This is a genomic window from Streptomyces sp. NPDC054863 (genome assembly GCF_053610825.1).
Genome location: NZ_JBSGZD010000024.1, coordinates 1 through 52,260, shown reverse-complemented (window position 1 = coordinate 52,260; position 52,260 = coordinate 1). Strand labels below are relative to the sequence as shown.

At 69.8% G+C, this 52,260-nt stretch carries 41 protein-coding genes and 2 pseudogenes; 27 read left to right on the top strand and 16 right to left on the bottom strand.

Annotated elements, in window-relative coordinates; genetic code table 11:
• The first annotated feature begins 189 nt into the window (after positions 1-189).
• The 3 genes from ACWGIG_RS07690 to rph all read left to right on the top strand — a co-directional run bounded on the left by ACWGIG_RS07690 (position 190) and on the right by rph (position 4,915).
• Positions 190-993 carry a class I SAM-dependent methyltransferase gene (locus ACWGIG_RS07690; RefSeq protein WP_453320620.1) on the top strand — a complete coding sequence of 268 codons (804 nt, stop codon included), beginning with the start codon at positions 190-192 and terminating at the stop codon, positions 991-993.
• A gap of 264 nt (positions 994-1,257) precedes the next feature.
• Complete coding sequence (locus ACWGIG_RS07685) at positions 1,258-2,019, top strand: enoyl-CoA hydratase (RefSeq protein WP_453320619.1); 762 nt, start codon at positions 1,258-1,260, stop codon at positions 2,017-2,019.
• Positions 2,020-2,257: 238 nt separating this feature from the next.
• Complete coding sequence (rph, locus tag ACWGIG_RS07680) at positions 2,258-4,915, top strand: rifamycin-inactivating phosphotransferase (protein WP_453320618.1); 2,658 nt, start codon at positions 2,258-2,260, stop codon at positions 4,913-4,915.
• A 108-nt stretch (positions 4,916-5,023) separates the two neighbouring features.
• Here the strand turns inward: rph and ACWGIG_RS07675 are convergent, their stop codons facing one another.
• Positions 5,024-8,299 carry a S8 family peptidase gene (locus ACWGIG_RS07675; protein ID WP_453320625.1) on the bottom strand — a complete coding sequence of 1,092 codons (3,276 nt, stop codon included), beginning with the start codon at positions 8,297-8,299 and terminating at the stop codon, positions 5,024-5,026.
• Between the two features lie 560 nt (positions 8,300-8,859).
• Between ACWGIG_RS07675 and ACWGIG_RS07670 the strand changes: the two genes are divergently transcribed.
• Positions 8,860-10,368: a DUF4246 domain-containing protein gene (locus ACWGIG_RS07670; RefSeq protein ID WP_453320617.1), complete on the top strand. Its 1,509-nt coding sequence runs from the start codon at positions 8,860-8,862 to the stop codon at positions 10,366-10,368.
• A 13-nt stretch (positions 10,369-10,381) separates the two neighbouring features.
• Here ACWGIG_RS07670 and ACWGIG_RS07665 read toward each other — a convergent pair whose 3' ends face one another.
• Together ACWGIG_RS07665 and ACWGIG_RS07660 are read right to left on the bottom strand one after the other, a co-directional pair.
• Positions 10,382-10,627, bottom strand: a complete 246-nt coding sequence (locus ACWGIG_RS07665; protein WP_453320616.1) for a hypothetical protein — start codon at positions 10,625-10,627, stop codon at positions 10,382-10,384.
• 258 nt (positions 10,628-10,885) lie between these two features.
• Entirely contained in the window at positions 10,886-12,265 is a 1,380-nt protein-coding gene (locus tag ACWGIG_RS07660; RefSeq protein ID WP_453320615.1) for a NucA/NucB deoxyribonuclease domain-containing protein, read from the bottom strand.
• A 372-nt stretch (positions 12,266-12,637) separates the two neighbouring features.
• On the opposite strand from ACWGIG_RS07660, the gene ACWGIG_RS07655 reads away from it, so the two are divergent.
• The gene (locus tag ACWGIG_RS07655) at positions 12,638-13,678 is read left to right on the top strand and encodes a LacI family DNA-binding transcriptional regulator (RefSeq protein ID WP_453320614.1); all 1,041 of its coding nucleotides are present in this window, start codon (positions 12,638-12,640) and stop codon (positions 13,676-13,678) included.
• 131 nt (positions 13,679-13,809) lie between these two features.
• On the opposite strand, the gene ACWGIG_RS07650 is transcribed toward ACWGIG_RS07655, so the two are convergent.
• A complete protein-coding gene (locus ACWGIG_RS07650; protein ID WP_453320613.1) occupies positions 13,810-16,566 on the bottom strand; it encodes a glycosyl hydrolase in 2,757 nt (918 codons plus the stop codon).
• Positions 16,567-16,947: 381 nt separating this feature from the next.
• On the opposite strand from ACWGIG_RS07650, the gene ACWGIG_RS07645 reads away from it, so the two are divergent.
• The 3 genes from ACWGIG_RS07645 (at position 16,948) to ACWGIG_RS07635 (ending at position 19,553) form a co-directional block, all read left to right on the top strand.
• Positions 16,948-17,610, top strand: coding sequence for a GNAT family N-acetyltransferase (locus ACWGIG_RS07645; RefSeq protein ID WP_453320612.1), 663 nt, complete (start codon positions 16,948-16,950; stop codon positions 17,608-17,610).
• A 122-nt stretch (positions 17,611-17,732) separates the two neighbouring features.
• The gene (locus tag ACWGIG_RS07640) at positions 17,733-18,635 is read left to right on the top strand and encodes a phosphotransferase family protein (RefSeq protein ID WP_453320611.1); all 903 of its coding nucleotides are present in this window, start codon (positions 17,733-17,735) and stop codon (positions 18,633-18,635) included.
• 330 nt (positions 18,636-18,965) lie between these two features.
• Positions 18,966-19,553, top strand: a complete 588-nt coding sequence (locus tag ACWGIG_RS07635; RefSeq protein WP_453320610.1) for a hypothetical protein — start codon at positions 18,966-18,968, stop codon at positions 19,551-19,553.
• A 93-nt stretch (positions 19,554-19,646) separates the two neighbouring features.
• Here the strand turns inward: ACWGIG_RS07635 and ACWGIG_RS07630 are convergent.
• The 3 genes and pseudogenes from ACWGIG_RS07630 to ACWGIG_RS07620 form a co-directional block, all read right to left on the bottom strand.
• A pseudogene (locus tag ACWGIG_RS07630) lies at positions 19,647-19,769 on the bottom strand (DUF5959 family protein); the annotation flags it as partial.
• Between the two features lie 95 nt (positions 19,770-19,864).
• Positions 19,865-20,833, bottom strand: coding sequence for a hypothetical protein (locus ACWGIG_RS07625; protein WP_453320609.1), 969 nt, complete (start codon positions 20,831-20,833; stop codon positions 19,865-19,867).
• A 331-nt stretch (positions 20,834-21,164) separates the two neighbouring features.
• The gene (locus tag ACWGIG_RS07620) at positions 21,165-22,355 is read right to left on the bottom strand and encodes a hypothetical protein (protein WP_453320608.1); all 1,191 of its coding nucleotides are present in this window, start codon (positions 22,353-22,355) and stop codon (positions 21,165-21,167) included.
• A 490-nt stretch (positions 22,356-22,845) separates the two neighbouring features.
• Between ACWGIG_RS07620 and ACWGIG_RS07615 the strand changes: the two genes are divergently transcribed.
• Positions 22,846-23,472 carry a PadR family transcriptional regulator gene (locus ACWGIG_RS07615; protein ID WP_453320607.1) on the top strand — a complete coding sequence of 209 codons (627 nt, stop codon included), beginning with the start codon at positions 22,846-22,848 and terminating at the stop codon, positions 23,470-23,472.
• A 20-nt stretch (positions 23,473-23,492) separates the two neighbouring features.
• Positions 23,493-24,458 carry a hypothetical protein gene (locus ACWGIG_RS07610; protein WP_453320624.1) on the top strand — a complete coding sequence of 322 codons (966 nt, stop codon included), beginning with the start codon at positions 23,493-23,495 and terminating at the stop codon, positions 24,456-24,458.
• Positions 24,459-24,516: 58 nt separating this feature from the next.
• Here ACWGIG_RS07610 and ACWGIG_RS07605 read toward each other — a convergent pair whose 3' ends face one another.
• From ACWGIG_RS07605 to ACWGIG_RS07590, 4 genes are all read right to left on the bottom strand, one after another.
• A complete protein-coding gene (locus tag ACWGIG_RS07605) occupies positions 24,517-25,287 on the bottom strand; it encodes a hypothetical protein (RefSeq protein ID WP_453320606.1) in 771 nt (256 codons plus the stop codon).
• Positions 25,271-26,503, bottom strand: coding sequence for a hypothetical protein (locus ACWGIG_RS07600; RefSeq protein ID WP_453320605.1), 1,233 nt, complete (start codon positions 26,501-26,503; stop codon positions 25,271-25,273). Before ACWGIG_RS07600 ends, ACWGIG_RS07605 begins: the two co-directional genes overlap by 17 nt.
• Positions 26,504-26,540: 37 nt before the next feature.
• Complete coding sequence (locus ACWGIG_RS07595) at positions 26,541-26,960, bottom strand: SDR family oxidoreductase (RefSeq protein ID WP_453320604.1); 420 nt, start codon at positions 26,958-26,960, stop codon at positions 26,541-26,543.
• Between the two features lie 142 nt (positions 26,961-27,102).
• Positions 27,103-29,829 carry a helix-turn-helix transcriptional regulator gene (locus ACWGIG_RS07590; RefSeq protein WP_453320603.1) on the bottom strand — a complete coding sequence of 909 codons (2,727 nt, stop codon included), beginning with the start codon at positions 29,827-29,829 and terminating at the stop codon, positions 27,103-27,105.
• A 3-nt stretch (positions 29,830-29,832) separates the two neighbouring features.
• Between ACWGIG_RS07590 and ACWGIG_RS07585 the strand changes: the two are divergent.
• The 6 genes and pseudogenes from ACWGIG_RS07585 to ACWGIG_RS07560 all read left to right on the top strand — a co-directional run.
• Positions 29,833-30,180: pseudogene (locus ACWGIG_RS07585) on the top strand (nuclear transport factor 2 family protein); the annotation flags it as partial.
• Positions 30,181-30,336: 156 nt separating this feature from the next.
• The gene (locus tag ACWGIG_RS07580) at positions 30,337-30,993 is read left to right on the top strand and encodes a CatB-related O-acetyltransferase (protein ID WP_453320623.1); all 657 of its coding nucleotides are present in this window, start codon (positions 30,337-30,339) and stop codon (positions 30,991-30,993) included.
• Between the two features lie 5 nt (positions 30,994-30,998).
• On the top strand, positions 30,999-31,889 hold the full coding sequence (locus tag ACWGIG_RS07575; RefSeq protein WP_453320622.1) for a Vgb family protein: 891 nt from the start codon (positions 30,999-31,001) through the stop codon (positions 31,887-31,889).
• Between the two features lie 171 nt (positions 31,890-32,060).
• The gene (locus ACWGIG_RS07570) at positions 32,061-33,269 is read left to right on the top strand and encodes a hypothetical protein (protein ID WP_453320602.1); all 1,209 of its coding nucleotides are present in this window, start codon (positions 32,061-32,063) and stop codon (positions 33,267-33,269) included.
• Between the two features lie 300 nt (positions 33,270-33,569).
• A complete protein-coding gene (locus ACWGIG_RS07565; RefSeq protein ID WP_453320601.1) occupies positions 33,570-34,127 on the top strand; it encodes a dihydrofolate reductase family protein in 558 nt (185 codons plus the stop codon).
• A 476-nt stretch (positions 34,128-34,603) separates the two neighbouring features.
• Complete coding sequence (locus ACWGIG_RS07560) at positions 34,604-35,659, top strand: M48 family metalloprotease (protein WP_453320600.1); 1,056 nt, start codon at positions 34,604-34,606, stop codon at positions 35,657-35,659.
• Positions 35,660-35,695: 36 nt separating this feature from the next.
• Here the strand turns inward: ACWGIG_RS07560 and ACWGIG_RS07555 are convergent, their stop codons facing one another.
• Entirely contained in the window at positions 35,696-36,730 is a 1,035-nt protein-coding gene (locus ACWGIG_RS07555) for a PHP domain-containing protein (protein WP_453320599.1), read from the bottom strand.
• A gap of 175 nt (positions 36,731-36,905) precedes the next feature.
• Here ACWGIG_RS07555 and ACWGIG_RS07550 point away from each other — a divergent pair, with 175 nt between their 5' ends.
• The 4 genes from ACWGIG_RS07550 to ACWGIG_RS07535 all read left to right on the top strand — a co-directional run bounded on the left by ACWGIG_RS07550 (position 36,906) and on the right by ACWGIG_RS07535 (position 40,143).
• Positions 36,906-37,871 (top strand): LLM class F420-dependent oxidoreductase, encoded by a 966-nt coding sequence (locus ACWGIG_RS07550; RefSeq protein ID WP_453320598.1) that lies wholly within the window; start codon positions 36,906-36,908, stop codon positions 37,869-37,871.
• A gap of 176 nt (positions 37,872-38,047) precedes the next feature.
• Complete coding sequence (locus ACWGIG_RS07545) at positions 38,048-39,073, top strand: iron-containing redox enzyme family protein (protein ID WP_453320597.1); 1,026 nt, start codon at positions 38,048-38,050, stop codon at positions 39,071-39,073.
• A 172-nt stretch (positions 39,074-39,245) separates the two neighbouring features.
• Positions 39,246-39,899 carry a HemK2/MTQ2 family protein methyltransferase gene (locus ACWGIG_RS07540; protein WP_453320596.1) on the top strand — a complete coding sequence of 218 codons (654 nt, stop codon included), beginning with the start codon at positions 39,246-39,248 and terminating at the stop codon, positions 39,897-39,899.
• 61 nt (positions 39,900-39,960) lie between these two features.
• Positions 39,961-40,143, top strand: a complete 183-nt coding sequence (locus ACWGIG_RS07535; protein ID WP_453320621.1) for a CDGSH iron-sulfur domain-containing protein — start codon at positions 39,961-39,963, stop codon at positions 40,141-40,143.
• 27 nt (positions 40,144-40,170) lie between these two features.
• On the opposite strand, the gene ACWGIG_RS07530 is transcribed toward ACWGIG_RS07535, so the two are convergent.
• Entirely contained in the window at positions 40,171-41,052 is an 882-nt protein-coding gene (locus ACWGIG_RS07530) for a DUF72 domain-containing protein (protein WP_453320595.1), read from the bottom strand.
• 121 nt (positions 41,053-41,173) lie between these two features.
• Here ACWGIG_RS07530 and ACWGIG_RS07525 point away from each other — a divergent pair, with 121 nt between their 5' ends.
• The 4 genes from ACWGIG_RS07525 (at position 41,174) to ACWGIG_RS07510 (ending at position 46,417) form a co-directional block, all read left to right on the top strand.
• Positions 41,174-42,436: an FUSC family protein gene (locus ACWGIG_RS07525; RefSeq protein WP_453320594.1), complete on the top strand. Its 1,263-nt coding sequence runs from the start codon at positions 41,174-41,176 to the stop codon at positions 42,434-42,436.
• Positions 42,437-42,669: 233 nt separating this feature from the next.
• Positions 42,670-45,015 carry a phosphoketolase family protein gene (locus ACWGIG_RS07520; protein WP_453320593.1) on the top strand — a complete coding sequence of 782 codons (2,346 nt, stop codon included), beginning with the start codon at positions 42,670-42,672 and terminating at the stop codon, positions 45,013-45,015.
• A gap of 200 nt (positions 45,016-45,215) precedes the next feature.
• A complete protein-coding gene (locus tag ACWGIG_RS07515) occupies positions 45,216-45,635 on the top strand; it encodes a hypothetical protein (protein ID WP_453320592.1) in 420 nt (139 codons plus the stop codon).
• A gap of 83 nt (positions 45,636-45,718) precedes the next feature.
• A complete protein-coding gene (locus tag ACWGIG_RS07510; protein ID WP_453320591.1) occupies positions 45,719-46,417 on the top strand; it encodes a DUF6766 family protein in 699 nt (232 codons plus the stop codon).
• Between the two features lie 285 nt (positions 46,418-46,702).
• Here the strand turns inward: ACWGIG_RS07510 and ACWGIG_RS07505 are convergent, their stop codons facing one another.
• The gene (locus tag ACWGIG_RS07505) at positions 46,703-47,200 is read right to left on the bottom strand and encodes a hemerythrin domain-containing protein (protein WP_453320590.1); all 498 of its coding nucleotides are present in this window, start codon (positions 47,198-47,200) and stop codon (positions 46,703-46,705) included.
• A 148-nt stretch (positions 47,201-47,348) separates the two neighbouring features.
• Entirely contained in the window at positions 47,349-48,911 is a 1,563-nt protein-coding gene (locus tag ACWGIG_RS07500; RefSeq protein ID WP_453320589.1) for an FAD-dependent oxidoreductase, read from the bottom strand.
• 173 nt (positions 48,912-49,084) lie between these two features.
• On the opposite strand from ACWGIG_RS07500, the gene ACWGIG_RS07495 reads away from it, so the two are divergent.
• Entirely contained in the window at positions 49,085-49,831 is a 747-nt protein-coding gene (locus tag ACWGIG_RS07495) for a GAF and ANTAR domain-containing protein (protein WP_453320588.1), read from the top strand.
• Between the two features lie 114 nt (positions 49,832-49,945).
• Positions 49,946-50,689, top strand: coding sequence for a GAF and ANTAR domain-containing protein (locus tag ACWGIG_RS07490; RefSeq protein WP_453320587.1), 744 nt, complete (start codon positions 49,946-49,948; stop codon positions 50,687-50,689).
• Between the two features lie 52 nt (positions 50,690-50,741).
• On the opposite strand, the gene ACWGIG_RS07485 is transcribed toward ACWGIG_RS07490, so the two are convergent.
• Positions 50,742-51,470: a GAF and ANTAR domain-containing protein gene (locus ACWGIG_RS07485; protein ID WP_453320586.1), complete on the bottom strand. Its 729-nt coding sequence runs from the start codon at positions 51,468-51,470 to the stop codon at positions 50,742-50,744.
• A 402-nt stretch (positions 51,471-51,872) separates the two neighbouring features.
• On the opposite strand from ACWGIG_RS07485, the gene ACWGIG_RS07480 reads away from it, so the two are divergent.
• Positions 51,873-52,205 (top strand): ANTAR domain-containing protein, encoded by a 333-nt coding sequence (locus tag ACWGIG_RS07480; protein ID WP_453320585.1) that lies wholly within the window; start codon positions 51,873-51,875, stop codon positions 52,203-52,205.
• Positions 52,206-52,260: the final 55 nt, after the last annotated feature.

Below are 52,260 nucleotides of genomic sequence, written 5' to 3'. Positions count from 1 at the left end.
CAGACCGAACGCCGCACCGCACGCTCACGGAGCTCGGGCGTGCCGGGGACGGGCGTGCCATGGCTCGGTCCGCTCGGGGAATCGAGCCCGCATCGGCCCCGGAGCGGGTCACCCATCGGCAGCCAGGGGAAGCAGGGTGATCGTGAATCACCCGACACCGGACGGGCCGTGCGTGCCAGGATCGGCCGCATGACTTCCGCTGCCACGAGTTCTGACGCGCACACAGACACCGCTCCCCCCGGCCCGCTGCCGCGGATACGTCCTGCCCCCGAGGGTTCTGCCGGGCTCGCACAGCAGACTGCCAATGACTACGACAGCTTCGCCGAGGCCTATTCCGCCGCGAACGAGATCAGCCTCTTCAACGCCTTCTACGAGCGGCCCGCGATGCTGGACCTGGCCGGGGACGTGACCGGCCGACGGATCCTGGACGCCGGCTGCGGCTCCGGCCCCCTGACCGAGGCGCTGCGCGACCGGGGCGCGCACGTGACCGGCTTCGACTCCAGCGCCAAGATGCTGGACCTGGCCAGGAAACGGCTCGGCGACGACACGGCCCTGCACCTCGCCGATCTGGGCGGCCCGCTGCCGTTCCCCGACGCCGCGTTCGACGACGTCGTCGCGTCCCTGGTCCTGCACTACCTGGAGGACTGGACGGCGCCGCTGGCCGAACTGCGTCGCGTACTGACCCCCGGCGGCCGACTGATGGTGTCCGTCGATCACCCCTCCATCGGCCTTGTGGTGCCCGGTGGTGACTACTTCGCGACCCACAAGCACTCCGAGGAATGGACCATCGACGGGCACACCGCCCTGATGACCTTCTGGCGCAGGCCGCTGCACGCGATGACCGACGCCTTCACCGCGGCCGGCTTCCGGATCAACGTCATCAGCGAACCGCTCCCCGCACCGGGCGCACGCGAGCTGTTCCCCGACGCCTTCGTGGACAAGCCCTCGGGGGCCTTCGTGAGCTTCCTGTTCTTCGTCCTGGAAGCCGACTGATGCCGTACCAGGTCACGTGGGCAGACCTTGCCCGAACCGGCACTAAAATCACGGCACGTCAGGAAGCGGACCGGGCGGCCTTCGGGGACCCCAAGCTCCGACTCCGACTCCGACTCCAAGTCCGCGTGCGCGCTGCCGGGTTCGCCCCGCCGGCCCGCAATGCGGCAACTCCCGTCCTGGTCAGGCCCGTTGTGCGAAAACCGCGGGACCGTGCCCGTAGGGCCTGCATGACCCGTAGGACCCGTATGGAAGAAGGCAGCAGCCATGAGTGACCTCCTCGAAGTGACGCTGGATCAGGGCACCGCCACCCTCACCCTCAACGACCCCGACCGGCGCAATGTCATCTCCGGCGCCCTCGTCGACCGCATCGTCGATGCCTTCGACCACCTGGAGGCCCAACCCGCCGTGACCGCGGTGGTCATCACCGGTGCCGGCCGGGCCTTCTGCGCCGGAGCAGACCTGGCGGACCTCCTGGCGGCCACGGACGGCGACGCCTCCGGGGTACGGAGGGTCTACGACGGCTTCCTGCGCGTCGCCCGCTCCCCGCTGCCGACCATCGCCGCCGTCAACGGGCCCGCCGTCGGCGCCGGCCTGAACCTCGCGCTGGCCTGCGACGTACGGATCGCCGCCGCCTCCGCCTGGTTCGACACCCGCTTCCTCAAGATCGGGCTGCACCCCGGCGGCGGACACACCTGGATGCTGGAGCGCCTGGTCGGACCGCAGACGGCCGCCGCCATGCTGCTCTTCGGCGAGCGCCTCGACGGCCCCGCCGCTGCCGCCGCGGGCCTCGCCCTCCGCTGCGTACCCGACGACCAACTGCTCCCTGCCGCCCAGGCCCTCGCCGCCCGCACCCACGGCGTCGAACCGGAACTCGTCCGCCGCACCAAGTACACCCTGCGCAACGCGGGCGACGGACGCGGCCACGAGGAAGTCCTGCACGAGGAGACCCGCGAACAGATGTGGTCCTTCGGCCTGCCCACCACGCGCCGACGCCTGCGGGAATTCCAGCAGCAGATCAGCCAGTGAAGTCGTGGGTGGCCGTGGGAGGTCATGGGAGGCCGTGGGAAACCACGGGCCCGCCGCCCCGTGAGGGCAGAAGCAAAGGCAGGAAGATCTCTCTCCCTGCCCTTCTCAACTTATAACCCACCGGGGGGCTTGCGGCAAGGCCCCTGTGGTGGCGCAGGATGTCCGACCTGACGGGAGGCGCCGGTGGGGCGACCGGCCGGTGCAGGGCAACGGACATCAGTACCTCGGAGGTATCGCAGTGATCGAGCAGTACGTGTGGGACCTTCCGGAGGTTGACGAGACGCAGGTCGCGGTCGTCGGCGGCAAGGGCGCTCACCTGGGCGGGCTCTCGCGGATCGAAGGCATCCGGGTTCCGGCCGGCTTCTGCGTGACGACGGACGCCTTCCGGCGGGTCATGGACCTGGCACCGTCGATCGACGGGCTGCTCGGCCGCCTGTCGCGCCTGAACCCGGACGACCGGGACGCGATCCGCACGCTCAGCGCGGAGATCCGGCAGTCCGTCCAAGGGATCGCGATCCCGGACGATCTCGCGGCGGCGGTCACCCGCGCGCTCGGCCGGCACGGTGAGCAGGCCGCCTACGCCGTCCGGTCCAGCGCGACGGCGGAGGACCTGCCGACGGCCTCCTTCGCCGGCCAGCAGGACACCTATCTGAACGTCGTGGGACCGGCGGAGATCCTCCGGCACCTCAGCCGGTGCTGGGCCTCGCTGTTCACCGAGCGGGCCGTTGCCTACCGCCGGCGCCACGGCATCGACGACCGCGCGGTCCAGATGGCCGTGGTCGTACAGCAGATGGCCTTCCCGCAGGCCTCCGGCATCCTGTTCACGGCCGACCCCGTCACGGGCAACCGGAAGGTCGCCACCGTCGACGCCGGCTTCGGCCTCGGCGAGGCACTGGTGTCCGGACTGGTGAACCCGGACGTCTTCAAGGTGCGGGACGGCGAAGTGGTCGACAAGGCGATCGCCGCCAAGACGCATGCCGTGCACGCCCTGGCGGACGGCGGTACGCAGACCGTGGCGATCGACGCGAAGCAGCGGGACGAGCCCGCGCTGACGGATGCGCAGGCCGTGCGGCTGGTGCGGCTCGGGCGGCGTATCGAAGCGCACTTCGGTCGCCCGCAGGACATCGAGTGGTGCCTGGTCGACGACGACTTCCGGATCGTGCAGAGCCGGCCGATCACCACGCTGTTCCCCATCCCCGTCCCCAAATCCGCATCCGCATCCGAATCCGCATCCGAATCCGCATCCGAATCCGTCCCCGAATCCGGCGACCGGGCGAACCACGTCTACGTCTCCGTCGGCCATCAGCAGATGATGACCGACCCCATGAAGCCGCTGGGGTTCTCCATGTGGCAGCGGATGGCCATGGTGGAGATGCACGAGGCGGGCGGGAGGCTGTTCGTCGACGTCACCCGGCGGCTGGCCTCGCCCGCGAGCCGGGCCGGTCTCCTGGACCTGATGGGGAAGGGCGATCCGCTGGTCAGGGACGCGCTGGAGACCGTGCTCGACCGCGAGGGCTTCGTCCCTTCGCTCCCGGACGAGGGTCCCGGCGGCACGCCGCCCGGCGGCACGCCCGCCCCGATCGAGACCGACCCGGCCATCGTCACCGGCCTGATCGAGCGCAGCCGGGCGTCCCTCACCGCCCTGGAGCACGACATCCGGGCGAAGAGCGGACCGGCGCTGTTCGAGTTCCTGCTGGAGGCCTTCGAGGAGCACAAGCGGGTCCTCGGCGATCCGCTGAGCATGCAGGTGATCATGGCGGGCATGGAAGCCACCTGGTGGCTCAACGACAAGCTCCAGGAGTGGCTGGGCGAGAAGAACGCGGCCGACACCCTCACCCTGTCCGCCCCCGACAACATCACGTCGGAGATGGGCCTCGCACTGCTCGACGTCGCGGATGCGATCCGTCCGTACCCGGAAGTGGTGGCATTCCTCCAGGGCGTCGAGGACGAGGACTTCCTGGGCGAACTGCCGAAGTTCCAGGGCGGGGTGGCAGCGCGCGATGCCATCGAGGCGTACCTCGACCGGTACGGCATGCGCTGCGTCGGCGAGATCGACATCACCCGGCCGCGTTGGAGCGAGCGTCCCAGCACCCTCGTGCCGGTGATCCTCGACAACGTCAGGATCTTCGAGCCCGGCGCCGCCGAACGGCGCTTCGAGCAGGGGCGGAAGCAGGCGCTGAAGAAGGAGGAGGACGTACTGTCCCGCCTGCGCGCCCTGCCGGACGGGGAGCTGAAGGCCGACGAGACCAAGCGGATGATCGACCGGGTCCGCACCTTCATCGGGTACCGGGAGTACCCGAAGTACCACATCATCAGCCGCTACTCCGTCTACAAGCGGGCCCTGATGGGGGAGGCCGAGCGCCTCGTCCGGGCCGGTGTGCTCCCTGACCGGGAGGACGTCTTCTACCTCACCTTCCAGGAGCTCCACGACGTCGTACGCACACACCGGGTGGACGGCGGGCTCGTCCAGCAACGGAAGGAAGAATTCCGCTCGTACGGGGCGCTCACCCCGCCCCGGGTGCTCACCTCGGACGGCGAGGCCGTCACCGGGGCGTACCGCCGTGACGACGCACCGGACGGCGCCCTGATCGGCCTCCCGGTCTCCGCCGGGACCGTCGAGGGCCGGGCCCGCGTCATCCTCGACATGGCGGAGGCCGACCTCGAAGCGGGCGACATCCTGGTCACCACCTTCACCGACCCCAGCTGGTCACCGCTGTTCGTCGGCATCGCGGGCCTGGTCACGGAGGTCGGCGGCCTGATGACCCACGGCGCGGTGATCGCCCGGGAGTACGGCCTGCCCGCCGTCGTCGGCGTGGAAGGAGCCACCCGGCTGATCCGCGACGGACAGCGCATCCGCGTGCACGGAACCGACGGATACATCGAGCTCCTGCCCTGACCGGCCCCACCGGACAACGTGCTGGAAAGCGTCCGAGCACGCTTTCCAGCACGTTGACCTCACACGACTTCCGGCACCGGGACAGCGTCTCCCGTCACCGGGGCCACGTCACCTGCCGTAGTACGCGTGCTGGATCGTCAGCTTCGACCTGTTGCCCTGGTTGTCCGTGACGTCGGCGAGGAAGGAGATGCTCTGTCCCTTCGCCGGGTTCTTCACGGTGATCCCGCCGTTCTTGACCTGCACGGCCTTCCAGGTCTTCCCGGCGTCGTAACTCACCGAAACCGCCAGTGACTTGAGGTTCTTCCCGGCCGCCGAGCCCTGCACGGTCACCGGCACCTGGACCGACTTGCCCGCCGGGGCGCGCGACGTGAGGTCGACGGGGGCCGCGAAGCGGACCGTGGACACCGGCAGCGCCGTGGTGTCCGCGACCTGCCGCGAGCGGAACGTGAAGTCGGCGTCGATACGGGTGGAGACCGCGGCGACCTCCGCGGAGCGCTCGACGGAGGTCGTCAGCCGGTACTCGGCGTCGCCGGAGTCGACCTTGAAGGTCTCCTGGCCGGTCAGCGGGTCGTTGTTCTCGCCGACCTTGACGCCGTTGCGGTAGAGGGCCGACCGGGCCGAGGTGTGCAACGAGTATCCGCCGTGGCCCTGGCCGTCGGCGAAGAGCGGCAGCGAGCCGTAGATCTTCTGGCCACCACCGGTGGCCGGGTCGGGCGCGGTGCGGAAGACGCCCATGCCCTTGCCGAGGAGCGGGCCGAAAACGCCGGTGTTGAACGTCTCGCGGTACGTCCTGCCCGTCTCGTAACGCCGCGGTGCGGACGTTCCGTAGCCTGTTTCGATGCTCGACCCGCTCTGCTGGTAGTGCTCCATCGACCACTTGACGCCGTCGCCCGTGGAGAGGTGGAGCGTGCGCGTGCCCGGCGCGGCCTGCCCCATCGCACCCCTGGCGATCGTGGAGGTACCCGGCAGTTCGGGCAGTACGAGGAGGAAGGAGGTCTTGCCGGGGCCGGCGGCACCGAGGCCGACCTCGACCGTGGTCAGCTCGTTCGCCTTCACGTGCTTGCGGTAGCCGGTCCCGAGCTTGCCCGTGCTGCCGCCGAAGGCCACCGAGTACTGGGTGGTGGCGTCCTTGCGGAAGTGGGCTTCCCAGTACTGCTTGAGCGAACCGTCGGTGACGGCCGGACCCAGGTGGGCGGTGCGGAAGTTGGTGAAACCGTCCGGGAGCGACCAGCCGCCACCGGCGGCGCCGTTGCCGACGTCGTACGACACCCCGCCGAAAGTCGTGCGGTCGACGCCGGGCACGGTGATGTCCACCGGCTTGGTGGTACGTGCGTCAGCGATGACCGTCGTGTCCCCGGTGACCTCCAGCCCGGGCCCGGTGATCCAGTCGACGCCCTTGGTGAGGTCCGACCAGTCCTGGACGATGTCCGCGTTGAACGCGTACGAGCCCCTGGGCACACGGAACGTGTGGGTGCCCGGCTCGTCGCGGACGTAGGCCTGAAAATCCTTGCCGGGTCCGGAGAGACCGGACAGGGAGGCGGCGAAGCTCCGGGCGTCGGCGCCGTCGCGGCCGACGGTCCTCATGGTGACGGAATAGGACTCGACCTCGCGGGTGACCACGGCGGCCGTACGAACGGACTGGCCGGAGCCGGTGGCGGTGACCTGGCCGGAGAACGAGCCGTCGACATCACCGACCCGGGTGTCGGCGGTCAGGTCGACCTCGGCCCGGCCGCCGGCGGGGACGGTGACCCTGTCGGCGGCGAGCTTGAACAACCCGGCAGGGGCCGGTCTGCCTGCCGGGTCCAGGCCGGACACCGACAGGTCGAGGGTGACGTCGGTGCTGGAGAGGTTGCGGTAGCCGAGCTTCCTGGTGAGGGGCTTGTCGTCGGTGTGCGGCCACTGCGCGACGCCGAAGGCCAGCGAGACCGGATCGGCGATCACGCTCTGGGACAGCGCCTTGTCGACCTGGATGCGGCCCGAGCCCTGCTGGAAGACGGTGTGGTCGCCGCTCTTGGCGGAAGCGGTCAGCGCGCCCTTGAGGTCGGCGCTCTTCCAGCCCGGGTGCTGCTGCTTCAGGATCGCCGCCGCGCCCGCGACGTGCGGGGTGGCCATGGAGGTGCCGTCGATCTGCAGATAGCCGGGGGCCGGGTGCGGTGTGGCGGGATCGGTGTCGATCGCGCTGCCGGCTGCGGCAGCCGCGGTGATGGCGACGCCGGGCGCGGTCACGTCCGGCTTGACGGCGCCGTCGCCGACGCGCGGGCCGATGCCGGAGAAGTCCGCCAGCTTGTCGTCCTTGTCGACGGCGCCGACGGTCAGAGCGGCGTCCGCGCTGCCCGGCGAATCCACCGACGACGCGCCGGGGCCGCTGTTGCCCGCCGCGATGGCGAACAGGATCCCCTTCTCGGCGGACAGTTTGTTGACCACCGCCTCCAGCGGGTCGATGTCGGGGCCGTCCGGACCGCCGAGACTGAGGTTGATCACGTCCGCGCCCTCGGCGGCGGCCCACTCCATCCCCGCGATGATGCCGGAGTCGTCCCCGACTCCCTCGTCGTTCAGCACCTTGCCGCTGATGACCTTGGCGCCGGGGGCGACGCCCTTGTACTTGCCGCCCGACCTGGCGCCGGTGCCAACGGCGATCGAGGCGACATGCGTGCCGTGACCGACGCGGTCCGTGGCGTCGGCGGAGGCGGAGAAGTTCTTCTCGCCGATCACCTGGGCCGACAGGTCGTCATGGGTCTTGTCGACGCCGGTGTCCAGGACGGCGATCTTGACGCCCTTGCCGTCGTACCCGGCCTGCCACGCCTTGTCGGCGCCGATCTGCCCGACGCTGCGGTCCAGGCTCGCCCGGCGCACCCCGTCCAGCCACACCTTGCCGATGCCGGAGGCGGTGGTGCGGACACCGCGCTGCTGGTCGGTCAGTGCCTCCCACACCTTGGCCAGGTCGCCCGGCGAGGCCTGGACGGCGTCGGCGTTGATCGAGGGGAAGGTACGCCGCAGCCGGGTGTCACCTGCCGCACGCACCTCGGCCCGTGCGGTGCCGGCCTCCCCGGTGTACTGCACGATCAGCTTGAGCCCCTCGCGCCGGCTCTTGCGCAGCTGCGGGTCGGTGAGTTCGGTGACGTCGAAGAGCCGCTTGTCCAGCTTGCCGGTGGCGATCAGGCGCTGTGCGTCGGTGGGCAGCACCAAGGTGTGGCCCTTGGCGCGCTCCACCTTCACGGGTATGCGCTCACGGCCCTTGGCGGGCTCGAAGCCCACCACCCGGCCCTCGGCACCGACCACCACACGGTCGCCCGTGATGAGCTGGACCCGCTGACCGCCTTCGGGGCGGGTGTGGTTCGGCGCGGTCGGCGCGTCCGCGCCGACTGCTGTGGCAGGACCGGTCATACCTGCCACGAGGGCCACCGAAGTGGCCGCCGCGACGGCGAAGGCGCCTGCTCTTTTCGGTTGTGCGCGCAAGTCTCCCCCAGGAGCTTGGGATGAAGGCGAATGGTCCCGGCAGCGGACGCAACGACTCCGGCCACCGGTCAGCCGCAGTATGAGACGCGTGGGAAATGTGATCAACGGTGAGACAGAAGTGAAGAGTTGATGCGCAGGGTTTTAGGACAACCTTCAACTCGCCGAGTTTCAGGGGATATGCGACCGGACGGCCGATGCCTGCGTCTGTCCCTCACCGGCTGCCGCCGAGAAACGTGGGGTCGTACACCCCCCGGGCCACCGCCCGACGACTCCCGGCGCGTCTGTGCGACCGGCGCCTCACGGAGCGTTCGCCCCCGACTGGCCGTATCCGCACCTTGAGGGAACCTGTCGCCGTCAGGGCTGGCCGGAGGCCGGAATTCAGGTGCGCCCGCACCGCGGCCACGGCCTCCAGGTTCGCGAAGCCCGCGGTGTCAGACTGCTGAAGTATCCTTCCGGCCACCGCACACCGACTCGGAGGATCAAGAGAATTGACCGGCCTGTCTGCTTTCCCGCTGCCCTTTCATGTTTCCCGTTCCATATCGTTCGCAACGCCCCGAACGCTGCGGGAACTTCAGATGATGCAGTGCAGCTCCCACATTCGGGCAAAGCCCGGGTGGTTCGACAAGATGAACGAAGCAGACATCGTCGCCAGGTGGACGCAGGAAGCGGTAGCCCAGGGCCTCACCGAGGCGCAGGTTCGTTACGTGCTTGCCGAACTCCCGCACTACGCCGCGCTGCGGGACGGACGTACCGGCATCGAGGTGTCCGCCGTCGACGGGGTGTGGCAGTCGGACTCATTGGTCGACGACAGGCTCAGGTCCCGGCTGCGCGAGGCGGTTCGGGTTCTGGAGCAGGTCCCCGAAGGAGAACGGGACTGGCATCCGGGATCCGACGGCCAGGTACTGGATCTGGTTCATCCGTCACTTTTCTGCCTGGTGCGAGAGGTGAGCGGTGCGCCCGAGCGGGCTTGGCGGAACCCGACGGACCGTTACTCGAAGTACGAGTTCTCGGAGAAATTCCAGTGGCTGCCCACGGATGTCGACGTCAGTGAGGAAGGCGATGTCGCCTTCCGTTCGTACGTCAACAACGTCCACCCCGAGATCCATGGCGAACTGGCCGCCGTACTGCCGGACCTGTTCGCGCGCCTGCGCCCGCTCTGGGAGAACGTGCTCACCGATCTGCGCCATCCACGGCCCCTGCGGATCGAGGCCGATCCCTATGGGTGGTACGACTCGGAGCCGGAGTATCCGGACAAGTCCTCCTACAGCGATGACGGGGCCTACACAGAAGCCCTCGGTGTATGGGAAGAGGCCCAGGACGACTGGTGGGAGAACCGCCGTCCGGTCGTCCCGGACGCCCCGGCCTTCACCCCGCCCCAGTCGCCCGACGAATCGGCCCGGGTCGACCTGCGAGGCCGCACACTCCAGGTCATCGTGAAGCTCGCCACCGTTCACCTCACCCCGGAGGACCCCGAGTACCCCGGCGGTTCCTGGCATGTCGAGGGGATGATGAACGAGCGGATCGTCTCGACCGGCATCTACTACTGGGACAGCGAGAACATCACCGAAAGCCGGCTGAGTTTCCGGGCGGCACTCGACGACCCCCACTACGAACAGAACGACGACAACGGCCTGCGCGAGGTCTACGGCCTGGAGGACGAAGACGCACTGAACCAGATGCTGGGATCGACCTCGACCCCGGAGGGCCGCTGCCTGGCGTTCCCGAACATCCTGCAACACCGCGTCGGCTCCTTCCGCCTCACGGACCCCACCCGCCCGGGGCATCGCAAAATTCTCGCGTTCTTCCTGGTCGACCCCTCGGAAAGAATCGTCTCCACATCCGATGTGCCGCCGCAGCAACCGTGGTCCGACACCTCGACCATGACGCTCGAACAGGCCGAGGACTACCGCGAACAGCTCATGCGGGAACGCAAGTTCTTCGTCGACGAACACAACGAGCAGCTCTACGAACGAGAATTCTCCCTCTGCGAGCACTGAACCCACAGGGCGCTCATACGGGCCAGACGCGGATCAGCCAGCGCTCCATGCCGTGCGGGAACCCGGGCGGCTGCGACCGGTCGATGATGCCGAGCACGCGACTGTACGCCCGGACGTGATAGCTGCCGAGGGCAGGCAGTTCCAGGAGGCGAGAACTGACGCCTGCTGTGGGGCTGATCAGACGTAGCCGCAGGGAGTCGGTGTGGAGAACACCGCTCGTGTCGCTGTCCCACGGTCCGGCAACGTCGGGCGGGCGCACGCGCCAGGCCTCCACGCGTACGCGAGCGTAGTGGTCGTGTGCGTAGCTGCGCAGGACCGCCCCTCCTCGGCCGGCGAGGAGGGGCGCGTCCGGAGGCGGGACGCCCAGGGCGAAGGTGATGTGACTGCTCGGATACGCCTGCAGAGCAAATTGTCCGTACTCGGCCAACACGTCGTCTTCCACTACCGACTGCGGGCCTCGGTCTGCCGGGGAGGGAAGCATGGGGACCGTACACCTCGCCTTGGGCTGTGCGGGGAATCAGTCGTCGATCTGCACCCAGAACGCGTCCTTGGCCAGGATGCGGTCCTGGCCGTACCAGACCGCCAGATCACTGCCGGCGTTCCCGTTCTGGGTTCCGTCGACCATCCTGGCGGAGAAGCGCCAGATCTCGCTCGGATGCAGGTTCACGTAGTTCGCCCCTTCCCAGGTGGAACGGAACGGGTACTCGTCGCACTGCTTGGTCGGGTCGCTGAAGTCGGGATCGTTCCAGCGGCAGATGAACTGCGCGTCGGCGTTGTTCGCGTCGTAATAGCGTCGGGCCTCGACGTCCACTCCGGGAACCAGGCGCGTAAGAGGCTTCCCGCTCTTCTTTCCACCGGGGATGACGACGCCTTCACCCCATCGCGGGTACACCCTGTCCGGATGATTCTGGGCCAGTTTGATGTGCTTGGCGACCCCTTTGACGCGCTTGTCGGAGGTGCTGTAGTGCAGCACGGCCTCGACCGTGTGGAAGATGCAGCCGCCGGTGCCGTAGAGGTAGCTCGCGGCGTCGCAGCGGAACGGCTGCTCGTAGGTCACCGTCCCGCCCTCGGGTCCGCCGGTGAGTGCGACCTGCAGCTGATGGTGGTTGACCCTGTCCTGGGGGTAGAAGACGAGGTTCCCGTCGTGGGGGGACAGGCTCGTGTCGAACCGCGCGCTGTGGGAGTCCTGAACACGCCAGTTCGTGATCGAGTCGGTGCGACTGCCGATCGGGGCGGCACATGTCGCGGCGCCGGCGTTCAGGCAGTTGAGGGCCATGGTGAGAGGGGCGTTCGGATCGACCCGGCCGTAGCCCTTCCACTTGTCCAGGGTGGCGTCGAATTCCATCTGCGGAGCGTTGCGCTGGCCGCGGCCGATGACGGTCAGGCGGAACGTGTAGGCCCCGATCCTCTTCTGCGTGGGGTCGTTGTTCAGGAAGAAGCTGTAGGTCAGCTTCGCGACCTGGCAGAACGCGAAATGGTTCTTTATCCTGGTTCTGCTCTCGTTCAGTCCGCCGGGGGTGTATTTGCGGCACTGCTCCCGGGTGAAGTAGTCGTAGTCGCCCGGTGCCATCGACCGGGAATCCTTTGCGGGAGCCGGTGTTGCTGTACCGGCGCTCGTGAGGACGGCTTTGCGCCGCGCCTCGGCGAGTTCCTTCAGCGGGACGGTGGCCCTGCCCTCGGCGGTCGCGGACCGCCGGCTGTCGCTCGGGTGCCACGCGTCGCCGCCCAGAGCCCTGGGCACCTCGATCTTTCCGGCGATGCTCGGGGCAGGGGTGGGCGGTGGTACGGCCGCGGCAGGCAAGACACTGATCGCCAGTGCGGCAGTCACTGAGGCGGCGATCGCGGGCAGCCGCATGGTCTGTAACCAGGCTATTCTCGGGAGTTGCCTTCTTCGCACGGAATTCCTCTCCTGGACGGGCGTCGACTCCGGGACGATCTGCGGAGCCGTGACAGCAGGAAGAACAGGAAGAGCTGGAAGAGCAGGAGAGAGAGTCTCACAGAGCTCCGAATTTCCCTACAGTGCGGTTGACGCCAATCCACGGGAAACTGCATCAAGATCATGGATGTGGGCGGCAATTCGGCCCCACGCGTGGCCGGGCATTCGCCTCTCGTCGGCCGATGCCGACAGGGGCCCCGAACACGATGCACCGGAAGCCGGAAGTGAACCCGAAGCGGCGCTACTAGGCTGGGCAGCGCCCCCGTGACGTCATGGGGCGACACACCCGTCCCGCATCGCGGGGAGCGTCCCCGTCGACGAGGAGGGCTCGCAGTGCCCGATGGTTTCTCCGGCCCCCGGCCCACCCTGGAAGCCGTCGCGGCGCGCGCCGGGGTCTCGCGGGCCACCGTCTCACGGGTCGTCAACGGTGGCGCGGGCGTGCGCGGGCCGCTCCTGGACAAGGTGCGCCGGGCGGTCGAGGAACTCGGTTACGTCCCCAACCACGCCGCCCGCACCCTGGTCACCCGCCGTACCGGCGCCGTGGCCGTCGTCATCGCCGAGCCGGAGGCACGGATCTTCGCGGACCCCTTCTTCTCCCGGCAGATCCGCGGCATCAGCAGGGAACTCACCTCCCACGACACCCAGTTGGTGCTCCTGCTGATGGACGGGCCCGAGGACGCGGAGAGGATCGCCCGGTACTTGTCGGGCGGGCACGTGGACGGCGTCCTCGCGTTCTCGCTGCACACGGACGACCCGTTGCCCGAGATTTCCCGCAGGGCGGGCATCCCCGCCGTCTACGGAGGCCGCCCGCACCCCACTCCCCGTCCCCCCGAGCAGCCGGCGCTGTTCGTGGACGCGGACAACCGGGGCGGCGCACGTACCGCCGTACGGCACCTGCTGGGTCTGGGCCGCAAGCGGATCGCGCACATCTCGGGACCGCCCGACCAGACGTCCGCGGTGGACCGCCTGCACGGCTACCGGGACGTCCTGCCGACCGCGGACCCCGCCCTGCTGGAGCAGGGCGACTTCACCCCGGAGAGCGGGGCGCGCGCCATGACGCGGTTGCTGGAGCGCGGGCCGGGCCCTGACGCGGTGTTCGCCGCCAACGACCTCATGGCTTCGGGCGCGTTGAGGGTGCTGCGGGAGCGGGGCATCGAAGTGCCGGAGCAGGTCGCGGTGGTCGGCTTCGACGACACGGTATCGGTGGCCGAGGCGACCGTCCCCCCGCTGACCACCGTGAACCAGGACGTGGAGGGCCAGGGCCGGATGATGGCCCGGCTGCTGCTGCGGGCACTGACCCCGGAGGGCGCCGACACCGCGGCACCCTCCTCAGTGATCACACCGACGGTCCTGGTGCGCAGGGCCTCCGCCTGACCGCAGTGCGACCGGTACGCATCAGTCGTGCGCAACGGTCGTACCAGTCGCACGGAACGGTCGCACCAGTCGTACGGAACGGCCGGTTCAGTCGTGCGGAACGGGTGGTTCAGTCGTACGGAACGGCCGGTTCAGTCGTACGGAATGGTCAGTACAGCTCCCTCGGTGCCGGTCTGGACCTGCGAGGCGGCATTGCCGAGCGCGTTCCAGATCTCCAGCCGCACCGTGCCGCCGACGAGGTCGCCCGGGGCGCCCGTGGCCGAGCGGACGCCGGCCGCCTGCGTGTACTCCTCCCACCCCGGCACGGGATCGGTCGCGAAGTAGCGGAAGGTCTCCGTACGGTCGAAGGTGCCGTCGCCCGTCAGGTCGTAGCCGACCCGCACCTGCGCCGCGAGCCCGACGGTTGTGCCCGCGTCGACGCGCAACCGGAACCGGGTGGCCGCCCCGGCGGCGAGCTTGCCCGTCACCTTCTTGATCTCGTACGAGGTCTGCCGGTACGGAGTGCCGTCCCGGTTCACGCCCTCCGCGGAGGCGAGGGTGTCCGCGCCCGGCTGATCGTTCTGGGCGGTGGTGAGCACGCCGCCGGACTTCAGCCGGAAGGTGTTGCCGGTGGAGGGGCCGGGCTCCTCGGGGCCGCCGGGCCCCGTGGCGGTGGCGGTCGAGCGGGGCGGCACGGACAGCGTCCGGCCGTCGGAGAAGGTGACCGTGCGGGCGGTCGTAGCGTGGTTGTGGGCCGTGTAGGTGCGGATGCCGTTCTTGGTGAGGACGGCGGAGGTGGGGAGGTCGCCGCTCACCGACATGTCGGGGGCGCCGAGCGCGTCGAGGGTACGCAGCCAGTGGTACGTGTGCGCCTTCGACTCGCCCTGTTCCGGGGTGTAATTGCCGCCCGCCGTATTCCACTTGGCGTACGCAGAGGCCGGGTCGGCGAGTGACTCGAACTCCCAGAGCAGGTCGCGCCATTCGACGGCGGGACCGCCGTTCTCCCGCTCCATCTCGGCGATGTTCCGCTTGATGGCCGCCTGTTCACGGGCCAGGTGCAGCGAACCGCCGGTCACCGGAAGGACGTTGATGCCGTGGATCTCCTCCGGGTTGGCGGTCCACCAGGTGGAGTACGCGCCGCCGCTGCCCCACACCATGCCGAGCGTGTCATGGCCGAAGGAGGCGGGGAAGACCTGCTGGGAGGCGTCGAACCAGTACTGCGTGATGGCCTCGGACTCCGTCGTCAGCAGGTAACTGCCCAGATCCCGAAGGGAGTTGTCGCCGGTCGCGGAGCCCCAGAGGACGAGTGCCGCACTCAGGTTGACGGACTCGGACGAGGACTCCTGGTTGTTCCCTGCCGCGAAGCCCTGGTGGCCGGAGGCCCAGCTGTGGCCCGCGTAGACGTCGAAGCCGCGCAGGAAGGGGTAGGCGGAGTCGGTGCGGCTGGGGTTGGCGGTGTCGCGCACCAGGTGCTTGACCATGGTGCCCCAGGCGGAGTCGGCCGCCCAGGCGGGGTCGTACTGGGCGATGATCGCCGCTGCGTAGACGTAGTAGCTGTAGTGGAAGTGATGGTCGTTCAGTTCGGTGTCGCTGCCGTAGGAGGCGGGGTAGCCGGTGAGCGTCTTCCAGGCCCGGTCGTAGCTGAACTCGCTCGCCCCGCCCGCGGTGAACCACTCCTGAAGCCGTCCCTTCATCAGCCCCAGGAGCTTGTCCCGTGTCGCCGTCTGGCCGATCTGGTCGGCCACGGGCACGAGTTGGGCGAGTCGGCCGAGCGCCTTGCCTGTCCAGTAGGTGTCGCTCGCGCCCGAGAAGGGGTCGGCCGCGTTCGCCACCTCGTTCAGATAGCCGGTGAGGCGGGCCCGGTCGACGGCGCCGGCCGCGGGGAGCGCGGGCAGCACGCCGTTGTTGCGCTGGCTGGTGGTGAAGGACGCCGACTCGCGCACCTTCATCGTGCCGCGCGGGGAGACGTAGGTGTACGGGGTGAGCGGGTCCGTGGTGTGCAGCCACTGGTGGCGGTACAGGGCCTGGAGGGTGCCGCGTTCGCTGCCCTCCTTGGCCTCGGTGGTCAGGGTGTACGTCGCCTTGACCGCCCCGCCGGAGGACTGCCAGCCGACCTGGGAACCGGTGACGAAACTGAAGGCGTACTTGCGGTACGTCGCCAGGGCGTCGGTGCTGGGCAGGACCGCGAGGGAGAAGTAGTCCTTGGCGCCGAGCCCCGCGGTGATCGTCGAACCGGAGACGCTCCAGTCGCTGCCGGTCGGGGCGAAGAGGGCGTAGTGGTGTCCGGCGACCGTGATCCCGAGGACGTTGCCGTTGTCGGCGAAGACCGTGGGCGTGGACGCGGTGACCACGCGGGCGTCGCCGCCCGAGCCCTTCGCGTACACGAAGGGCATGCCGTGGCCGATGGTGGCGCGGAAGGTGCGCGCGCCGTCGGCCCAGTACGGGGTGACGGTCCAGTCCGACCAGTCGTCGGCCTTGGCGTCGGGGGAGTTGAGCCCGCTCAGGCCCATGGTGAGGTCGGCCTTGTGGGCGTACTCGTACTGCCGCCCGTCGCCGACGATCGCGGGCGCGGTCGGATAACCGACTTCGAGGCCGGACGCCTTGGCCTGGTAGGTGAGCGGATGGCCGTACATGGGCGTCGAGTACGGATTGTCGTCGTAGCGCTGGTACGCGAGCGAGGACCACCAGTCGTTGGTCGGCACCGGCCGGTCCTTGGCGGCCGCGGTCAGTTTGGGAGTGACGGCGCGTCCGGTGTGGGTGGTCGGGCCGGAGGTCCCGGCAGGCCGGACGTCGCTGTAACTGCCCGCACCTGCGGGGACGGTGGCGGCGTAGGCGGGGGAGGGCCCCGTGGCGCCGAGGGCGAGGGCCAGGAGAACGACCGCCGCGCATCTGGGGAGAGAGGGTTGCATGAGCAGCACCTCGATCGTGGGGGAGGGCGAGAGCAGTGGTTGAGAGCGCTCTCAGGTGTTCAGGAACGTAGAAGCCCGGAAACGTGGGTGTCAAGGGAGCGCGCAGGAAGGGGTGTTGGGGCAGCAGGCCGGAACGGGAAGCGGGGGCGGCGAAGCCGGAGACGAGTGGAAACGGGGTGCGTGCGTTCGCCATGACACCCGGAATGGCCGCAGTGCGGGAGACCAGGCCTGCTCGCACGGACGGCACGGACGTCGGCGCACGGCATCGGCGCGCTCGCACTCATCCCACGCGCACTCGGCCGGGAAGGCCCGTGAAGCGGAGTGCAGGCCGTGCGGCGCCTGATGCGTTACGGACATGGCTCAAGCGACCAGAATAGTTGTTTGAACCTTATCGTACTGTTTGAGATGCTCGGTGCCATGTCTCAAGCGATCCTGCGTTCCGAACGGGTCCATCTGGTCCCGCTGTCCGACGAGCATCTCGAATTTCAGATCGAGCTCGATGCCGACCCCGAGGTAATGCGTCACCTGGGCGGTGCGCGAAGCCGTGAGCAGGTGGAGGAAGCGCTCCGCGGAAACCTCGCGGAGGCGGAGCGGGCCGCTGGGCTGGGGTACTGGGCCGGATTCTTCGAGGGGCACTTCGCGGGCTACTGGATTCTGCGGCTGCCCGACCCTGTCGACCAGGTACCGGTGGAAGGCCAGGGTGAACTCGGGTGCAAGATCCTGCGGCGCTACTGGCGGCACGGTCTCGGCAGCGAGGGATCCCGCGAGCTGATCCGGCACGGGTTCGACGACCTCGGGCTGACCCGGATCAGCGCCATGGCGGCGGCGGCCAACACCGCCTCGCTGGCCACGCTGACCGGTCTCGGGCTGAGTCACGTCCGTGAATTCGATGCGCCCGCCGAGTACTTCCCGCCGGGTGCCGATCTGCGCACGGTCGAGTACGCGATCACCCAAGAGCACTGGCGTGGAGCCCAGGGCGCGCGCTCGACGCCCGGAGGCAGCACCGGCGGGAGCACACCGAGAGTGGAACTTGAGGTGGGGTGATCTCGTTCTGGTGAGAGAAACCCGCCCTGCCGGCTGGGCGGTGCGGCACGGTCCCGGTGAGGGGTGGCACGGTGACGCACCACGCTGATGCGGCGGCTGTCCGACCGTCGACACTGGCCTGGGTGAGCAGACACCTGGAGTTCGGCGAACGGATCGTCAGCACCGAGGTGCTGCACGGCGGCATCACCGCCGACATGCGGCGGCTGACCATCGGTACGCGGGACGGCGGCACCCGCGACCTGGTGCTGCGGACCTTCCTCGATGCGGAACGCGCCGAGGACGGGCTGAACAGGGAAGCCGACGCCCTGACCCTGCTCACGGGGTCCGGCGTGCCGGCCCCCCGACTGGTCGCGGTCGATCCGACCGCCGAGCACTGCGCGTACCCGTCGCTCCTGATGACGCACCTGACGGGCCGGACGGTCCTCGGCGACGAGGGTCTGGACGCGCGCATCCCTCTGCTGGCCCGCCAGCTCGTGGCGATCCACGCGGTGCGTCCCGCCGAGCGGCCCCGGGAGTACGTGGCTTTGACGACCGCCGACACCGTCGTGACTCCCCGGGGCGCCGACGCGGCGGCATGGGCCGCGGCGATCGACGTGATCCGCAAGCCCGCGCCGCCCTACGCAGGGCGATTCCTGCACCGGGACTTCCAGCCCGGAAACGTGCTGTTCGACGTGGAGCCCGCACGGCCGGCAGGTGCCCGGATCACCGGCGTCGTCGACTGGGCGGCTGCCTCCTGGGGCCCGGCGGATCTCGATGTGGCGCACTGCTCCACCAACCTCGCGCTGCTGCACGGCCCGGCATGGGGTCTGCGGTTCACCGAGGCGTACGAGGAGGCAGGCGGGGTGCTGGCAGCGACCGCGAGCGAGCGCCTGTACTGGCAGGTGCGGGACGCGCTGTCGTTCTCGGAAGAGGTGCAGCCGGTGTCGCAGCCATGGCGGGAGGCAGGGCGGGCGGAGCTGACGAGGCGAGCCGTGGAGGAGCGGCTGGATGCCTACGTCACCGCCCTGATGGACGCGCTGGGCTGAGCCGAGGGGGTCCGGAGCGCGCGCACGGCGGTGAACCGCCGGTGCCCGCGCCCTCCTGGCCGCCGAACGGCTTCTGGAGCACCGCGGGACGGAGGCTGCGGCCAAGTACTCACTCCCACCTCACCGAACAGGCCCACGGAAAGGGCCCACCGTGCAGGCCCACGGAGAGGGGCTCACCGTGCAGGCCCACGGGAGAGGCGCCGTCGCCTTAGGCCTCCTGCGCCGTCTTGTCACGCCTGGCCGCGACATCGGCCAGACGCACGTCCCGTCCCGTCCTGTACCCAGCAGGGTGCCTTCGGCGAGCTGTGGGGCGGCGGATAGCGTGCGGGCATGGCGATGACGGGGAAGCGGCGGGTCCTGTACCGGCAAGGCAGCGGGTTCTGGCGCATGACGGCGAAGTGGGTCCTGGTCTTCGGGGCCCTGTACCTGCTGGACGGCGGGCTGCTCCGGTCGTGGGGCGACGCACTGGTCGTGCCGTTGATCGGGATCCTGCTGTGGGTGCCGTTCGGGATCGGCGTCGTCTGGTACCCGAGGAAGGACCAGCAGGTCGTACTGACGGCGCGTGAACTGCGGGTGCCGCGCAAGCGGCTGCCGATGGAGAAGGTGAACCTGCTGCACGTGGCACGGCTGTGGCTGGAGGGGTGGTCGACCGCGGACGACCAACCGGTGCGGGAGTGGAGACGGTACGACCGGGTGGTGTGGGTGCCGCTGCGGGACGGCCGGGCGTTCGGCGTGGAGTTCCGCGACCCGGTCGCGTTCGCCAAGGTCTTCGGCGCCTTCGCGGTCGAGGCGTGCGGCGGGCCGGACATCGTCCGTGCGAGGGCCGCAACGGAGACCTACCCGGACCCGCTCCCGATGCGGCCCCGCCCCGCCGGCGACGACAGCTCCTTTCTGGACCTCCTGGACATTTTCAACTGAGAGCCGGAAACGCCCGGCAAGGGACAGCGGTCCGTCAGGGCCGCGGGGAACTGCACAGGCACCCCGCGCCAACGGGCTCAGAAGGTGGATGGAGAGGGAAGGACCTCTGTCCCGCTCCCGCCAGATGACGTCCTCGTCGGCGTCGAGCAGGTTCAACGCAGTTGCCCAGCCTGTGAGTTTCGAGGCGGACAGCACCAGATCGACACGGCCGGACACGAACGGTGCTGCCCCTTCACTGGCGAGTACCGAGCGATCGTCGCAGCGGGAGGGGCGCGTCCGCCACTTCAATTCGGTAGGGGTTCCGGGCGAGTTCAGGCGGTGCAGTGCTTCTGTGAGTCCAGGCGCACCTTGCGGCCGGTGAACTCCTCCAGTACGGCGATGTTCTGCGGGGCGTAGTTCGTCGCGGTGATCCTGTCGGCGTCCCGGCTGCCCAGCTTGCCGGTGTAGGGCGCGGACTTCTCCAGCCAGTAGGCCGTCCGCAGGAACTGCGTCAGGACCAGGTCGCGCAGCTTGGGTTCGGTCTTGATCCTGGCCCAGTAATCAGGGTGCTTGTCCTTGGCGACGCGCAGGTAGAGCAGCAGGTACCGCAGGTTGGTGGCGGCGATGTCCCGGGCGTTACTGGCACCGACCCCCTTGATGTGCTCCTGGAGCACCGTGACCGCCGGCAGTCCGGTCAGCCCGGCGTTCTGCTCCGCCAGTACTCCCTGGAGGCGGTAGCTCCCCTGCGTCCTGTCCCGCAGGTAGATGTCGTCCATGGTGGAGCTGAGGGTGTCCTTGATCAGCGGCAGGATCTCCTTGCGGGGGAAACCACCGTGCAGGGGCACCGTCAGCGCCTGCTGGGTGCCGTTGATCCACGCGGCGGTGTGGACGTCCCAGTTGGTGCGGGACGGGTCGAGGTCCCACATGTGGGTCTCCTCGTGGATCGCCACCATCATCGATTCGGCGAACCCCTCGAAGCTCCGCTTGTTCACGAACTGGTCCCAGTACTGGTCGTTGGCCTGGGCGATCGCCAGCGCCGCCCCGCTGGGCCAGCGCCGCTTGTACATCGACTGGAGGGTCCGCATCCAGTTCGAGGAGTTGAAGGCCGCCTTGAGGTCACTCAGGTCGGCATTCGGCTGCGACGGTTCGTCGTAGCAGTAGGGATCGGGGACGGCGATACGGATCTGCCCGGTGTCTGCGGAGGGGCCGGCCACCACGGGACCCGACGCGACCGCGGTGCCCGATCCCAGGGCCAGGACCACACATGCGGTCAGCAGACGGAAGGAAACTCTACGGCTCACGAGGACCTCATCTCGAAGCGATCGTCTGGCGGCACGGCAGGGTAGGACGCCGCGCCGCCCGTCGCTGACCAAGCAACGTATTGCTCCGCACACCCCGCGCCTACTGTCATCCACCCCATAACATCCGAGCATGGGTTCCCGGCCCCGGTACCCCGCAGACCGGGGTGTTGACCTGAGCAGCGTTCTTCCAACTCGGGGCCTGGTGGGGCCGGTTCCCCGTGGGACACGATCACCGTCAAGGACCGACCTCTGAGGTTCGGCTCTGGAGGTGCCGTGACGCCGCGACCCGGCGCAACAGGGGAACTGAGCCGTCTGCTCCGGGCCGGTGGGCTCAGCGGCCCCGGTGGAGGCAGAAGAGGTGGTCCGCGCGCGCGTGCTGGTCCTGGTAGAGCGCCAGGGCGGGGGAGAACTTGCTGGTGTGGCTGGGGAACTGCTGGTCCTTGTCCCAGCTCGTTCCGTCGAAGGTCGTCCACATCAGACGCTCGTCGCTGCCCTCGCCCCGGTACGCGGAGTACAGCCGGTCCTGGAAGACGGCGAGGGCGGGATCGGCGGCTGTGGAGATGTCGGGGATCTGGGTGTCGCCGGACCAGGACGTGCCGTCGTAGGTGAGCCAGTACTGGGTCTGGTCGTTGTTCGCGCCGCGGTGGACGCAGTGCAGCTGGTCCTGGAAGACGGCCAGCCCCGGGCCCGTGGCCGTGGAGACGTCGGGAATCCGGGTGTCTTCGCTCCAGGAGGTGCCGTCGAAGGCGAGCCAGTACATCTTCTGGTCGTTGTTCGCGCCGCGATGGACGCAGTACAGCTTGTCGTGGAACACGGCCAGGGCCGGTGAGACCGCGGTGGAGACGCCGGAGGCGATCAGGGTGTCGCCGGACCAGGACGTGCCGTCGTAGGTGAGCCAGTACAGCGACTGGTCGTCGTTGGCGCCGCGGTGGACGCAGTACAACTGGTCCTGGTACGTGGCCAGCGCGGGCCGCATCCGGCTGGAGACGCCGGGGATCGGCCGGTCGTCGGTCCAGGCGCCGTTGCCGTCGTAGGAGGTCCAGAGCAGGCGTTGGTCCGAGTCCATGCCCCGGTGCACGCACACGAGGGACTTCCGGAGGACGCCCAGGGCTCCGCCGTCCTCGCTGAACTCGTGGCTGAACCTGTGGTCGGGCGACCACTGGGTCCCGTCGTGGACGGCCCAGTACAGGCTCTCGTCGCCGACGTCGTCCTGGAGCGGGGTCGGGATGAGCATGCCGGGGGCGATCCAGGGGGAGGTGAGCTCGACACCGCCGCTTCCGGCGACGGCCTTCGTCAGCGCCCACCTCACCTTGATGATCCAGCTGACCACCTCGATCACTTCGCCGATTCCCTCGCCGTCCAGTGCCGCGGACAGGATTTCGGCGATCGCGTCGCCCTCTTCGATGGCCTTGTCGAGGGTCTCCATGCCCTCGCGGTCGAGGAATATCTGGAACCCCCACCAGTGGGTCTCGTCCCAGATGCCCTTGGTCGAGTACGTAGTGGCCTGCGTGGAATTACTCATGTGGTCCTCACCGTTCGTGACAGCGGAAACAAAAAGGCGAGAGGCTCTGAAGGAAATCCAGGAGGCCCAGCTCGTGCACCTTCCCGGAGGACTTCGTCGGTTTTCGTGCACGGTCGCTGCAAGGCGTCCCGAGAGTGACGACGGCGGCGATTCACTTTCAGCGCACACCTTATGAGGGGGTCGAGAGATCCGTGACGAACATTTCCAGTCAGAGAGTTTCTTGGCCGGCTCCTCCGTCCCGGCTGTGGTGAGGCGGCTCCACTGGGCTGCGAGTGGCGTGTGGGCAGCACCCCGGGCGAAACATCCATCGGCATGGTCAAGTTCAAGACCTTCAACACCTCGATCTTCGACAGCCTGGTGGTACGAGCCCATGTCCAAGAGAAGCTGCCTCGGCCCCCGCGTGACGGTCCGCAGGCCCGCCGAGCCCTCCGACGCGACTCCAGTTCTCACGGGTCGCCCAATAGTTTATTTAGACTGATAGAGTTCGACTATGCCGCGCCGCGCTCTCGACAACCCGATCGTTCTGGCAGTTCTGGGTCTCCTGCTCGAACAGCCCTCGCACCCGCACCAGATGCTTGCCGAACTGCGAAAACGCAGCGACAACCACGCGGCCGTGATCACGCGAGGCACGCTCTACAACACCGTTGCCGCCCTGACCGAAGCGGGCTGGCTCGCCTCGCAAGGCCAGCAGCGCTTGGGAAACCGTCCGGAGAGGACCGTCTACGCCCTCACGGAAGAGGGCCGCGACGAGCTCGTGCGACGGCTGGACTCCCAGATCCGCAACCCGGAACGCGAGTTCTCGCAGTTCCTGGGCGCAGTCACCTATCTCGGCGCCCTCGGCGTGAGCGGCGTGGTGGAGGCCCTGGTCGAGCGTGCCCAACGCCTCGGGCGACGCACGGCCGCCGATGAAGAACGCCTCGCGGAGGCCCTGGCGGCCGGCGTGCCCCGCCTGCACGTCATCGAAGCTGAATACGCGTTGTGCCTCGCTCGCGCTGAGACGGCATGGATCGCCTCGGTCATCGACGACCTCCGCAGCGGCTCACTGACGGGGCCGACCGATTCGGCGACAACCTCCACGCCCCCTACAACGCCGAACCGAAAGGAATCGAACGCGTGACACCGACCGCGCATGACGGCATGCTCTTCGGGATCTACCCGGGCGGAGTCGCCGGTGATGACACCGGAGGACTGGCCGGCGGCCTGCCCGATGACCCGGCCCTCGTGTCGAGTGCACTCGACCGCCTCCAGGGCCGACCAGGCCGTCCGTTCCTGGTGCGCGCCTACACAGGCTTCGACGATGCCACCCGCCTCGGCGAGCCACACGCGACCGCGGCGCCGGCCGCCGCAGCCCAATACGCCGTCCGGGGGCGCCTTTTGGACCTGGTGGCGCAGTACCGGTCCCCGGCCGGAGACGTCGACGGCTACTGCGACTTCCTGCGCGAGCTGGTCGAGCAGTACGGCGCGGTCATGAGCACGTTGCAAGTGACGGAGGAGCCCAACGTCACGTCGAACCCGACGCTGGACGGCTACTACCCGGCGGTGCACGAGGCGATCGTCCGTGGGGTTTCCGTCGCCAAAGCGCGAGCACGTGAACTCGGGTACACAGACCTACGGGTCGGATTCAACACCACCCCTCTCTTCGGGCCGGCAACCTCCTTCGTCACTGATCTGACCAGCCTCGGGGGAGCGGACTTCATCGCCGATCTGGACTACGTGGGCCTGGACTTCTTTCCCGATGTCTTCCAACCCGTCGACGCATCCGACCTCGCGCAGGCTGTCGAGGGACTGCTACGTCATCACCGCGACTCGGTACTGGCCCCCTCCGGCTTGGGACACCTACCGCTGCACATCACCGAGCACGGTTGGCCAACCGGCCCCGAACGCCACCCGGACCGGCAGGCCGACGTCGTCCAGACCGTGGTGAATGTGATCGCCGCCCAATCGAAGCAACTCCACCTGAGCGGTTACACGCATTTTGCGCTGCGGGATGCCGACAGCGCCGAAACGGGACTGTTCCATCAATTCGGGCTCACCACCGATGACTACTCCCCCAAGCCTGCCTTCGACACCATGAAGATGCTCGTCGAACGCTTCAGTGTCTGACGGGAACGACGACTGGGGCAGGCTGTCTCCTCCGGGATCACGGTCTGCCCCACTCAGGTCAGACGGGCGGCATCAGATCGCTCTCGCTGATGGTGTACGTCAGCAGGGGGTAGCGGAAGTCCGTTTCGTTGTTCTCACGGCGCCGTAGTCGGTAGAAATCGCGCTGCTGCTCCTCGTCGGCCGCCATGAGGCGTGCACCCTGCGGGAGGTATGCATGTCCGTCGCGGAACCGAACGGAAGTCTTTGACGTTCGAAAGGTCACGCCCAACCATTGATTGTCCGCCGCCGGGACGGGCTTGTCTGCCACGATCTTGTGCCTGAGCCGCCGATTCGTGTCGACAGAAAAAGCGACGATGCTGTGGTGGGCGAGAGGGATCTCGAATTTCTCACCAGCGGACCCCTTCGATTCGAAGACCAGCTTCCTCAACGGTCCCGCTTCGGGATGTTGGTAGCAGGAGAAGACGGCGATGAACGACTCGTTGGCCAGATCGAGGGCTTGGTCGGAATGACTGCCCATGGTGGTGTAGGCGTTCGTGTAGCTCTCGATGAGGGCGTTGTTGAAGCCGACCGAAAGCGCCGCACTTTCTTGAATCTGTTGTGCCAGCCGTTCGTGCACCGCCCGGAAGCGCTGCGTGGGGCTGCTGTATCGACTGGTAGTACGTACGAGAGGCACGCCGTCCGACTCGTCGACCTTGGTGAGCGTGGCGCCTCGCCGGCCTTTCCCTACGTCTTCCCAACGAGCCGACGCGGACAGCTCTGCAAAGAGATTCTCCTCGGTCGGCAGAGCGAACGAGAGGATCTCGTCCGAGATCCTAGACCCGGGGGGCATCGTAGTCCCCCGTGTTCATACTGAAGAGAAATTCGTCGCCGTAATCGATGAAGGACGATGTCCTGTTCTCTTCGGCGTACAGCCTGCGCAGCTCGTCCATCCCTTCCGGTGTGGGTGGCCCCAACTTCACCAGATCCCCGGCCACTTTGAGGAAGGTGTGGCCGTTCTTGTGAACGGCTTCGGCGCTCGAACAGCGCACCACGTATCCCAGGCGGGTCGGGAGCAATTCGGCGTCCAACGTGGAGGGTCGGATTTCGTGCGTATACAGGCGGTTGATGGACAGCGGCATGAAGAACACGGAGCCGGGATGGAGAGTCACGGTGAATTGCTGGGGGAGCGCGGCCCCGTCACATTCTTCGGGCGCCGGTTCTTTGAGGCGAAAGCGGAGTTTGGTCAGCCCGCTGACACCCTTCACGCCGTAGTCGAAGGGGTCTTCGGCCAGGGGCTGGAGTCCGTCGAGCCGGTCGTAGAAGGTGCAGAAGGCCATGATGCCGTTGACGGGCATGTCCTTGGTCTTGTCGGCATGGGCCGAGATCTTGGCCTTGGACTGCTTGCGCTCGGCCGTGGCAAGGGTGTTGTGGTAGATCTGAGCGAGGACGTGATTCAGCGGTGCCTGGTTCCGGAAGACGGTGGCGGCCTCGCGGTTCAGATCCTCGACGATGCGCGTGTCGGTGGGGCGAAAGCTCTCGGTGGGCCCCGAGAGATTCGTGGAGCACCGGAGCAGGCGGAAATGTAGTTCGTCACCATTCTGCGTGACGGGCGTCAGATAGATTCCGCTGCGATGGGCCGTTCCAGGCTTGGTGGACTCCGTCAGGGACTGGAACGCATGCTCCGCACGGATCCGTCCGAAGTGATCGGAGTCGAGGCCGAAAAATCGGCGGTAGTACACGCCGGCGCCGTGTACGCGGAGGGGGACCCGGCCGCTGTCGACGAGGGTCCAAGCTTTGCCGACGTCCTCGTGGTGACCGTGCGAAAGCTCCCGGACAACGAACACCCGGGCCGCCGCACGCAGTTGGGACCCGCTGATCCCGGATACATCGCCACACAGGTAGACGGTCTTCTGGGCAAGATGGGGCGAACCAGAAGCAAGGTCCTCTGTCGTGATGACGGTCCCGAAGAAATCCCTGACCAAGTCATTGTCCTGCAATGTCGAAGGCGCAACCAAGATGTTGCTCGCATCCTCGATGCAGGCCTCTGTCGGCTCTGTTGGGTACATCAGACGGCACCTGCCATTGCAGATCTTGGCGGATCATTCAGACCGTGGACATGGGAACGGCCCGCATTCTTCCGTTTGCGTGGCGAAGCGCAAACGACAAGGAGACGGACCGTTGAACCCTGATGCTCTCATGGGGTTCGACAGCGGGCAACGGGTTCTGCCGGGCCTGGGCCGGGGCGAGGAAGACGCAGGCGTCCGCGATGTCGGCGGGTGTGCCGACGCGAGCCATCGGGATGTCCGGGACGACCTGGGCGATGAGCTCGTCGCTCATCCAGCCGGTCTGCACGGGGCCTGGCGCAACGGCGTTGACCCGGATGCGCGGTCCGATGTCGAGTGCGGCGCCGAGCGAGCTCCGCGATGAGCATGGCGGGTACGGCGGCGTTGACGCGGCAGATCCGCTCGATGCCGGTCTCGGTGAGCGTGCCGAATGTATCGGCTTCCTCCCCGTGCGCGGCATCGGAGGGGCGCTCGTGTTCGAGAGAACCGGTGTGGGCGGCGCCGGGAACGTGGTGAACCGCGACGTGTGCGCCCTGCGCTGCGAGGCGGCCCTGTGGAACGGGGACGGCTGTCTGTGGAACGGGAACGGCTCAGGGAATTGGTCAGCGAGGTGAGGCGCCCTCGCTCTTTTCGAGACCGGCGAGTTCGATTCGAGCGGTGACGCCGAGTTTGGGAAATGCCTTGTAGAGGTGGTATCCGACAGTGCGTGGGCTGAGGAACAACTGCGCGGCGATGTCCCGGTTGGACAGTCCGCGCGCGGCCAAGCGGACGATCTTTCGCTCTTGCGGGGTGAGTACGGCCAACGCTCCGCCCGAGGTCTCCGTCTTCGCCACGACTTCCCCGGTGGCGTCGAGCTCGGCACGGGCTCGTTCCGCCCACGGCGTGGCGCCGTGCCTCCGGAACGTTTCGAACGCGTCGCGGAGCTGCGCCTGGGCCTCGGACTTCCGGCGCGTACGGCGCAGCCATTCCCCGTAGAGGAGAGCGGTCCGTGCACGATCGAACTGCCGGTCACCGGGGTGCAGCCGCAACGCGGATCGGTACAGCTCGGCGGCGTCTGCTTCTGGCGCGAGCAGCGCACGACAGCGCTGTACGTGTGCGTCGATCCACGGCTGCTTGGCATGGTGTGCCCAGTCCGTGAGCCGTGCGAGTGGCTCCTGTGCGAGGGCCGGCCGGCCGAGCCGCACCGCTGCCTCGATCAGGTCGGAGATGCTGCGCGAGCCGGGAAGCTGATGTCGCACCGGGCCGGTGTGCAAGGCGGTGAGCCGGGTGAGTGCGGAATCCCATCGGGCGTGGCCGAGGTCGAGCAGGGCCAGTGCCCACTGCGCCCAGGACATGCCGGCTGGGGGTGCGCCGGGTTCTGTCGCCGTGAGCGCATCCTCCGCGAAGGCGTGGCAGCGGTCCTCGTCGCCCGACAGTGCGGCCAGATAGGCCAGTACACCGCTGATCTCGGCGATCCACTGCCGGTGCCCGAGCTCCCGGGCGATCTGCAGTGCCTGGGTCGCCTCGTCCCAGGCGTCGGTGTGCTGGCTGAGGAAGGTCAGCGCGCGGGCGGCGCATGCCAGCACCGGCGGCGTGCGGCCGATCCATCCCCGCTCGCGGCACCGGGCGAGGAGCTCGTCCGCCACCCGGTGTGCCTCGGCGTCCTGGCCGGCGACCTGAAGGCTGGTGGCGCCGACGAGGATGGTGTCGTGCGGGCCGCCGAATCCCGTACGCCGGGCGGCTGCGATCCGTCGTGCGAGGGCCCCCGGGTCCCGGTCCCCCTGCCCGATCGCGGACCGCGTGGCACAGGTCAGCAGGCGGGCGACGTGGGTGAGCGGGTCGTCGGGCGGCAACGGCAGGGCATCCAGCCGGCCGGCGGTGTCCGCGATCTCGTGTTCCCCGAGATACCAGGCGGCGTGCACCGCGTCGATCAGCAGGTGAGCGGCGAGTGACGTGTCCTCGGCCCGGGTGAGCGCGGCTGCTTCGGTCAGCAACTCGCCGGCCGTGCGGAGCAGGCCGTGATGGAACGCCGCGGCGGCGCGAACCCGGACGGCGCGGACGGTCACGTCCGGCTCGTCGGTGCACTTCTCGCCGAGACCGGCGAGTTCCACCATGCGCTCGATGTCGCCTTCCTCGGCGGCTGCTTCGGCGGCCAGCACGAACCGGCGGGCGCGGTCCGCATCGGACGGTGTGAGGTGCGCCGCCCGTTCGTAGGCCGCCGCAGAGGCCGCGTAGCCGCTGCGCGCGGCGGCCCGCTGGGCGCTCAGCTCCAGTTCCGTGGCCACCTGCTCGTCAGGTCCGATGGCGACCACGGCGTGGTGCCAGGCACGCCGGTCGGCGTCCTGCGGCTGGTCGAGGGCTTCGGCGAGCGCCGTGTGCACCACCAGGCGGAGGCTGACCGGAGCTGCCTGATAAACGGCAGACCGTACGAGGGGGTGGCGGAATCGGACGGTCTGCTGGTCCACCCGGAGCAGCCCCGCCGTCTCGGCGGGCACCAGATCGGTCAGCCGGCAGCCGAGAGCGGCGGCTGCGCGCAGGACGACGTGGCGGTCACCGGTGTCCTCGGAGGCCGCGACGAGCAGCAGGTGCCGGCTCGGTTCCGGTAGCTGCAACACCTGGTCGAGGAAGGCCGCCTGGACCGTCTCCGTCATGGGCAGGGCCTGACCGGCGCCGACCGATCGGCCGGCGCCGAGAGCGGTCGGCAGTTCGAGGAGGGCGAGCGGGTTGCCTTGCGCTTCGGCCAGCACCCGGTACCGGTCGGCAGGCGACAGCAGGGCGGCGTGTTCGGCCAGCAGCCCTGCGGCGGCGGACGCGTCGAGCCCGGTGAGCGGCAGGTGGGGGAGCCCCTGTGCGGCGAAGCCGGTGCGGGCGCCGATGATCAACGCGATGCCCTCGGCGTCGAGCCGCCGCGCGGCGAAAAGCAGGGCCTCGGCCGATGCCCGGTCCAGCCACTGCGCGTCGTCGACGAGGCACAGTACGGGCCCACCGTCGGCGAACTCGGCGAGCAGGGACAGGACGGCGAGGCCGACGAGCATACGGTCGCCCGGTTCGGCCGGGACCAGCCCGAACGCCCCTCTCAGCGCACGCTCCTGCGGCGCGGGCAGGGCGCTGATCCGGTCGAGAGCAGGTCGCAGCAGCAAGTGCAGGCCGGCGAACGGCAGGTGCGCCTCGGACTCGATCCCCGTGCTGCGTACGACCCGTAGCCCGTCGGCCGCCGACGCCGCGTACTCCAGCAGTGCGGTCTTGCCGATACCAGGGTCCCCGGTGATGAGCAGGCCGGCACTGCGACCGGTCCGGCACCCCGCCAGCAACTGGTCGACGACCGATATCTCCCCACCCCGTCCGCGCATCACATGGCAACCCTACTTATGCCGACGGCACTTCCCCGGGTCGGACTACCGGGGCATGACAGATTCCCGTCCCGGCCCCCGGTCCTAGCTTGGTCATCACACCGCGACGGCCGAGGGAGAGTGACCATGTCCGACATCGACGAACTGGCCAGGAGATACCTGGCCAGTTGGAACGAGCGCGACCCGGCCAGGCGCCGAGCGCTCGTCGACGAGCTCTGGACCGACGATGCCCGCTACGCCGACCCGATCACATCGGCCGAGGGTCGCTACGCCATCGAGGACGTGGTGGCCACCGCCCAGCGGCAGTTCCCCGGCCTGGTGTACCGCATGGCCGGGAACGTCGACGCCCACCACCACGTGGCGCGCCTCGCCTGGGAACTGGCCCCTGTTGACGGGCCACCAGTGATCATCGGGCTCGCCGTCCTGATCGCCGAGCGGGATCGCCTGCGTCGCGTCTACAGCTTCCTCGACCCCGTTCCCGCAGACCCCCTTCACCAGGAGCAGAAAATGACCCCTGATCCGTCGACCCTGCACCCACTGCCGGCCCACGAGCGGGTGGTGTTCCTCAAACCCCTGGTCAGTTCGCCGTCGATCGTCGTGGGCGAGTACACGTACTACGACGATCCCGACGGCGCGACCGAGTTCGAGCACCGCAACGTGCTCTACGCCTACGGACCCGAACGGTTGATCATCGGTAGGTACTGCGCCATCGCGGCGGGTACCCGGTTCCTGATGGCCGGCGCCGAGCACCCGACGATGGGTGTGTCCACCTTCCCCTTCACCATGTTCGGCGGCGAGTGGGCCGAGAAGACCCTCGACGTCGTCACCTCGATGCCCAGCCGGGGCGACACGGTCGTCGGTAACGACGTCTGGCTGGGTCACCGGGCCACCGTCATGCCGGGCGTGCGGATCGGCGACGGCGCCATCATCGCCGCCGGCGCGGTGGTCACCGCCGACGTCCCGCCGTACACGATCGTCGGTGGCAACCCGGCCCGGCCCATCCGCCGCCGCTTCGACGATGCCGACGTCGACCGGCTGCTGCGTGCCGCGTGGTGGGACTGGCCGGTGGACCTGGTGAGTGAGCACGCTCGCACCCTCATGGCCGGCACTCCGGCGGACATCGCCCGCATCGCCGTCGAACAGGAACAGGAGCGGACGCCGTGACGCGGGTGTGCATCGAGGAGTACGGCGTGACCGACCGCGATGCCGGGCCGTACGGGATCACCACGGGCCCGGACGGTGCCCTGTGGCTCACCCTGGTCCACAGCGGCCGGATCGTCCGCCTGGTACCCGATGGCAAGCCGACCGACTACCGGCTCGACCCGGCTTGCGGGCCGACGGTCATCGTCCCGGGCCCGGACGGCGCGCTGTGGTTCACCGAGTACCAGGCGCACCGGATCGGCCGGATCACCACCGACGGCCAGGTCACCGAGTTCGCACTGCCCACACCCGACTGCGGGCCGTACGGCATCGCCGCGGGGCCGGACGGCGCACTGTGGTTCACCGAGGTGAACACCGACCAGGTCGGCCGGATCACCACTGACGGCCAGGTCACCGAGTTCCCGCTCCCGGTCAAGGGCGCGTTCCCCTCCGTGATCACCGCGGGGAGCGACGGCGCGATGTGGTTCACGATGAACCAGGCCCATGCGATCGGCCGGATCGACATGGACGGCGCGGTCACCGTCCGGCCACTGCCGACCGAGGCCGCCGGGCCCGTGGGAATCACCGCGGGCCGCGACGGCGCCCTCTGGTTCGTCGAGATCGCCGCCGGTCAGATCGGCCGGATCACCACCGACGGCCGGATCACCGAGTTTCCGCTGCAGGACAGCTCCGCCCGACCCCACGCCATCACTGCGGACGACACCGGCCGCCTGTGGTTCACCGAGTGGGCAGGCAACCGCATCGGCTCCGTGGCCCTCGACGGCACCATCGCCGCGCACGATCTGCCTACACCGAACTGCGAACCGCACGGAATCACCCTCGGACCGGACGGTGCGGTCTGGGCGGCGCTGGAGAACGGCACACTCGCCCGCATCACCTCACCCACCGACAACGCCTGAACAGGAGAACCCTCGTGGCCGTGACCTTCCACCACACCCTCGTCATCGCCACAGCCGGAAGCTCACGGGCGGGGTGGCGGCCAGGCTGTCGCGGTGCGGGATACAGGGGGATGTCCGCCCCGCGGTGCGGGGAGCCGGGGAGCGGGAGGGGGACCCCGTGCTGGGCTGGACGTGACGGTCGTCGAGGAGGGGCCGGACGCGCGAGCGGTCGAGCCGCCGGCGTCCGGGGTGCATCAGATCGGCCCGGGCAAGCGCCTGTCGCTGAAGGTGGACGTACCCGCCCAGGCCGTGTGCCCCGGCCTCAACCCCCTTGACGTGATGGCCTGTTCGCCCGAGGACGGCGACGCCCCCGAAGACGCCTGCCCGGCCCTCACCCTCACCTTCACGGACCCGGCCGTACGCGCCTACCGGGCGGAGGGCGCCACCCGGCCGCCCGGGACGTTCAGCGACCGCCTAATCGGGGTCCTGTCGCCATCAAGGTGCGCCGGGGAGGTGAAATCAAGGTGCGCGGGGCAAGGTGATGTCGACAGGATGCCCGGCATGACCGAGCTGCCGAGCAATGCCGTCCCGGCCCCCGCCGTCCTTGCCGCCTTCGGTGTGAAGGGTCCTGCTGTACCGCTGGTCGGTGGGCAGGGCCGAAGTGTTCGCGTCGGTGGGTTTGTCTTCAAGCCTGCCGAGGGCCCTGACAACGAGGCCGAGTGGGCGGCTTCCTTGTTCGAGGAGCTGGCGTCGTGCAGTGGCTTCCGCGTTCCGCTGCCGCTGCGGGCCGCCGACGGGCGAAGCGTCGTGGACGGCTGGACCGCCGACGAGTTCCTGACCGGTCAACCCGGTCCGCAGGGGCACTGGAGCGGTGTGCTCAGCGCAGGCCGTGCCTTCCACGCCGCTCTGCGAGGGGTGCCGCGGCCCGACTTCCTCGACCAGCAGGTGCATCCCTGGGCGGTGGCCGACCGAGTCGCGTGGGGCGAGCAGGCCGTCGACGTGATCGATGACCTCGCCGTACCGTTCTCGACCCTGCTGGAGCTGAGGCGTCCGGTGCGGCAGGACGAGGCTCAACTCATCCACGGCGATCTCACGGGCAATGTGCTGTTCGCTGCGGATCAAGTGCCTGCCGTGATCGACTTTTCCCCGTACTGGCGGCCCCCGCTGTTCGCCGAGGCCGTCGTGGTGGCGGACGGCCTGCTGTGGTTCGACCTTCCGTCCGACCTGCTGACGGCCGGCAGCGGTCATCCCGACTGGCCGCAGATGCTGGTCCGTGCACTGATCTTCAGGCTCGTCGCGCACAGCGAGAGTGCAGGGCCGCCGGGGCGGGCTCAGACGGGCGAGCCGAATCGCTATGCACGGGCAGCCGACGTCGTGGTGAGGAAGCTGGCGACGTTCTAGGACGCGTCTGGACGGAGGATGAGCTGCACACTCTGGGCCACGGATCGAATGTCCGTCTCGTACTGGGGAAACCGCTGTGGACGTGAGCATCTGCACCACGAGCGGTGATCTGCGCTTGTTCGAGTGGGGTGGTGACGGGGTGATGGGGGCGGGGAACTTCGCGACCGCGGGCGAGGGCTGGTCCCGCGTCCGGATCCAGGAGCCAGACCGATCGCCGGCCGATCGATGAGTTCCGGGTCGTGCGGAGGTCACCATGTGCAGGAGTGCTGCCCCCGACGCGCTCGTACCCGAAGGAGACCCATGGCAAAGCTCATCTACTCGATGATCACTTCGCTCGACGGCTACGCCGAGGCGGCGGAGGGCGACCTCGGCACCGGGGCCGAGGACCAGGAGGTGCATTCCTTCATCAACGACCTCTTCCGCCCCGTCGGCACGTACCTCTACGGCCGACGGATGTACGAGACGATGGTCTACTGGGAGACCGCGCACACCGAGCCCGACCAGCCGCCGCACATCCTGCAGTACGCCCGCGACTGGCAGGCCGCGGAGAAGATCGTGTACTCCACGACACTTGACTCGGTGTCCAGCGCGAAGACCAGGATCGAGCGGACCTTCGACCCGGACGCGGTGCGCAAGCTCAAGGCGGAGGCCGATCACGACCTCACCGTGGACGGTCCGAACCTCGCGGCCCAGGCGATCGCGGCCGGCCTGGTGGACGAGTACCACCTGTTCATCACCACGAGCGTGGTCGGCGGCGGCAAGCGGTTCTTCCCGGACGGCGTGCGCCTCGATCTCGAACGGGTCGAGGAGCGTGCCTTCGACAGCGGACTGATCTACGCCCGCTACCGGACCCGTTGAGCCGCACCATCGAAGAAGGGTCGTCCGACCATTGCTGTCATATGGATGACTCGAAGGAGCTGCACCCATACCATTCTCGGAAACGAGATCGTTTCCGATGGTGAAATCTCGTTCCCATGAGGTGCGTGGGGTCGAAGAGCATCGAGTGTCTGTGGGCGTGGGGCCGTTGTCGGCAAGGGATCTTGCCCAGCAGGCCGAACGTAAATTCTTGCGAGCGAAGGACGACGCGCTCGGCTTTGGCGCTGCAGGAGTGGTGGAACTGCTCACGCCCGTTGCGGCATTGGTCTGCAGCGGTGTGGTGGCAGCCATTCGTCATCTCGCATGGCCTCTGCTCGCGGGAGTCGCTCTGTACGGAGGAGTTGCTCGATGGCGGCGACGGCGGACCCGAAAATTATGGGGTACGCCATTCGCCGAACTGGACGGCGTGATCACCGAAATCGCTTTTCAGGTTCGGGTACCAAGGATCCCCGCGACTCGTGCTGGGGCCGGAGACTCTCGCGCTGCACCACAAGGGGGAGGAAGCGCGGAGAGCATTCGCGGCCATCATGCGTCACGAGCTCGCACACGTGAAGGCCGATGACCTGTGGTCGCACTGCATCATGATGGTTCTGCGGGCGCAGAACGTGGCCATCGGCGCCTTCTTCCTGGTCGCCGTGACGGTGTCCGACAGTTCTGCCCACGAGTCGATGGTGGTCACGATCCGCATCGTCGCCCTGGTCCTGATCGCCGAACTTGTGAGTCGTGCGTTCCTGCGGGCCCGCGAACATGCGGCGGACGCCCGTTCAACGGCCTACGATGCGGCGGCGATGAGCACCGTGCTGCGGGACGGCCCCTGCGCGCCCGGTCCCCCTGGCCGACACATGAAACGGCTTCTGCGCCACCCGACGTCGCGCGAGCGTCGCGCGACCCTGCTCGACCCCGATGTGTTGCTCAGTTCTTCGGTCGGACACGTGCTGCTGGCGGGAGCCCTCGCCGGGATCGCCCTCAGTACCCTTCAGGATCTGCTGCTTCGTTGGGCAGATCCCAAAAGTTCGCCGGACACTCCGATTGCCGCCGGTCTGGTCGGCGGCAGTTACGCGGCGGCGTCCACCCGGTTGGGCGGGGTCGAGGCCACCGGGATTCCCCTACGTGTCAGCACGCTGCTCGCCACGGCGGCAAGCGCCGTCTTGTTGTGCGGGTGGCTGCTGGTGGTGGCTGCTTCCTGGCGACGTTGGCATCCTGCGAACGCACACTTGCGCACGGCGCTGTGGCTCGGGGTGCCCGCCGCTGGCATCGTCGGGTCCTGGCTGGTCGCCCTGTCATGGACCTGGGCCATGCGGCTGCGTGCGATCGACCTGGGGTGCGTGGGTGATGCGGCGCGTGAGCAGCCGGTGTGCCTGTCCTCCAGCCCAGAGCTCGATGTGACCCGGTCCGTCGCTGAGACCTTCGGCCCGGGCCCGGCCCTCGTCGTCGTGATCGTCGCGGCAGCCCTGCCCTTGTTGCCGGCTGCCGCCGTGGCCGTGTTGCCGACGCAAGCCCGTGTGCGGAAATGAGACGGAGTCCGGCCCGGCGTCAGGGTGCTCCGTCGGTCAAGTGACTTCGCGCTTGCGGCTCGCCCCGGTCCAGGACAGGAGTCTCGACGCGTCCCAGGTGTTCACCACGCGTTCGGCGGGCACCCCGCCCTCCTCCGCCCGCGCGCATCCGATCACCTGCCAGTCCAGCTGGCCGGGGGCGTGCGCATCGGTGTTCACGGCGAACAGGGTTCCCGCCTCCACCGCCTTGCGGATCAGGCGACGGGGCGGGTCGAGCCGTTCGGGGCGGCTGTTGATCTCCACGGCCGTTCCGGCTGTTGCGCACGCCGCGAAGACCGCGTCCGCGTCGAATGCGGACTCGGGCCTGCCCCGGCCCGTGACCAGGCGCCCGGTGCAGTGGCCCAGCACATCGGCCCTGGGACTGCTGACGGCAGCCACCATGCGGCGGGTCATCGCCGCCGCGTCCATCCGCAGCTTGGAGTGCACCGACACCACGACCACGTCGAGCCGGTCGAGCAACTCCGGCTCCTGGTCGAGGGTGCCGTCGTCGAGGATGTCGCACTCGATGCCCGTCAGCAGCCGGAAAGGTGCCCACCGGGCGTTCAACTCGGCCACGAGGTCCAGCTGTTCGGCCAGTCGCTCGGGCGACAGACCGTGGGCCACGGTCAGCCGGGGCGAGTGATCGGTGAGCACGGCCCAGTCGTGTCCGACGTCCCGCGCCGCGCGGCCCATCTCCTCGACGGGACTGCCGCCGTCCGACCAGTCGGAATGCAGGTGGCAGTCGCCCTTCAGCAGGGCGCGCAGACGAGTGCCGGCGTCACCTTCGACGAGCGGAGTGAGGGCCTCGCCTTCGAGGCGCTCCAGATAGGCGGGCACCTCGCCGGCCAGGGCCTCGCTGATCACGCCTGCGGTCTTGGGGCCGATGCCCTTGAGCGATTCCAGGGTCCCGTGCCCGGCGCGCTCGGCCAGCTCGGCGGGTGTCAGCTCGCGCACCACCGCTGCGGCGGTGCGGAACGCCCGTACCCGGTAGGTCGGGGCACGGTGGCGTTCCAGCAGGAACGCGATGCGCTCCAGTGCCTCCACGGGCTCCATCGCCACCTCCGGCCGCTGTCGGGGTACCCACAGCCTTGTCGCACTTCCAGGCTCCCCCGGTACACACCGTTCGGCACCTCGGCCGCACCGTGCCCCGCCTCGGCCGCACCGTGCCCCACCCCGGCTTCTCCACCCGAAAGGTTTCACAGCGGGAAAGGAGGGAACTGCGCATTTTATGGTGCAAATCGGCTACACGATGATGACAGAGCAAGCAGGCCCCCGCGCTCTCGTGGGCGACGTGGTCGCGGCGGAGCGGGCCGGTTTCGACTTCTCCGTCACCTCGGACCACTACTTCCCCTGGCTGGAGTCGCAGGGGCACGCCCCGTACGCATGGAGCGTCCTCGGCGCCGCGGCCCAGGCCACCGAGCGGATCCCGCTGATGACGTACGTGACCTGCCCGACCGTGCGGTACCACCCGGCGGTGATCGCGCAGAAGGCGGCCACGATGCAGCTGCTCTCGGAGGGGCGGTTCCGGCTGGGCCTGGGCTCAGGCGAGAACCTCAACGAGCACGTGGTGGGTGCCGGCTGGCCTTCCGCGCAGGAACGCATCGACATGCTCGAAGAGGCGGTGGAGATCATCCGATCGCTCTTCGCGGGCGGCGACGTCAACCACCACGGCGCGCACTTCGACGTGGCGAACGCCAGGCTCTGGGACCTGCCCGACGTGCTCCCACCGATCGGGATCGCCGTCTCGGGCGAACGCTCCTGCTCCCTCGCCGGCCGCCTCGGCGACCTGGTCATCGCGACCGAGCCCAAGGCCGGCCTGATCGAATCGTTCGACCGGCACGGCGGCAGCGGCAAGCCCCGGGTGGGCCAGCTCCCGGTCTGCTTCGACACCGACCGGGACGCGGCGGTCGCCCGCGCGCACGACCAGTTCCGCTGGTTCGCCGGAGGGTGGCCGGTCAACTCCGAACTGCCGGGGCCCGCCGGTTTCGCCGGAGCCACCCGGTTCGTCACGCCGCAGGACGTGGCCCGGACGATCCCGTGCGGCGACCGCGTGGACGACTTCGTCGAAGCGGTACGCCCCTATGCCGAAGCGGGCTTCACCGAGATCGCCCTCGTCCAGGTCGGCGGCGAGCACCAGCGCCCGTTCATCGACTGGGCGGAGAAGGAACTCCTGCCCGCCCTCCGCACACTCTGAGGAGTTCTATACGGACGACAGCGACGGGGTTCGGGAGTTCCGGGTGTGCGCGGATCCGGCCGGGCCGCGCGACCACGGGGTGGGAACCGACCGGGCGGGCCGCTCCTGCGGCCATTTGGCTGTGTCGGACGCGGCTGCTGCGTTCCGCACGTCGATTTGCGGGTACCGCCACTCTCATGCCCCTCCACCCCACCGGCCCTGTGGTGCCCCCACCCCGGGGCGCGCTCTCCGCCTTCGTTGTCGACACGTTCCGGGGGACCGGCCCGGCGGCGGCCGACGGTCCGCTCCGGCAGGCCGCCCCGTACGGGGACGACCTGCAACTCGCCCTGTACCTCTGCTACGAGCTGCACTACCGCGGGTTCGCCGGAGTCGACGACGCGTACGAATGGGATCCCGCCCTGCTCGCCTTCCGCCGACAGCTGGAGAACCGCTTCCTGACCGCGCTGCGCCAGGACGCGACCCGCCCCCGCAGCGTCGACGAGGCCCTCGCGGAACTGCTCGTCGAACCGGTCCACGGGACCGGCGTTTCGCACTGGCTCAGCGACCGCGGCGAGTTGTGGCAACTGCGTGAGTACGCCGCCCAGCGCTCCCTCTACCACCTCAAGGAGGCCGATCCGCACGCCTGGGTGCTGCCCCGGCTGTGGGGACGGGCCAAGGCGGGCATGGCGGCGGTGGAGTTCGACGAGTACGGGGGAGGGCGGGCCGAGCGGGTGCACGCCGTACTGTTCGCGGACCTGATGGCCGACCTCGGGCTGGACACCTCCTACGGCCGATACGCGGACGCGGGCTGCGCGCAGGCCCTCGCCACCGTCAACCTCATGTCTCTCCTCGGCCTGCACCGCAGTCTGCGCGGCGCCCTGGTCGGGCACTTCGCCGCCGTCGAGATCACCTCGTCGCCCGGCTCACGCCGGCTCGCCCGGGCCATGGCGCGCACGGGGGCCGGACCTGCGGCCGAGCACTTCTACACCGAGCACGTCGAGGCGGACGCCGTGCACGAACAGGTCGTGCGCCACGACGTGATCGGCGGGTTGCTGGAGGCCGAGCCGCACCTCGCCGCCGACATCGTGTTCGGCATCGACGCGACCGGATTCCTGGAGGACCGGCTGGGGGAGCACCTGCTGGATCGCTGGCGGGCGGGCGCGTCGTCGTTGAGGGAGCCGCTGGAGCCGCTGGAGCCGCGGACGTCCGGTCCCGCGTCATGAGCCTCACCGGACTCACCGGACTCTTGGACCTCACAGGCCTCACAGGCCTCACAGGCCTCACAGGCCTCACAGGCCTCACAGGCATTACGAGGCGAGAGCGGTGCGGGACGGGAGCTGTCGGTCAGTCGGCTCCGACGGCTCTGGATCCGGCAGCCCCGGCAGCGGGTCGCGGATGACTCTCCTCGCGCTGCCCGGCGTCTACGCGCCGCAGGCCGACACCGCCCTCCTCGCGTCCGCCCTGTACCAGGAGAACCTGCCGCCCCGGGCCGAGGCCCTCGACGTCTGCACCGGCACCGGGGCGCTGGCCCTGGTCGCCGCCCGGCTGGGCGCACGGGTCACCGCCGTCGACGTGTCACGGCGGGCCGTGCTCACCGCACACCTGAACGCCCGCCTGGCCCGGCTCCCGGTCCGCGTCCTGCGCGGCGACCTGCTGACACCGGCCGCGGACCGGACGTACGACCTCATCCTCAGCAACCCGCCCTACGTCCCCTCGCCCCACCCCGGCCTGCCGACGCACGGACGGGCCAGGGGATGGGACGCCGGGCTCGACGGCCGTCTGGTCCTGGACCGGCTGTGCCGGGAGGCCCCGCCGCTGCTGAGACCCGGCGGGGTGCTGCTGCTGGTGCACTCCGTGCTGAGCGACCCGGAGCGGACCCTGGGCACGCTGCGCGGGGCCGGCCTCAAGGCGTCGACGGTGGAGCGCGCCTTCGTCCGGTTCGGCCCGGTGCTGCGGGGCAGGCGGGGGTACCTGAGTGCGAGAGGGCTGGTCGAGCCCGGCGACATCGAGGAAGAGCTGGTGGTCATCCGTGCCGAACGAACTCCCTGACGCGCCGTCCGACGCGGACGTACCGCCCGGCGGGCCGAAGGGCCGTGCGGAACCCTGCCGCATCGCCGTCCAGCAGGAGGGCCCCTTCCTGGTCGAAGGCCCGGTGGAAGTCACCCTGGAGGACGGCACCACCGTGCGCTCCGACCGCTTCCGGGTCGCGCTGTGCACCTGCCGCCGCAGCCGCCGCTACCCGTGGTGCGACACCAGCCACCGGCGGCGCACACCCGGGGCGACGGGAGGGTGAAGCAGGGTGGCGGTCCGTGGGCCACCGTCACCCCGCCCTCGGCCTCTCTTGTCCGAGCAGCCGGCTCATCAGCTCCGCAGCCGTCACCGAGGCGGTTGCGCAGCAGTTGTTGAACAGGACGTGGACCTGCCGGGTCCGTGCGGCGAGCGCTTCGACGCGCGGCACCCAGGGGAGCAGCTCGGCCTCCGTGTAGTGGTGCCGGTAGCTGTCCTCCTTGCTGCCGGCTCCCCACTGCGGGCTGCGCCCGTGGAACCGTACGACCGCGAGGTTCCCGGCCGTCGCCTCCGCCACCGGGGGCAGCGAGGAGGGCAGGCCCTGCGCGGTGTCGACGGCGACCAGCGGCAGGTCCCGCTCCCTCAGGAACGCGAGGGCGCCGGGCAGCGTGCGGGGTGCGAACCAGCCGGGGTGGCGGAACTCCACACCGACGGGCACGTCGAGGCGTTCGCGGCACTCGTCGAGATACGCCAGGGAGCGGGCCTGCGGACCGAACCGCGGGGAGAACTGGAACAGCACGCTCCCCAGCCGCCCGGCGTCGCGCAGCGGAGCGAGCCCGGCGCGGAACAACCGCCACACCTCGTCGAGCACCTCCGGCGGCAGGTCCCGCCCGCGGACCCGGGTCGCGCCCCGCGCCGCGTGCCGCAGTTCCGGGGGGAGCGCCGCGGTGCGGGCGCTGTGGTCGGTGAGCAGGGCGAAAGCCTTGACGTCGAAGACGAAGCCGTCCGGAGTCCGCTCGGCCCACAGACCGGCCACCCGCTCGGTGGGCAGTGCGTAGAAACTGCTGTCCACCTCGACCAGGGGGAACCGGGAGGCATAGTGCCGCAGCCGGCCCTCCGCTCCTCGGGAGCCCGGCGGGTACCAGCCGCTGGAGACCAGCGCCGGGTCGGTCCAGGAACAGGCGCCGACGGACACGTTCGCTGCGTTCGCGGCAGTGATGTCGCCTCCCGAGAGTGGTGCGAGTACGAGTAGGTGTCCCTGACGCGGGTACCTCGCAGGCCGCGGGCGAAGCAGCAGCAGAGCAAAGGAATTCCCCATGGCGGGCCAGCAGCACAACGACCCCCGTACAGACCTCGGTGCCGGTGGCCCGCGCACCGGCGAGCACCACGGGCGCCGCACCGGCCGACCACCGGTTCGTGCGCGCCTGAGCGGTTTCGCGCAGTGGTGGCGGCGGGCCGCGAGCCATTCCGGGCACGAGCGGCACTCCGTGCTGCTGATCGGGAAGAGCGTCCTGGCGGCGGCCCTCGCGTGGGTCGTCGCCCACGACCTGATGGGCGCGCGCTCTCCCGCGTTCGCCCCGTTCTCGGCCGTCCTGGTGATGCAGCCGACCGTCTACCAGTCGGTGGTGCAGTCGCTGCGGTACGCGGGAGCAGTGGTCGTGGGCGTCGCCGTGCAGGCGGCACTGGGTCTGGCGGCCGGTCCGGGCCTGGTGGCCTTCGTACTGGTCGCACTCGTCGCGCTGGTCGTCGGACAGTGGGCGAGACTCGGCTCGCAGGGCACCCAGGTGCCCACGGCCGCGTTCTTCGCGTTCGCCACCTACACCGCCGCCACCGACGACGGCGACCGTCTCGCACAGCTCGCCCAGATCGTGCTGCTGGTCCTGATCGGATGCTCCATCGGCACATTGGTCCACAGCGTCGTCGTACCGCCCATGCGCCACCGCAGCGCCGAGTTCGGCATCAGCACCCTCGCGCGCACCCTCGCCGAGCTGCTGGCCGACATCGCTCCCGTACTGCGCGAGGGCGAACCGGGCGGGGACAGCACCGGTCGGCTGCGCCGGCGGGCGGACATGACCGACGTCCTGATCACCCGGGCGAGGGCGAGCATGCGCACGGCGCAGGACAGCGTCCACTTCAACCCCCGCCGCCATCTGCGCGGGCACCGCACCCACACCAGCTTCCAGGGGTACGCGACCGTACTCGAAGCACTGGTCCGCACCCTGTACCAGGTGGCCTCCCTCACCCGCAGCCTCGACCAGTGGTACGAGCAGGGGGAGGACAGGCACGAGGACCTGCCCTTCCTGCGGAGTTACGCGGATTTCCTGGACTCCCTGGTCGAGTTCGCCCACGTCCTGGTCGCACTCGACGAAGAGCGGCTCCCCTCCCAGGCGAAGGAACTGAACCGGCTGTCCGAAGAGGCGGAGCACCTGCGCAGGGCCCTTGCCGAAGAGGCCGTCCGGCGCGAACTGCCGCTCGCGGACCCGTCGCGCCCGTACGGCGTGCTGGTGGTCGAGGCGACCCGCCTCAGGGAAGAGTGCCGGCACTGCTGCGACGCGTTGCGTCACTGGGCACGGGAATGAGCGGCTGCCGTCCCGGGCGCAGAGAGGCGCACGGCCGCCCGAGGCGTCTCGCGGCGGACCAGTCTCCACCGCCGTCGTCACCCGGGTGACGCACCGGGCTTGCCCGGCCCGAAAATGCGCGGTCGGCTCGACCGGTGCCCTGCGTCCGCGAGGTCCCGGGCGTCCGCCGGCCGGTGTCACCCATGGCTCTCGGGGCAGGCGAGCGAGGTACGTACGGAAACGAAAGGTGTCCCATGGAGCTCGGACCGAACGGAACCCGCGCCTACCGGCGCGCGGCCGACTACGTGGCCGCCGCGCTGATCTTCCTCCAGGACAACGTGCTGCTGCGCGAACCGCTGCGCCGTGAGCACCTCAAGCCCCGCCTGCTCGGCCACTGGGGCTCCTGTCCGGGCATCACCACGACCTACGCAGCCCTCAACTCCCTGATCAGGGAACGTGACACCGACGTACTCCTCGTCACAGGGCCGGGGCACGGCGCCCCCGCCAACCACGCCAACCTCTGGCTGGAGGGCACGCACGAGCACTACGACCCCGCACTGGCCCGCACCGAAGAGGGCCTGCGCGAGCTGGCCCGGCGCTACTGCGCCCCCGACGGCTTCCCGAGCCACCTCTCACCCGCCCTCCCCGGCACCCTCCACGAAGGCGGCGAACTCGGCTACGCGCTGTCCACCGCCTTCGGCGCCGCCCTCGACGCCCCGGACCGGCTGGTGGCCTGCATCGTCGGCGATGGCGAGGCCGAGACGGGGCCGACGGCGGCGGCGTGGCACTCCACCAAGCTCCTCGACCCGGTCACCGGCGGCGCGGTCCTGCCGGTCCTGCACCTCAACGGCTACAAGATCTCCTCGCCCACCCTCTTCGCGACGATGTCCGACGACGAGCTGACCGCACTGTTCCGCGGGTACGGCTGGGACCCCCGCATCGTCGACATGACGCAGGATCCCCACAGCGAGCGGATGACGGGCGCCGTACGCGACGCGCACACGGCCATCACCGGCATCCAGCGCCGGGCCCGCGCGGGCGACGTCCCCGAGCGGCCGGCCTGGCCGATGATCGTGCTGCGCAGCCTCAAGGGGCAGGGCGCACCCGCCGAGGTCGGCGGCAAGCGCATCGAGGGAACCTTCCACGCCCACCAGGTCCCCCTCGCCGAAGTCCACGACGACCCCGAAGAGTTCGAGGCCCTGGAAGCCTGGCTCAGGTCGTACGCCCCCGACGAACTCTTCGACGGGAACGGCCGCCCCCGTCCCGACGTCGTCGACGTGTGCCCCAGGGGAGACCGGCGCATCGGCATGCAACCCGCGGGCGACGGCGGCCGGTTGAGGAAGCCCCTGTCCCTCCCGCCCCTCGACCCGTACGCCGTGGACGTCAAGGAAGGCCCGGGCAGCGTCTCCGCGAGCCCCAACGAGGTGCTCGCCCACTGGCTGACCGAGATCGTGCGCCGTACGGACACCCGCCGGGACTTCCGGATCGTGTCCCCCGACGAACTCGCCTCCAACAAGCTCGACGGGGTCCTCGACGCGACGGCCCGCGCCTACACCTGGCCCGTCGACGAGTACGCCGAGGGCCTCTCCCGCGACGGACGCGTCATGGAGGTGCTCTCCGAGCACAACTGCCAGGGCTGGCTCCAGGGCTACCTCCAGACCGGCCGACACGGACTCTTCCCGACGTACGAAGCGTTCGCCTCGGTCGTCGACAGCATGCTCAACCAGTACGCGAAGTGGCTGAAGATGTCCGCCGAGGTGCCGTGGCGCACCCCGGTCAGCAGCCTCAACTACCTTCTCACCAGCGAGGGCTGGCGCCAGGAGCACAACGGCTACAGCCACCAGGGCCCCGGCTTCATCAACAACCTCCTCACCAAGAAGAGCACCGTCACAGGCGTCTTCCTCCCGCCCGACGCCAACACCCTGCTGGTCACCATGGAACGCGTCCTCGCCGACACCGGCAGGGTCAACCTGGTCGTCTCCGGCAAACACCCCGCCGCACAGTGGCTCGGCCTCGACGAGGCGCGCCGGCACTGCGCAGCGGGCGCCTCGACCTGGCACTGGGCCTCCACCCACGACGGCGACGACCCCGAGCTGGTCCTCGCCTGCGCGGGATCCATTCCCACCGTCGAGACACTCGCCGCGGTCCAGCTCCTGCGCCACGACCTGCCCGACGCCCGCATCCGCGTGGTCAACGTCGTGGACCTGTGCGCGCTCGCCCCGCCGGACCGCCATCCGCACGGCATGCCCGACGCGGAGTTCCGTGAACTGTTCGGCACGGACACCCCTGTGGTCTTCGACTTCCACGGCTACCCCTCGGCCGTCCACCAACTCCTCCACGGCCGCCCGGAACCCGGCCGCTTCCACGTACGCGGATACGTCGAGGAGGGCACGACCACCACCCCGTACGACCTCCTCGCCGGCAACGGCGTCTCCCGCCACGACCTCGCCGCCACCGCCCTGAGCCACCTGCACGGACGTGCCACCGTCACCGGCGACCTGGCCGCCGCCCACCTGCGCCACCGGGACCGGCTGCGCGAGGAGATCCGCCGCACGGGCACCGACCCCGCCGAGATCACCGGGTGGAAGTGGGAGGGGTGACCAGCTCGGGCCCGCATCTCCTGGTCCTCGTGATCCCGACGGGCGACACCCGACAGGGGGCGGCGGAGATACGCGCCGTGCTCGGCCGGCGGGCGAAGGACTGACCGCCGGCCGGTGGCAGGGCGTGTCCGGCGGCGCTCCGGACGGACGGCCGTACACGATGGGGCCGGACGTGATCCGCCGGACAGAAGGAGCCAGCTGTGAGCCGACGACATCGGCGCGTCACGCGGGCGCTCGTCCTGCTGGGCGTGCTCCTGCCTGCCCTGGCCGCCTGCGGTGGGACCGGTGGGCGCAGTGCCGGAGCCAGGGCTGCCGCCACGGCCTTCGAGGAGGCGCTGGCCGGGGGCGACCACGTGGCGATGTGCGCCGCCCTGGCCCCGGACACGCGCGGTGAGGTGCAGGACTCGGAGCGGAAGCCGTGCGTCGAGGTGATCGGAGAGCAGGGCCTGCCGGCCGGAGGACCGGTTGGTGCGGTGGACGTGTACGGGCGTCAGGCGCGGGCCGTACTGGCCTCGGACACGCTGTTCCTGTCGCAGTTCCCGGACGGCTGGAAGGTCGTCGCCGCCGGGTGCCGGCCCCGCTCCGGCCGACCCTACCAGTGCTCGGTCAAAGGAGGCTGACCCTTGCGCACCATGTTCGCGCTCTGCCTGACCGTCGTCCTGGGCGGCGTGGCGTACTTCATCACGGTGGGACTGATGCAGAGATGACAGCGGCCAAGGAGGACGGTGCGCGCCACTTCGTACGGGACAACGGCATAACTCTCGGCTTCGGAGCGGCATTTCTGCTCGCCCTGGCAGGGCAGGCGGTGGCGGGCTGCGCCGAATTCAACAACGAGCTCGTCACGGACGGGCTCGCGGAGATCGGCCTCCTCGACTACCTGGCGTCCTCGGACTTCGCCGTGGACGTGGCGGAGAACTGGCAGTCGGAGTACTTGCAGTTCTTCCTCTACATCGTCGCCACCGTGTGGCTGCTCCAGCGCGGCTCGCCGGAGTCGAAGGAAATGCACAAGGCCGGTACGCAATCGGACGAGGAGCAGCGGGTCGGGGCGCACGCGCGCCCGGACTCGCCGCGCTGGGCAGGCATCGGCGGGGTGCGCCAGGCGGTCTTCTCCCGGTCGCTCGGCCTGATGATGGCCACGCTCTTCGTGCTGTCCTGGCTGGCCCAGTCCATCGCCGGCGCCGCCGCGTACAACGAGCGGCAATTGCGCCGGCTCCAGGGCCCCGTCGACTGGGGGCAGTACGTCATGTCCGCGGACTTCTGGAGCCGGAGCCTGCAGAACTGGCAGTCGGAGCTCCTCGCCGTCGCCTCCATGGCCATCTTCTCCGTCTACCTGCGCCAGCGGGGCTCGCCCGAGTCCAAACCCGTGGGAGCGCCGCACACCTCGACCGGCATCGAGGGATGACCCGCGGTGCGGACACCCGGCCTCGCCCGCCGGCGGCTGTCGGCCGGGTGGGCCCCGCCCCGCCGACAGCCAGATGAGGGGCAGGCCCCGGCCCGGTGGCTTACGGCGCGCTGCCCCCGCGCCGCCCCAGGGGGCGCACACAGGTCCCACGGTTGCGCCGAGTCCCCGAGCGGGGGAAGGGAGGGGGACGCCGGTCGCCCCCCCGGGCCACCCGGTGAGCGGCAGCGCAGGCAGCGGTCTCCTCGTCACCGGGCCGACTCCGCGTCGGTGCGTCGAGCTCCGCCTTCAGGAATCCGCAACGACTTTGCGTACGTTCTCCAACGAGCCGCAGTCAGCCTTGAGGTGTCGGCCGCGCGCGTCCCAGAAGGCTGCGCCGAGTTCGCTGCGGCGGGTGTCGGTGACGTTCTCGCGGGCGCCGTTGAGGATGGTGCGTTCCTCCTCGTCGGTGTGGTGGGCCACGGCTTCGACGAGCTTCTCCAGTTTGTCGTCCCAGTCGTCCGAGCCGACGTCATCGACTTCGAGCAGGGCCAGCAGGGCTTCGTTTCCCTCGGTGTGCTCCTCGACGCCGTGCTCCACCTCGTCGTCGTCGATGTGCTTGTACCGCTTGAGGGCGGGATAGACCTCCTCCTCTTCCGCCTCGCCGTGCGCGATCAGCAGCGCGGAGAATTCCCGCAGCGCCCTGGCCCGGTCGTCCTCCACGCTGCGCATGCGACGGAACAGCTCCTCCATGCGCCGGTGGTCGTTCAGGATCAGCTCCACCACGTCCTGCGAATGATCTGCCACGGTCGTCCTCCACATGTGGTCGGCGGCAATGTCCCTTTCCGACTACCCCGTCCGCCCCCTTTCTCCGCTCCTCGATCGAGGAGTTCACCCCGGCCGACCTGCTCTCCCGTGCCACGGCCGGCAGGGCGTCCCAGTGGCGCGGCGGGACCTACTGCTTCCCCACGTCGCGGGGCGCGAGCGGCCTGGTGGCGGGGCCCTGGAGGACGGTGCCGTCCGGAGCGAAGCGCGAGCCGTGGCACGGGCATTCCCAGGCGCTTTCGGCGGCGTTGAACGCGACCAGGCAGCCGAGGTGGGTGCAGCGCGCCGAGACGGCATGGGTGGTGCCAGACTCATCGCGGTGGACGGCGCAGCGGCTGCCGTCGATCCGTACGACAGCGCCCGTGCCCGGGGCGATCTCGGCCACCGAGTCGACATGCGTGGTCGAGAGCCGGTCGCCGATGAAGTGCCGTGCCACGTCGGCCTGTTGCCTCAGCAGGGCAGGCGCCTCGCGCACCGCACTCCAGAGCCTGCGCGGGTCGTACAGGCCCGCCCACGGCGGCTTCTCCCCGTGCACGAGCTGGGAGAGGAGCTGCCCTGCCAGGGCGCCGCCGGTCATGCCCCAGCCGCCGAAACCGGTGGCGACGTAGGTGTGGCGGGCACCCGGGTGGTAGGGGCCGATCATCGGCACGGTGTCGCTGACGTCGTTGTCCTGGGCCGCCCACCGGTAGGCGGTGTCCCCCACGGGGAAGTGCTGGCGCATCCACGCGTCGAGCCGGGCGAAGCCGGCGGCCGTGTCGCCCTCGCCGGGGGTGAAGCCCTCTCCGGTCACGATGAGGAGGCGGTCTCCTGCCCCGTACGGAGCGGTGCGTACGGACCGCTTTCCGTCGTCCTCGGTCAGGTACATCCCGGCGGGGTCGTGCCCGGCGTCCAGCGGTGCGGCGACGACGAGTTCCCTGCGTGGTGAGAGGCGGGCGAACAGCAGGGCGCGGTCGAACACCGGGTAGTGGGTGGCGACGACGACGTCCCTGGCCGTCACGGTGTGCCCGCTCTCGGTGGTGACCCGGCACGGGCTGCCCTCGTGCAGTCCGGTCACCCGGGTCCGCTCGTGGACCACTCCGCCGCGCGCCCGCAGGTCGTCCGCCAGGGCCAGGAGGTAGGCACGCGGGTGGAACTGCCCCTGCTCCTCCACCCGTACGGCCCCCGCGACGTCGAAGGGCAGCCCGGTCTCCTCGACGTACGTGGCGTCGAGTCCGGCCGCCCTGGCGGCGGCGGCCTCCGTACGCAGCACAGCACGATTTTCCGGCCCGGTGGTGTAGGTGAAGGCGGGACGGCGCTCCCACGCGCAGTCGGCCCCGAGCTCCGCGGCGACGGCGGCGATGTGCTCGACGGCCCCTTGCTGGGACCGGGCGTAGAGCCGGGCGGCTTCCTCTCCGCGGGTGCTGAGCAGACGGTCGTAGACCAGCCCGTGCAGGGCGGAGACCTTGGCGGTGGTGTGGCCGGTGACGCCGGCGGCGATCCGGTCGGCTTCAAGGACGACGACACGGAGCCCCGTGCGGACGAGTTCCCAGGCGGTGCTGAGCCCGGCGATGCCGCCGCCCACGACGACCACGTCCGTCTCCGCGTCGGCACGGAGCGGAGGCAGGGAGGTGGAGGGGCTGGTGGCCATCCAGTACGACTCGTCGCGGCCGGGGAGCGGCCCGGGTGCGGGTTCCGGGATGTGGGGTGCGTTCATACGGGAAGGGTTCCTCGATCCGATCGGAAGATGCGTGCGGGAAGTGCGTACGGAAAGAAGTGCGTACGAGAGCGCGGACCGGGTGGCGGACGGCGGAGGAGCGTCGCGCGAGGACCCTTTGGCACGGGCTGTCGTGAGATCGTGAGGAGCGAGGGACGTGCGGGCGGAGGTGGATGGTGACGGACTCGGGTGAGCGCCCGCCTGACGGCGACAGGCCTTCCGGCTCCCCGGTGCAGCGCGCGTTGCGGCGGGTGTTGGCCGAAGGCGGTGACGTGCAGTACGTGCCGGCCCGGTTGTGCCAGGTGTGCGTGGACCAGCTGCCGGTCACCGGTGCGTCCATCTCGTTGAACGGGGACGGTACGAGCCGGATGGTCTGGTGGTCGAGCGACGAGGTGGCCGGGCGGCTCGCGGAGGCGCAGTACTCGCTGGGCGACGGCCCGTGCCAGCGGGCGGTGGACCTGGCGGCTCCGGTGCTGGCGAGCGATCTGAGCGCGGGCCCGGATGCCAGGCGCTGGCCGGTTTTCGCCGGGCAGGCCGTCGCGATGGGGGTGCGTGCGGTGTTCTCCCTGCCGTTGGGCGTGGAGGCGCAGGTGCTGGGCACGCTCGACCTCTACCGGGACGTACCCGGTGAGATGGCGGTGGGGGATTTGAGCAGCGCGTTGCTGGCGGCGGACGCCATCATGTTCGCGCTCGTGAATCTCCAGGCGTCGGCCGTCCCCGACGGGAGTGCGTCCTGGCTCAAGGGCGCCGAGGCCAACCGTGACGAGGTCCAGCAGGCGACCGGCATGATCATGTTCTATCTGGACGTGGAGCCGCAGCAGGCGCTGGCCCGGTTGCGGGCGCATGCCTTCGTCCACGGCCAGAGCGTCAGCGAAGCCGCGCACGACGTGATCGACCGGAAGGTGACCTTCGATGCGTAGCCCTCGCAGGCCGTCCGCCGCGGTCGACGTGCCACGGTGGAACGGCAGCACAGCAGGGACCAGGAGCCCGGCACCTGTCGGGCTTCCCGGCAAGGACAGAGACGGTGAACCAGCATGATCAGCCGCGAGCAGCACATCGCGAAGGCGTTCGTCAGCCTTGCCGACAGCTTTGCCGAGGACGTCGACCCCACCGTGCTCCTGGACCGCCTCGCCGCCCACTGTGTGGCGCTCACCAGCACGGACGCCGCCGGAATCATGATGATCGACGCGCGGGGAAGCCTGCGCACCATGGCTGTCTCCGACAGCCGGGCCGCGCTGCTGGAACTGTTCCAGATGCAGAGCGGGCAGGGGCCGTGCATCGACGCCTGGCACGAGCAGCACCGCCTCGACGTCCCCGACCTGGCCACGCAGGAATCCCGGTGGCCGGACTTCGTACCGCTCGCCCGCGAACTGGGCTTCCGCGGGGCCTACGCGCTCCCGATGAAGGTGAACGGGCAGGGCGTCGGCGCGCTCAACCTGCTGCGCGAGGATCCCGGAACGCTCACCGACACGGAACTCGCTCTGGCCCAGGCACTCGCGGACGTCGCCTGTGTCGCCGTGGTCCGCTGGCAGGCGGACCCCGCCCGCCCGCACGACGTGCTGACCCAGGTGCAGGCGGCGGTGTCCGTCAAGGCGACCATCGAGACGGCCAAAGGGCTGCTCGCCGCGGCCGGTGGCATCGGCGTTCAGGAGGCCGACGCAGCCCTGCACCGTTACAGCCGCCTGCACGGCATGAGCCCCTCGGACGCCGCACAGCAGCTCGTCCGCCGCACCCTCGACCCGTGCGAGGTGATGGCGGCTCGTACCGCTTCCCCGTGATCGGACGCGTCGGCCGTTGACCGTGGAGGCGGTCGGCGGCCGGGCTCCCACGTCACGGGCGTGGTTGCAGACCGCCCGCCGACGGGGGCCGGCCACCGATTTTGGTGAGGAGCTCCGTGCACAGCGTGCGCAGTGTGACGTTCCTGTGCTGCGACGCGGCCCGCAGCACGGCGCACGCCTCGTCGGCCGTGCAACGCCGCTGCCCCATGATCACGCCGATGGCATGGTCGACGAGCGCCCGCGTGATCAGGGCCGTCCGGAGGTCGGCCGCCAACTCCTGGGCGTCGGCGATGCGTTGGGCCAGTGCCAGGGCGCCGGTGGCCTGGGCTGCCAGGCCGCGCAACAGGGCCAGGTCGGCGTCCGCGAAACCGTCCTCCTTCGCGGAGTAGAGGTTCAGCGCCCCCGCCGTGTGGGTGTGCGCGGCGATCGGCAGGGACAGCGACGAGTGGGTGCCGCTGGCCACGGCGTACGCAGGGTACGCCCCCCACCGCTGCTCGGTGAGCATGTCGGGGATGCTCACCTCCAGGCCGGTGCGCAGCGCGGTCAGGCAGGGGCCGTCGTCCTGCCCGTACTGCTTCTCGTCCAGCTGCTCCGCGCTGGTGCCCGCGCTCGCCACGGTCAGCGGGCGCCCCCCGCGCTCCAGGGTGATGCCGCAGCCGTCCGAGGCAGGCGTGTGGGCGGAGGCGCGCTGCGCCAGGGAGAGCAGGAAGCCGTCCAGGCTGTCGGTCTCCAGGAGCAGTTCCATCAGATCCGGGGTCTGCGGCTCGGTCTCCTCAGCCATGTTCTTCCAACCCGGGCCGATGCGGCCCTGTCCGAAAAGGACGGTGTCCGCCCGGTGGTGGGGAGCCGTCGGAAACCTCGTACTCGCCACTCTCCCACCCGGGGCGGCCCAGGGCGATGACGTGCGGCAGCGGCAGGCACCGGGGCGCGGGCGCCCTGAATGCGCGCGGTCGCCCTGTGACGGTCCGGGGGAGTGGTGGAGCGGAGACGTCCCGAACCTTGGTAATAGTTGGCTCAACTCCTTGTTCCCGCACGCGTGCGGGAGGGAACAAGGAGCTTCGAAGGAGTGGCCCCACCGCCTCGTGGAGCGGTGGGAGGGAGGAGGACCCCGGTGGCATCGACGAGTCCGAGCGAGGACGAGGCTGTGCAGCATCTGTTCGGTGGGGGAAGGGGAAGAGCGACCGTGCCGCAGCCCCGGACCACGTCGGGGACGATACCGCCGCATCCGGAGTCGCCCGCCGAACTGCGGGCGGAGATCGAATGGCTCCGACGGGCGTTGGAGACGCAGCCGGTGATCGACATGGCCCGTGGGATGGTGATGGCGATGGCCCCCTGTTCCCAGGCACAGGCGTGGCAGGTGCTGGTCGAAGTGTCCCAGCACACCAACGTCAAGCTGCACATCGTGGCCCGGCGCCTGGTCGACAGCGTGCAGGGGCCTCCGCCGTGCCGGCCGATCAGGGACGCACTGGCCAAGGCCCTCGACCGGGTCCGACAGGGCGACGGGGCGCCCGCGTAGCGCCGCGGCCTCCGGCGCTCGGCCGCTGCGCGATCCGCCCGCCCGTCCCGGTGCC

Excerpts from the sequence above, each read along its gene's own strand:
- ACWGIG_RS07490 (WP_453320587.1), top strand. The coding sequence starts at position 49,946 with ATGATCAGCCGCGAGCAGCACATCGCGAAGGCGTTCGTCAGCCTTGCC.
- ACWGIG_RS07545 (WP_453320597.1), top strand. The coding sequence starts at position 38,048 with ATGCCCCTCCACCCCACCGGCCCTGTGGTGCCCCCACCCCGGGGCGCG.
- ACWGIG_RS07615 (WP_453320607.1), top strand. The coding sequence starts at position 22,846 with ATGCCGCGCCGCGCTCTCGACAACCCGATCGTTCTGGCAGTTCTGGGT.
- ACWGIG_RS07605 (WP_453320606.1), bottom strand. The coding sequence starts at position 25,287 with ATGCCCCCCGGGTCTAGGATCTCGGACGAGATCCTCTCGTTCGCTCTG.
- ACWGIG_RS07550 (WP_453320598.1), top strand. The coding sequence starts at position 36,906 with ATGGTGCAAATCGGCTACACGATGATGACAGAGCAAGCAGGCCCCCGC.
- ACWGIG_RS07500 (WP_453320589.1), bottom strand. The coding sequence starts at position 48,911 with ATGAACGCACCCCACATCCCGGAACCCGCACCCGGGCCGCTCCCCGGC.
- ACWGIG_RS07650 (WP_453320613.1), bottom strand. The coding sequence starts at position 16,566 with ATGCAACCCTCTCTCCCCAGATGCGCGGCGGTCGTTCTCCTGGCCCTC.
- ACWGIG_RS07590 (WP_453320603.1), bottom strand. The coding sequence starts at position 29,829 with ATGCGCGGACGGGGTGGGGAGATATCGGTCGTCGACCAGTTGCTGGCG.
- ACWGIG_RS07595 (WP_453320604.1), bottom strand. The coding sequence starts at position 26,960 with ATGCCGCGCACGGGGAGGAAGCCGATACATTCGGCACGCTCACCGAGA.
- ACWGIG_RS07580 (WP_453320623.1), top strand. The coding sequence starts at position 30,337 with ATGACCCCTGATCCGTCGACCCTGCACCCACTGCCGGCCCACGAGCGG.
- ACWGIG_RS07600 (WP_453320605.1), bottom strand. The coding sequence starts at position 26,503 with ATGTACCCAACAGAGCCGACAGAGGCCTGCATCGAGGATGCGAGCAAC.
- ACWGIG_RS07685 (WP_453320619.1), top strand. The coding sequence starts at position 1,258 with ATGAGTGACCTCCTCGAAGTGACGCTGGATCAGGGCACCGCCACCCTC.
- ACWGIG_RS07540 (WP_453320596.1), top strand. The coding sequence starts at position 39,246 with ATGACTCTCCTCGCGCTGCCCGGCGTCTACGCGCCGCAGGCCGACACC.
- ACWGIG_RS07690 (WP_453320620.1), top strand. The coding sequence starts at position 190 with ATGACTTCCGCTGCCACGAGTTCTGACGCGCACACAGACACCGCTCCC.
- ACWGIG_RS07610 (WP_453320624.1), top strand. The coding sequence starts at position 23,493 with ATGCTCTTCGGGATCTACCCGGGCGGAGTCGCCGGTGATGACACCGGA.
- ACWGIG_RS07635 (WP_453320610.1), top strand. The coding sequence starts at position 18,966 with ATGGCGATGACGGGGAAGCGGCGGGTCCTGTACCGGCAAGGCAGCGGG.
- ACWGIG_RS07555 (WP_453320599.1), bottom strand. The coding sequence starts at position 36,730 with ATGGAGCCCGTGGAGGCACTGGAGCGCATCGCGTTCCTGCTGGAACGC.
- ACWGIG_RS07620 (WP_453320608.1), bottom strand. The coding sequence starts at position 22,355 with ATGAGTAATTCCACGCAGGCCACTACGTACTCGACCAAGGGCATCTGG.
- ACWGIG_RS07510 (WP_453320591.1), top strand. The coding sequence starts at position 45,719 with ATGACAGCGGCCAAGGAGGACGGTGCGCGCCACTTCGTACGGGACAAC.
- ACWGIG_RS07525 (WP_453320594.1), top strand. The coding sequence starts at position 41,174 with ATGGCGGGCCAGCAGCACAACGACCCCCGTACAGACCTCGGTGCCGGT.
- ACWGIG_RS07675 (WP_453320625.1), bottom strand. The coding sequence starts at position 8,299 with ATGACCGGTCCTGCCACAGCAGTCGGCGCGGACGCGCCGACCGCGCCG.
- ACWGIG_RS07520 (WP_453320593.1), top strand. The coding sequence starts at position 42,670 with ATGGAGCTCGGACCGAACGGAACCCGCGCCTACCGGCGCGCGGCCGAC.
- ACWGIG_RS07485 (WP_453320586.1), bottom strand. The coding sequence starts at position 51,470 with ATGGCTGAGGAGACCGAGCCGCAGACCCCGGATCTGATGGAACTGCTC.
- ACWGIG_RS07565 (WP_453320601.1), top strand. The coding sequence starts at position 33,570 with ATGGCAAAGCTCATCTACTCGATGATCACTTCGCTCGACGGCTACGCC.
- ACWGIG_RS07495 (WP_453320588.1), top strand. The coding sequence starts at position 49,085 with ATGGTGACGGACTCGGGTGAGCGCCCGCCTGACGGCGACAGGCCTTCC.